Here is a 57,671-nt window from a genome sequence, read left to right on the forward strand (position 1 = left end):
CTCTTAAGTGAGCCCTGTTTTCTACTAATCTCGGAAACAATCATGCTCATTACAAAGCATGGCATCAATACTTTGCCAGCCAAGAAGCCGCATCCACAACGCCGGAATCTGCCTAGGTAACAATGGGCCAGGGTCTACTTGTTTAGGTTCCACCACCTGCCATACTTGGTCTTCCCCTTGTTCAGCCACAATAAATTTGAACGGCTGGTACATTGCCATCCCTAATCGCAAGTCTGTCACAGTGAGGCCTACCCCTTCTTGCTGGAATCGGACAAAACCATCGGTAAAATACTCAAAATCCGTAAGCAATGCTGACTTCACGGGAAACGGCCAGTCTCCACGCACCATCGGCATCCAATCGATAGTTGGGTCCTCATCCTTTAATGACGCTAACCCTTCCCAGTATTTATCGTCGTCTAACACAACAACCCGCCACAGCACGGTATTAAGCGGCGTTGGCGCAATAAATACAGGTTGACCTTCCAGATGCGTTCCCGCTACGTTTTCTTCAACGCGATCTTTAATCATCCCCATTGCGATGAGTGACCAGCCTAAATACAAGGTCGATAGCGCAAGCCCCACACCACATAGTTTTGACGCTCGACTGCGCCAGATAAATGCAGCCAGCACAGGAATGAGCATGGGAAGTGTGTAGAGCGGATCAATGATAAAAATACTCGATATCGCCACGGGCGGCACATTCAAAGGCCAGAAAAGTTGCGTGCCATAGGTCGTAAAAGAATCCAAGATCGGGTGCGTCACCAAGGCTGCGGTAATCAGTAGCCACAGTTGCCCTAATGACCACGTTTTAGCAACAAATCGCTGCCAAACAATCGCCAGCAACGTGGAAAATGGGATGAGGACAAACAAAGAATGACTGAATCCTCTATGTTTGATCATGTTTGAGATAGGATCGCCATAATCTAAAAGCACATCTAAGTCTGGCAACGTGCCAAGAGCCGCACCGGCAAGCAGTATTTTCGGTGAGCACTTTTTTCCTGCAATCAAGCCAGCTACAGCGGCACCAAGTGCCGCCTGAGAGATCGAATCCATTAACGCTTTCCATAGTTATTTATCGTTACATACTCAAGTGCTCTGAATCTCTCACTTAGGTATATTGGCTTGGGATGATAGCGTTGCTGGTCCCAAGAGTTAAATATTTCGTTACGTACTTTCGCTATCGCCAATAAGTTTCTGTGTCCTTGGTCTCAACATTTAGGCCTTACTTTTTGTAGGTTTTAAAGTGAGACGATTAATGAGGAGAAGAGATAGGATGCCAGGAAAAGTATCAGACTATATGACACGAAAACTCATCACGATTGACCCTCAAATGGGCGTAAGAGAAGCCTATTTCTTAATGAGAGACGAAGATATTCGACATTTGCCCGTTGTTGATGGCGATGAATTGGTTGGCATTATCAGTGACCGGCAATTACGCAGACCAAACTGGGCAGATGAAACACCCGATATCGAACACCCTTATCTCCTTTCCGACGATTTAACCGTTGGCGATGTTATGGAGAAAGAGGTAGTCACCTGCCGAACCTATGAAACCTTGTCTAAAGCAAATAAAACTATCATGGATCATAACGTGGGCGCACTCCCCGTTCTCGATAAAACCGATGCACTGGTCGGGATATTGTCTGCCGTTGATTTGTTGGCAGCACTACAAGATATATTGAAAAACGAAAAATCTAAAAAGAAAGCCCGCGCATAACCTTGAAAAGAGCAAAGGCGTAAACCTTTGCTCTTTTCACTTTTCTTACCGTTAACTCCAAATCGTTGTTTGCAGCCATTTCCATAAACTGGCTATCAAACAGCATAAACACGCCCTTTGAGGCTGGTAGCTAAGCCACGCTCTCCCTTGTACACACCATAAAAAAAGCCACCTTAAGGTGGCTTCTTCATCGAGCAATGAAATTAGTTAAACAGGCCTTTCAAGAGCTTATCGGTAACCTGTTTCACTTTGTCATCTTCCGCTTTATCACCCAGCAGTTTTTTCAAACCACGCTCAGCTTCTTTTCGCGCTTTTTCTTCCAGTACTTTGTTGCTCGACAGCAGTGCTTTCACATCAAGCTCGTAACCGGGAGCCTGCCAAGTGCCATTTACCTTCACGGGGATAGTAAGATCTTTCAGCTCGTCAATATCTTTACCGCCCTGACCTTTACTGGTTCCAACCACTGAAACGAACACGTCAAAGTCCAGTGTCTCATTGAGCAGGTTTGTCTGCCCTTCACTGTGTACACGAAGAGCCGGAGCTTCAACTTTTAAGTTACGCGTGGATGCAATTCCTTTACCCAAATTGAAGGTCCCGCTCATACCGCTAAAGTCTGTTTTACGCGATTCTTCAACGTATTCAGCGCGCTTGCCTTTGAGTGTTGCTTTCGCTTCACGGATCATCTCGGGAATATTGATGCCATTGATGGATCCATCCGCAAAATTCACTGCGATGGTACCCGTAATGCCGCTACGTAGGCGCCTTTCTGATAAGCCCACACCACTGACATTCACATCGATATTACCTTTACCCGACAGCATGTCCTGCCCCGCGGCTGCAATCAACAAAGGTTGAACATTGACGTTTTTAATGCCTTTCGTAACTTGATAACGCGCTGGTGACACCGTCGCATCTAAACTGCCTTTCGCCGCAATCGTACCGCCATACAATTTCGCATCGAACTGATTGATTGCGACTTTACCGCGGTTAACCGCAAAGTTTGCCATCACGTCCGTCACTTGCACATTGCTGGCAATAAAGTCATCAATGGTGATCACACCCGCGATATCGAGTGTTTTAAGTGCAGACAAATCAGGCTCTACATCACTCAATGGCTGCTTAGTCACAGGAGAAGTGGAAGGCGTTGCAGGTTTATCGCTGTCGCCTGTTGGCTTATCTCCTTGAGCGGGGGCAGTTCCCAAGAACGCATCCACATCAATTTTTGGGCTGTGGACATCAAAACGCACTGCGGGAATGTCCGCTAGCACCACGCTCGCTTCACCGTCCACCACCAGTTCATCAACGGACGCTTTCATGCTGGTTAGTGATGCTTTCTGTGCTTTGTTATCAAATTCTACGTCACCGCTGAATCCAATCTTCATTTCTGGGCGGGGAAGGCCTTTACCTGAAACCTGACTGCTTAGCTCAAGATCTGTCGCAGTAATCAATGAAATAGCTTCATTGACATTCAAAGACGCTTTGCCTTTTGCATCAAACGCCATGTCGTTTGCATTGCCTTTTGCTTCGAAGCTCAACGCCATCGGTACACCCAAACCTAATTGGTCTGCATTCAGGCTAACGTTATCCAACGTTATTTGCGCATCTGAAGCACTGGCGGAGAGCGCAAGCTTACGCAATTGAGACTTCATGATGTCTTTTTCAATCATGGCCTCTGCACTGCCTTTCGCATTAAACGTCAGTGCATTTTGTTTACCCGTGACATCAAAATCAATTGACACCCAAACGCCGGTTTCCAGCTTGCCGATATTCAGGTTGAGCGAGCTAATTTCACTCTTGGTATGCGCTTTATCATCACGGACCGTGGCACTGGCATCAACAACGTCCAAGCCACCAATGGTTATTGTCCATGCCGCAGCAGGTTTAGGGTCGTTTGCGGGTGTCTCTGTTGGCGTCGTTTCTTTAGATTCGTTTTTATCAGCAGGCGCAGGCTCTCCTGACAAGCCATCTAAGTTACTTGTTCCGTTTGGCAAGGTTTGAATAAAGACATGTGCGCCATACAAACTCACCATACCTATATCTAGTTGATCAGAAAGCAGTGGCATGACAGCGACAGACATTTCAGCCTTGTCGAGTTTCAACATATTGGGTTCAGCGAATCCGTTCGGGTTTTTAAACGCCAGCTTTTCAACTGACAAGCCTAAACTTGGCCAAAAACGCCAACTGATATCACCATCAATGACCAGCTCACGCCCTGTCGCCTTTTTCACTTCGTCAGCGATCAGCGGCTTAAAGTCATTCGGGTTGATGACGGCCACAATAACGCCAATGGCGATAACAACCAGTAGCACCAAACCAAGTAGGACATAAAGAAGCTTTTTCATGATGGTAATCAGTTCCTTATCTGAGGCGAACGAAATTTCGACTATTTTATCGAATCGCAGATGCAAATTTTGCTGACGATCATGCAATTTCAATGAATACTAACAAAGTCAAAAAGTCACATTTTTAAAATGACATAAAAAAAGCCGGACTCGTGTCCGGCTTTTCTATTTTATGCTTTAAGCAGTTTGGCAATGTGTGCTTTAAGCACATCGATCGCGATTCGGTTCTTGCCACCGCGAGGAACAATAATGTCCGCGTATTGTTTCGATGGCTCAATGAATTGCATAAACATTGGGCGAACCGTTTTCTGGTATTGCTCCAGTACTGATTCCATTGTGCGGCCACGCTCTGCTACGTCACGTTTTACACGGCGCAGAAGACAGATATCCAAAGGAGTGTCCATGAAAATACTTGCGTGCATGATGTCGCGTAGACGCGGATCAGTCAGAAGAAGGATACCTTCCAGAATGATCACCTTTTTCGGTGTCATTGTGGAGGTCTCTTCCATACGGGTATGCTCTGAGTAGCTATATTGAGGCACTTCTACAGATTTGCCTTCCATCAACTCGTTCAGGTGCTTGCATAAAAGGTCGTGATCAAGTGCCTGCGGATGATCGTAGTTCGTCTTAACACGGTCTTCCATGCTTAGGTGACCTTGGTCGCGATAGTAGCGGTCTTCCGTGATAACACCGATCTGGTGATCGCCCACTTTTTCTTTGAGTTCCTGATAGATTGTACTGGCGATCAAACTTTTACCGGACGCAGAAGCCCCTGCGATACCGATAATGACACATTGGTTGTTGTCACTCATAAATGAATACCCGGAAATATGGCGAGAAATAAACCGCCTGATTATAGGGAGTTGAACTCGCGCTTTCTATCTAAATTTGTGATGAGAATCTCAAATTAAGGCAAGATGCCCAAAGTTTCATCACATTGAGTGCGCATTGTCCAACCCCTCATCGGTATTGAAGAAAAAGCGCGTCAACCCACCGTTGTGATCGCGATTGATTCAGCCGATGCATCGCCACGCCAATAAAGCTGACTGGCAACATTAAGTGCTAGCTGTTTATAGATAGTCGAGAACTCACTGTCCGAGGCAGACTCCACGGTCGGGTTACCTGCGTCTATATCCTCTCGGATTTGAATATGCAAAGGAACCTGACCGAGCAACGACAAACCATACTGTTCTGCCATTTTTACCGCCCCACCGTGACCGAAGATCGCTTCATGATGACCACATTGGCTGCAAATATGGTAGCTCATGTTCTCTACGACACCGAGTACCGGGACCGCGACTTTTTCAAACATTGCGACGCCCTTAATAGCATCCGCTAATGCAAGGTCCTGTGGTGTGGTTACGACGATCGCTGCCGTGACGGGGAATTGTTGAGCAAGGCTTAGCTGAATATCACCCGTGCCCGGCGGCATATCAACAATGAGATAATCAATATCTGGCCATCGAGTTTCATTCACGAGTTGCGCAAACGCTTTTGATGCCATCGGTCCCCGCCATACCATGGCGTCTTCATCCGGCACCAAATAACCAATAGAATTACTGTATAATCCGTGTGCTTCGATAGGCTCCATCAATTTCCCATCAAGCGTGATCGGCTGTTTTCCTTTTGTGCCAAGCATGATGGGTAAGGACGGGCCATAAATGTCTGCATCTAGAATGCCTACCTTTGCTCCCTGTGCTTTTAAAGCGAGCGCGAGATTGACAGACGTCGTCGACTTGCCGACCCCGCCTTTTGCCGAACTAACGACCAGCAGGTTTTTCACACCCTTCAATTGCGTTTTATCGCCCGCTTTCATTGGCACAACACGCGAAGAAATGGCCAGGTCCGGAATAGCCTCCCCATCGCTTTGCTTCGCACTCAACCACTCGGTAAGGGACTGGATAACAGCGTTAGCTGCAAAAGGAAACGTCACTGAGATGTCGCCTTTTTTTGATTGCGTCACTAAACCTTTGTGGCTTGCCCAATCAAGGATGAGGGCAGGATGCTCAAATTGATTAAGAAATGAAATGACATCGTTTAAATCTTTGGGCTGGGTTTTATCACGACCAAGAAACATAGCAGGAAGGCTCTCCGACCTAGAATTGTGAAACTCCTTTTAGCCTAATGAATTTTCCCCTGTTTCACACGGTTTTCGTGCCTAAATATGAAATGCGCTGCCGAAAGGTGAATAACACGGTGAAAGCTAGGCATTCCAACGCGTATCAGGTAAGATTTGCGGCATTCATCCGATTCATTTGTCAAAAGCGAACATTCTAAATTATGGCTGCAAACCAACGTAAAATTCTGGTTACCTGTGCCCTGCCTTACGCGAATGGCTCAATCCATTTGGGTCATATGCTAGAGCATATTCAGGCAGACGTATGGGTGCGTTATCAGCGCCTGCGTGGCAACACTGTAAACTTCATTTGTGCAGACGATGCGCACGGTACGCCTATCATGCTGAAAGCTCAGCAACTGGGTATCGAGCCTGAAGCCATGATCGCCGAGATGCAAAAAGAGCACGAAGCAGATTTCGCAGGCTTTGACATCAGTTTTGATAACTATCACAGCACACACAGCGATGAGAACCGTGAACTGGCGTCGTACATCTACACCCAGCTGAAAAACAACGGTTTCATCAATAGCCGTACCATTTCACAGCTGTTTGACCCAGAAAAAGAAATGTTTCTGCCAGACCGTTTCGTAAAAGGCACTTGCCCGAAATGTAAAGCAGAAGACCAATACGGTGATAACTGTGACAACTGTGGTGAAACGTACAGCCCAACCGATCTGATCAATCCAAAATCAGCGGTGAGCGGTGCGACCCCAGTCATGAAAGATTCTGTGCACTTCTTCTTCGACTTGCCACAGTTTGGTGACATGCTGCAAGCGTGGACCAAGTCTGGTGCGCTGCAAGAAGAAATGGCAAACAAGATGAACGAGTGGTTCGAGTCTGGCCTGCAACAGTGGGACATCTCTCGTGACGCACCGTACTTCGGCTTTGAAATCCCAGGCGAACCAGGCAAATACTTCTACGTATGGCTGGACGCACCTATCGGCTACATGGGCTCGTTCAAAAACTACTGTGACAAAAACAGCGCAGTGGACTTCGACGAGTACTGGAAGAAAGAAAGCGACGCAGAGCTTTACCACTTCATCGGTAAAGACATCGTTTACTTCCACAGCCTGTTCTGGCCAGCAATGCTGGAAGGCTCTGGCTTCCGTAAACCGACCAACGTTTTCGTGCACGGCTACGTAACGGTGAACGGCGCGAAAATGTCTAAGTCTAAAGGTACGTTCATCAAAGCGAGCACTTACCTGAAACACCTAGACCCAGAATGTCTGCGTTACTACTACACAGCGAAACTTAACAATCGCATCGACGATCTCGATCTTAACCTGGATGATTTCGTTCAACGCGTTAACTCTGACATCGTGAACAAAGTGGTTAACCTTGCATCACGTAACGCGGGCTTCATCGCCAAGCGTTTCGACGGCATGCTGTCTGCGGAATGCTTAGAGCCAGCACTGTACGCAGAGTTTGCTGACGCAGCAGAGCGCATTGGCGATCTTTACGAGAAGCGTGAATACAGCCGAGCAATCCGCGAAATCATGGCACTGGCTGATAAAGCCAACCAATACGTGGATGAAAAAGCACCTTGGGTTGTTGCGAAAGAAGAAGGCAAAGACGCTGAGCTTCAAGCTATCTGTACTATGGGTATTAACCTGTTCCGAGTACTGATGGCTTACTTGAAACCTGTCATGCCTGAATTGACTGCTCGCTCAGAAGCATTCTTGAATGAAACACTGACGTGGGAAAGCATTGCTCAACCTTTGACGTCACACAAAGTGAACGCATTCAAAGCACTGTTCAGCCGCATCGATCCTAAGCACGTTGAAGCCATGGTTGAAGCATCAAAAGAAGATGCTGCTGCCGAGAAGGCTGTTGCTGAGAAAGCAAAAGGCCCTCTAGCAGACGAGCCAATTGCACCAGAAATCGAGTTCGATGACTTTGCTAAAGTTGACCTACGTATTGCAAAAATCATCTCGTGTGAGTCAGTGCCAAAAGCGGACAAGCTGCTGAAGTTCCAATTGGATATCGGTGGCGAAACTCGTCAGGTGTTCTCTGGTATCAAGTCTGCGTACAACCCAGAAGACTTGATTGGTAAGTACACTGTCGTCGTCGCTAACCTGAAACCACGTAAAATGAAGTTTGGCATGTCAGAAGGTATGATTCTGGCAGCTGGCCCGGGTGGTAAAGATCTGTGGCTGCTGGAACCGCACGAAGGTGCACAACCAGGTATGCGTGTGATGTAATGTCGCTACGCGAGAAAAAAAGGAGCCAATAGGCTCCTTTTTTATTTTCTGACGCCGAGCATCTATACACCCCTGTCTATTCACGCAATCATTCAGAGATACAACTCACAATTCTTGCACTTAATTGGGTCATTCTTGCCTCGATAATGAGCAAGAACTTTAAATAAAAACTAATAACACATTGTATTTAAAGCATTAATTAGATTGGCACACACTCTGCAGTATGAGTTCAGGCTCAGAACAGAGGAAAAAGATATGTCATTGCTCACAGTCCTAACACCAAACTGGCTAATCCAAGCCACCAAAGGGTTATCAAGCACACGTCAGTCTCGCCAAGAACAATACAAATCACAAATGCGCTCTCTTCGCACTCTTCTGTGGATGCTACACGACCACAACGTCAGATACTCGCGCTGCCCTCAGTCTCCTCAAGCAACAAAAGCACGTGAAGAAATCAGTGCCTTTTGCGAAGAGATGCAGCAGCAATGCACGTCTGCTCAAGGTCCTCTGTTTCGCGTTCTAGGATCTAGGATGGACCAAGCTCTCGCAGCCCTGCCCACTCAGTCAAAGGCTGCTTGGTTTGCCATTCACCATCGCACATCAGATCACCTTATTTATATCATTGATGAAATCACCCGCTCCTATATCAGCGAAACCGGTGAGGATACCCTGTACGAAGAGTACCAAGCCTTCTGGCAAACATGGATTGATACTAAAGAAGCACAGCTTCGTTTCGAACAAGCCGTCATGCGCCTTGTTGATGGGAAAACAGCAGCATGGCAGTCAGTCAAATTGCAGAGCTGCATACTGCAAAAACGGATGAATCAGTTATCCCTGATCTGTAACGCGGATGTCTCACTGGCATTCGATCGGGTAGATCATCGTTTTGATTCAGTGATTCAATCTGTAGATGGCGATATTCCACCAAGTTCACTGACAAAAATAAGTCAGGACCTAAGCGTGATACTTTTACATTTGTTTGATGGCGAATTGGCCGTACTGACCACTGAAAATCACACCGCGATCATCAAGCAACCACAAAAAGTAGTAGCCATTAAACAGCCGTAAACTGCAAACACGAAAAAGGCCTGCATTGCAGGCCTTTTTCGTACCGTAAATCATTTAGCCGACGCGCCTAAATTGTGCGACCAATGTTTTTTGGTCAGTCAATAAGGTCACCAAGCGTTCAGCTTCTTGCACTGTATCTTTGGCTATTCCCAAAGACTGATGCGAAAGCTCAGAAACTTGCTGGATATTGCCGTTCATTTCATTTGATACCGCCGCCTGTTCTTCAACTGCTGTGGCGACCTGATGGTTTCTGTCATTGATATTGGCAACAAGTTCCTGTGAGCGTCGCAGCACATCACCTGCTTGCTCAGCACTGCTGACACATTCAACCGAAAGCGTCGTACCTCGTGACATCGCGTCAACGGCTTGTTGGGTGCCGTTTTGGATGAGTGAAATCACGTCTTGGATTTCAGATGTTGATTCCTGAGTGCGCTGAGCAAGCGCACGTACTTCGTCAGCAACAACAGCAAAGCCTCGCCCTTGCTCGCCAGCACGAGCAGCCTCAATTGCCGCGTTGAGTGCAAGCAAGTTAGTTTGTTCTGCGATACCTTGAATAACATCCGACACCGCACCAATGCGTTTCCCGTGCTCTTCTAGCTCTGAAATAACACTGGATGCATCGCTAAGCTGCTTCGCCAGATTCTGGATAGCATCCACCGTTTTGCCGACAGTTTCCATTCCAGCCAACGTGGCATCTTGCGCCTCCATGGCTGCATCTGATGCCCCTTGAGTGTTCCCCGACATATCATTGGCAGTGGCAGACATTTCGTTGATAGCGGCTGCAATCTGGTCAGTTTCCGCATTTTGACGGTCTAGATTGCTCGTTGTTCGCTGTCCGTTTTCTTTCGCAATGCTGGCTGCCGACAAGACTTGGTCACTGCCATCCATAATCCGGCCTACAACCGCATTCAGTTCTGCTGCTCGCATCTTCAGTGCTAGCTCTATTTCAGAAACATCATCGATAGAGCCGTTGTAGAGATATTCCATTAATGGGTTGTCGTATGCTTCTTTAGCCAGCTTGGTCACACTCTCAAGCCGACGAGTTAACATGTAGATCGCAATAACAGACCAGAGAAATTGCACGGCAACGGTCGCTGCAAATCCTGCGAAGAACCCCGCAGTGCCAGCCACTACTGCACCAGGAACAAACCACATGAGAGCGCGCTGCCAAAGTCTGCTTCTGGGCATTTTCAATGCAGATGGCGTTTTACCTGCTAAGAGTTGTGGATAGACTTTTTCAGCGCGGTCTACCGCCTTACGATCCGGCACCATGCGAACAGATTGATATTCTACAATTTGACCGTTTTTCTTGATTGGAGACGCAAACGCGTTCACCCAGTAATGGTCACCATCTTTATTTCTATTTTTCACCAATCCCATCCAAGACCGGCCATTTTTTATGTAGTCCCACATATTTTGGAAAGCCGCTGGAGGCATGGATGGATGGCGGACCATATTATGAGGTTGTCCGATTAATTCTTCTCTCGTGTAGCCAGCAACCTCGCAGAACTCATCACTCGCATACTTGATGATACCGCGTGTGTCGGTGGTTGAGAGCAAGTTGTAATCGGCAGGAAACCGGACTTCCTTCTCAGTTACAGGATTATTAACTCGCATACGACACTACCTTTCGATGAATGAGACAGTATTCTAATAAGTAATACTAGACGATTAATTCAGAAGAAAATGATAAGTAGTCGTTTTATTAGTGACTTACACAATTGAGCTAATAAATTAATATATATATTAATAAGATAGCATTATTCATAGAGTCCACGCTTTTGACCATTCTCTACAAATAATCCCACTAAAAAACTGAGGGATTTTTAAACGATGCCCTCTGCTCAAATAAAGAAGCAAGCACAAAAAAGCCGGCTAGAAAGCCGGCTTTTACAACACAATTTAGCATTAGCCAATGTGTGTCAGACCACCCATGTATGGGCGAAGTACTTCTGGCACTTCGATACGACCATCAGCTTGCTGGTAGTTTTCCATGATAGCAACCATTGTGCGACCAACTGCCAGACCTGAACCGTTCAGCGTGTGCAGCAGCTCAGGCTTCTTCTCGCCTTTACGACGGAAGCGAGCTTGCATACGACGCGCTTGGAAATCAGTCATGTTTGAACATGAAGAGATTTCACGGTAGGTGTTCTGTGCAGGAACCCAAACTTCCAAATCGTAAGTCTTAGCAGAACCAAAGCCCATGTCACCTGTACACAGGATAACTTTACGGTAAGGCAGGTTCAGCAGTTGAAGTACTTTCTCAGCGTGGCCAGTCAGTTCTTCCAGAGCAGCCATTGAATCTTCTGGCTTAACGATTTGTACCAACTCAACTTTATCAAATTGGTGCATACGGATCAGACCACGCGTGTCGCGACCGTAAGAGCCTGCTTCTGAACGGAAACAAGGCGTGTGCGCAGTCATGCGAATTGGCAGATCTGCTTCGTCTACGATTTCGTCACGTACCAAGTTGGTCAGAGGAACTTCTGCCGTTGGGATCAGTGACATGCCTACGCCTTCTTCAGTCGCAGGTTGGGTGTGGAACAAGTCTTCACCAAATTTAGGCAACTGACCCGTACCGAATAGGCTGTCTGCGTTGACCAAGTACGGTACATACATTTCAGTGTAACCGTGCTCAGTGGTGTGCAAGTCCAGCATGAACTGAGCGATCGCACGGTGCAGACGCGCCATTTGGCCTTTCATCACGATGAAACGTGAACCAGACAGCTTAACTGCGCTCGCGAAATCCAAACCGCCAGACATTTCACCCAAATCAACGTGATCTTTCACGTCGAAGTCGTAAGACTTAGGCTCGCCCCAAACGGTGATTTCAACGTTCTCTGACTCATCTTTGCCTACTGGCACAGCGTCGTCTGCGATGTTTGGAACACCCATGATGACATCGTTCAGTTGGTCTTGCAGTTCAGCCAGATCCGCTTTTGCTTTGTTCAGCTCGTCACCCAGATTGTCTACTGCTGCCAGTAGTGGCTGGATGTCTTCACCTTTTGCCTTCGCTTGACCGATGGACTTGGAACGCGCGTTACGCTCAGCTTGCAGCTCTTCGGTGCGAACTTGCAGCGATTTGCGCTTTTCTTCCAGGTTACGGAGAGTGTCAACGTCAAGCTTGAAGCCACGACGTGCCAGTTTTTCAGCTGTATCGTCCAGCTCGGTACGAAGTAGTTTTGAATCCAGCATGTTAATCCTGTGAATCGTTAAACAGTGCCTGAAAAAAGTTGACGTTGCCACGCACTATTATGACAACGTCAATAAGATTGATTTGCCCAAGGAATACGGTTCAATGTATTGCCGAAGAAGAGGGCTTTTATGGCTTTAAACAATACCCAAAATACCCTCTATTTCCTAGCGTTTTTGCGGGCTATTTGCGTCTAACTGTTCAAGAAATGCCAACTTCTCAGCGATTTTGATTTCCATGCCGCGATTTGCAGGATGGTAGTATCGGGTCCCCTTCATTTCTGTTGGGAAATAACTCTCTCCTGCCGCATAAGCATTTGGCTCATCGTGGGCATACCGATAACCATCGCCGTATCCCATTTCTTTCATAAGCGTGGTGGGGGCGTTGCGAAGATGATTTGGGACTTCATAGTCAGGGTGCATTCTTGCGTCAGATAACGCTTGTTTCCACGCGGTATACACTGAATTACTTTTGGCTGCGCACGCCATATAAACTGCTGCTTGAGCGATGGCTCTCTCACCTTCGGCTGGCCCGACGCGAGTGAAGCAATCCCATGCATTGATAGCAATTTCCATCGCACGAGGGTCTGCATTGCCAATATCTTCTGATGCGATAGCAAGCAAGCGACGCGCGACATAGAGCGGGTCACCACCTGCCGTGATTATCCTTGCATACCAATACAAGGCAGCATCAGGATTTGAACCACGAACTGACTTATGAAACGCTGAAATCAAGTCGTACCAAAGGTCACCTTTGTTATCAAAGCGCGCGATTTTTTCACCTGCAACTTCAGCAAGAAGTTCAAGCGTGATGCGTTTTTGGCCTTTACTGTCCGGCTCCGCCATGTCGCTGAGAAGCTCTAAATAGTTAAGCGTCATGCGCGCATCACCAGACGTGAAATTAGCCAATTGCTCTTTCACGTCTTGGTCAAACGATAACGTTTCATTTCCGAGTCCACGTGTCTTGTCAGACAAGGCCTGCTCGATAACTTCAAGAATGTCGTCACTGTCGAGCGATTTAAGCTTGTAAACACGTGCGCGTGATAACAATGCGTTATTTAACTCAAACGATGGGTTTTCTGTGGTCGCACCAATAAAAGTAATGGTGCCGTTTTCAATATGTGGAAGAAACGCATCTTGCTGGCTTTTGTTAAAGCGGTGTACTTCGTCTACAAACAAAATGGTACGGCGACCTACCAACTGATTCTCTTTGGCTTTGTCGATTGCAAGACGAATATCTTTGACACCAGATGTCACCGCTGACACTCGTTCTATTTCAGCGTTCGCATACCCCGCAGCCACTTCTGCCAGTGTGGTTTTCCCCGTCCCCGGAGGTCCCCATAAGATCATCGAATGTAAGTGGCCACTTTCCAGTGCTCGTCGGAGTGGTTTGCCTTCAGACAATAGGTGCTTCTGGCCAATATACTCGGCCAGATTTGTGGGGCGCATACGCGCCGCAAGGGGACGGAAATCGTCTGCGAAATCCAGACTTAAATTACTCACGCCAGTTACTCACAATAGGGTCTCTATTACTGCCGCTGGTCATCCAGCTCAACACCTTTAGGAACAGTAAAGCTGAAAAGCGATGAGCTTGGCGACACATTCTTGACATTTTCCAGCGCAAACTTGCTGGTTTGACCGTCTTGCTCGACAACGGAGAATTGGGTAATACGACCGTTGGGCTCTACACTCACCACAAACTCACCTAGGTTAGACGCTTGTTTCGGTGAAAGTGTGAACGTATTGCCGTTTTGCTCGACATCGTAGTTATTCCAATCCTTCGGATCGTTACGCGTTAAAAGCACAAACGGGGTTTGCGACGTCGCATCGTCCAGCCACATCGCGGTGACTTGCTCGATAAACGGGCTGTAATACCAAAGCGTTTTACCGTCTGAAATCAGAATGTTTTCATCCGGTGTGACGGTTTCCCAATTGAATAAGTTCGGGCGCTTCATCGCAAGCGTGCCCTCACCTTCACTGATCACGTCCCCTTCAGGGCTGGTCACAACTTGATCGAATTCAGCGGTAAAGCTGTTTAGCTTCGCCAAACGGGTATTCAATTCCTGCTGAGGAGAAGCAAATACTGCAGGTGCCACCAGCAGCAGGGATAACAACATTTTTTTCATTCTTATTTCCAATCAATCTCGAGGCGGAGGCGGTGGAGCCAACACTTCACGATTTGAGTTATGTCCTGGAGGGCTGACAATACCCTGCATCTCTAACTGTTCAACGATACGCGCAGCACGGTTATAGCCAATTTTAAATCGACGCTGTACACCTGAGACTGATGCACGACGTGACTCTGTCACGAATTCAACGACCTGATCAAATAAAGGATCCAGCTCTTCACCGTCTCCAGCATCAGCCGCTTCGCCAGGCAACAACCCGTCTGCGCCTTGGTCACCATTGGTGATCTCGGTAATATATTGGGGCTTACCGCGCGCTTTCCAATTGCTCACCACGCGGTGAACTTCATCATCATTCACAAACGCACCGTGCACACGTGCTGGGTGATTTGAGCCATTTGGCATAAACAGCATATCACCCATGCCCAATAGCGATTCCGCACCGCCTTGGTCAAGAATGGTACGGGAGTCAGTTTTTGTTGATACCGTAAATGCCATACGCGTCGGGATGTTGGCTTTAATCAAGCCGGTAATCACATCAACAGACGGTCGTTGCGTCGCTAGCACTAAGTGAATACCTGCTGCCCGCGCTTTTTGCGCCAGACGCGCGATTAACTCTTCAACTTTCTTGCCGACTACCATCATCAAATCAGCAAATTCATCGACGATAACAACGATATAAGGCAATTTTTCTAGCAACGGCGCAGTTTCATCCATGCTATCACCAGGCTTCCAAAATGGGTCTGGGATCGGATGTTCCGCTTCATTCGCTTCTTTGATTTTTTCGTTGTAACCTGCGATGTTACGTACGCCTAATGCAGACATTAATTTGTAACGACGTTCCATTTCAGCCACGCTCCAACGCAGCGCATTACCGGCATCTTTCATGTCCGTCACAACTTCTGTCAGCAAGTGTGGAATGCCTTCATATACCGACAGCTCAAGCATTTTCGGGTCAATCATGATGAAACGAACATCTTCAGGGCTCGCTTTGTACAGCATACTGACAATCATGACATTCACGCCGACCGACTTACCTGAACCTGTCGTACCAGCAACTAACATGTGGGGTGCTTTAGCAAGATCGGTCACGACCGCCTCGCCGGCAATGTCTTTACCCAATACAACAGACAACGGTGATTTAGACTGTTGGAAGCGTTCGCTCGCAACCACTTCGGACATGAAGACGGTTTCACGACTGGTATTCGGTAACTCAAGGCCGATATAAGGTTTACCTGGGATCACATCAACCACACGTACCGCACTGGTAGACAGTGAACGTGCAATGTCTTTCGACAGACTCATAATGCGGCTCACCTTCACACCAGGAGCCAATTCAAGCTCGAAACGTGTGATCACTGGCCCCGGGAAAATACCTTTTACCGTGACTTTAATTTTGTATTCTTCAAGACGTGTTTCAATCAAGCGGGCTTGATATTGCAACTCTTCATCGGTTGCACGCGTCGCGGTATTTCGTGGCGGATCCAGCAAGTCGAGCGTCGGTAACGGTTCTTTAGGCTTAGGCAGATTAGGTTCATCTTTGACCAAGAATGGGTGCACTGCACCAGCGGCATTCTTCTGCGCCTCACGAATGGTTTCCAAGAAAGGATCTTCGTCAGGGATTACAGACTCTGCCTGAACACGATCCAGTTCAGACACACCATCTTTGCTGCCAATTTCGTAGTGTCTGCCATCATCTTCCATCGTATCTGACTCGATGACATCGGTTGGATTTGCATGTGCAATATCGCTCTCAAGCGTATCTTCGACAATATCTTGTATTGCATGCTCTTTAAACGCTGATTCACTAGATTCAGCGTCTTGCGATTCATCACTCCAAGGCGGTAATTCTTCGTCAGGAACGGTATCCACGTTGATATCTTGAGGTAACGATGTTGAAACGTGTTCAGCAGGCTGATCAATGACTGAAGGCGTAAAATCCGATTCCTGCGCCAATTCACTGACGGGTTCCAATGTCATTACTGGCTCGGTGCGCGCAACATTTACGCTTACAGGTGCAGGCTTGTGAATAACTGGCGCGGTCGGCGTATCGCTCGCTTTGTTATTTTCGATGCGCTGCGCTTCGGTGAGTGCCGCTATATCGGCCAACTCTTGCTTTTCACCCAACCGTGAAGGTTTAGCAAACAATGGGTCTGAATCATCGAGTTCAGAAGTATCCACGGTTGCACCCAAGGTTTGCGGTTTATCGCCACGCGCTTTATTGACTACCCAAGTGATCGCCGTCAAGGTTTTCTCCCCCAAGGTATCAACAATCGTCAGCCAAGAAATACCCGTAAACAGCGTAAAACCTGCCGCCCACAGGAACATAAATACCAATGTCGTACCAAGCAAATTGAACATTGGCATTGAAAGCTCTGTCAGCACATCGCCGACAACACCGCCTGATGAGAAAAACCAAAAGTCATCAAAGTTAAGATCTGCCAAGCCACAACTTGTCAGCAGAAGGAGCACAACACCTAGGATTTTGGTCGCTAAAATGGTGTAGTTAAGGGGCTCAGACTCACCGCGACGACGGAAGAATACCCAACCACCAAGCAGCAATAGAAAAGGTAATGGATACGCTAAGGTACCTAGCGCGAAAAACAGCGTGTCTGCAACCCATGCGCCTGCATTACCTGCCGCATTTTGTACAGGTCCATCCCAAGCAGTTTGAGACCAAGACGGGTCTGACGAATCATAGCTAATGAGAGAAACAAAAATGAACACAGCAGACAGTAGCGCAAGGATCAGAGCGCTCTCTTTCAATCGTTGAATACCATTCAATCGATTTGAGGTTTCTGTCTGTTTTCGCTCCTGACGCAAGAAAAACTCCATTATCACCTATCTTCTAAAATCAAAACCCTAAAACATAAATTGCCGGTTTTTTTCTTATCCATTCGTTACCGGTTGCAGTCTAACTTAGGCTCATCGTTGATCACGCCCGTTTATCTGCTTTGCAAAAGTGTACACCAAACAAAAAAACAAACCGAGCAGCAAGCTACTCGGTTTGTAAAATATACCACTTATTTCAGCCCTCTAGATATGAGGGATGCGAAGAAGTTAGCGTGTTTTGATAACCAGATGGTTAGTTTGCTTCACTTCTTCCATGACCACGTAAGTACGTGTGTCGTTCACACCCGGTAAGCGCAGCAGTGTTTCACCCAGCAGCTTACGGTATGCCGACATGTCAGATACGCGCGTCTTCAACAGGTAGTCGAAATCGCCAGATACGAGGTGACACTCTTGGATATCTTCGAGTTGTTGAACGGCCTTGTTGAACTGTTCAAAGACATCTGGTGTACCACGGTTTAGCGTGATTTCGACAAATACCAGTAACGATGCGTCGAGGAACTGAGGGTTCAACAACGCAGTGTAACCACTGATATAACCTTGTCTTTCAAGACGACGAACGCGCTCCAAACAAGGGGTTGGCGACAACCCTACTCGCTTAGACAACTCAACGTTTGAAACGCGGCCATCCTTTTGGAGTTCGTTAAGAATATTTCTATCAATGCGATCCAATTCCTTGGAGGGTTTCTTTTTGGCTTCAACCATTTTTTATTCCACCTTATTACGTCCTTGCAATGTTAAATGCCAATTTTAATAACATAACTATAATTTTTAGCATCAAATCCGGCTATACGCGAACTATACTAGCCCTAAATACAACAATATTACAAAACAACAGCCAATAACTCTACAACGAAGCGAGGAATCAGGATGATCATTGGTGTACCAAAAGAAATCAAAAACCATGAGTACCGAGTAGGCATGGTCCCTGCCAGCGTTCGAGAGCTTGTCTCCCACGGCCACACTTTATACGTCCAGTCACAAGCGGGCGAAGGAATAGGCTTCAGCGACGACGATTACGTCAAGGCTGGAGCGTCGATTCTTCCATCAGCGGAAGAGGTCTTTGCCATTGCCGAAATGATTGTCAAAGTTAAAGAGCCTCAGGCCGTTGAGCGAGCCATGCTTCGCGAAGGGCAAATATTGTTTACCTATTTGCACCTTGCACCAGATTTTCCACAGACACAAGACCTTATCAAGAGCAAAGCTGTCTGTATAGCCTATGAAACCGTAACAGATTCTAGGGGTAGATTGCCACTTTTAGCACCGATGTCAGAGGTCGCAGGTCGCATGTCTATTCAGGCGGGTGCACAGGCATTGGAAAAATCTCGTGGCGGAGCGGGTATGCTATTAGGGGGCGTACCTGGCGTTGAACCCGCTAAAATTGTGGTCTTGGGCGGTGGTGTTGTTGGTTCTAACGCAGCAAGAATGGCCGTCGGAATGCGCGCAGATGTCACCATTTTAGATAGAAACATCGACACGCTACGGGCATTGGACGAAGAATTTCAGGGGCGCGCAAAAGTTTTATATTCAACTGAAGAAATTCTCGAAAAACACGTACTCGCCGCAGATTTGGTCATCGGAGCAGTATTAATCCCTGGCGCAGCCGCACCAAAACTGGTAAACGCAGAACATATTAAACGCATGAAACCTGGTGCAGCAGTTGTCGATGTTGCCATTGACCAAGGCGGTTGTTTCGAAACGTCACATGCGACGACACATGCAGATCCTACCTATATCGTCGATGACGTTGTGCACTATTGTGTCGCAAACATGCCTGGTGCCGTTGCGCGTACATCTACGTTCGCGCTAAACAACGCGACACTGCCTTACATCGTGAAACTCGCCAACTTGGGGTATCGAGAGGCACTACTCAATGACAATAATCTGCTGAATGGCCTGAACGTGATTAATGGCTTAGTGACAATTAAAGAAGTCGCGGAAGCATTTGACTTGGATTATGTCGACCCTCGTGTGGCAATAAGCTGAGCCATTTGTAATAAGAGATAACATAATTCAATGAAGGGTGCCGTTGAGCACCCTTTCTTTAACCTTACATTTTCCCTACAATCTCACCCATTACATAAGACAAAATCCACCCGGAGAAATAATGAGCAACGTAAAGCATTCAAGCCTTCTAATTTTAGGTTCTGGCCCTGCAGGTTACACTGCTGCAGTTTATGCTGCGCGCGCTAACCTGAACCCAGTAATGGTAACTGGCCTGCAACAAGGCGGTCAGCTAACAACAACGACTGAAGTTGAGAACTGGCCGGGTGATGCCGAAGGCCTGACTGGACCTGCGCTGATGGAGCGCATGAAAGAGCACGCAGAAAAATTCGACACTGAAATTCTATTCGACCACATCAACGAAACGGATCTGTCTCAACGTCCGTTCCGTTTGAAGGGCGATAACGGTGAATACACCTGTGATGCGCTGATTATCGCAACGGGTGCATCTGCTCAATACCTCGGTATGGAATCTGAAGAGAACTTCAAAGGTCGCGGTGTTTCTGCATGTGCAACCTGTGACGGTTTCTTCTACCGCAACCAGAAAGTTGCAGTGATCGGTGGTGGTAACACGGCAGTTGAAGAAGCCCTGTACCTGTCAAACATCGCGTCAGAAGTTCACCTAATCCACCGCCGTGACACCTTCCGTGCAGAGAAGATTCTGGTTAGTCGTTTGATGGACAAAGTTGAGAACGGCAACATCGTTCTTCACACTGACCGTGTTCTGGACGAAGTGCTGGGTGACGACATGGGCGTAACCGGTGTTCGTATCAAAAACACCCAATCAGATGCAACGGAAGAACTGGATGTAATGGGTCTGTTCGTAGCAATTGGCCACAAGCCAAACACCAGCATTTTCGAAGGCCAACTGGACATGCACAATGGTTACATCAAGGTGCAATCTGGTCTTGAAGGCAACGCGACGCAAACCAGCGTTGAAGGTGTATTTGCAGCGGGTGACGTGATGGACCACATCTATCGTCAAGCTATCACTTCTGCGGGCACAGGCTGTATGGCCGCACTTGACGCAGAGCGTTTCCTAGACGCACTAGAGAAGTAATTCTCCTTCAAAGGTCCGCTCATACTGAGCGGGCCTTCTGTTTTCTAACCAGCCTTCCCAAAACCAGTCGTGAAATGTAAGCCAACTGCCTGTTATTACACGTACTGATAACAAAAAACCAAGAAGTATTATGGATAAAAAGAAACAGCGCGCACTCGCCCAATGGTTAAAAGGGCAAAGCAAGCTTGGGAAAACCTGGCTTATGGCGGCCATTGGACTCGCCTTTTTGTCTGGGCTATTGCTCATTGCTCAGGCCGCATTACTCGCTCATATCCTCCATGAACTCATTGTTGTTAAAACAGACAAACATGAGCTTTGGTTTTCATTCTTCGCACTTGCCATCGTTGTGCTCATCCGTGCTCTGTGCAGTTGGGGTAAAGAGCAAGCCGGTTATCGCGTCGGCGAAACAGTTCGAACGCATGTCCGTCAGCTCATCATGGACAAACTTCATACGCTTGGGCCTGCTACCATTCACGGAAAGCCGGCAGGAACGTGGGCTAGCCTTTTGCTAGAACAAGTCGAAGAGATGCAAGATTTCTTCGCACGATATCTGCCTCAAATGGCCATCGCTGTGTTGATCCCATTCATTATTCTTGTTGCTGTATTTCCGCTCAACTGGGCAGCAGGGCTGATTTTCCTGCTGACCGCACCACTTGTCCCCTTCTTTATGGCACTTGTTGGCATGGGGGCAGCAGACGCAAACCGTCGTAATTTCAAAGCACTTCAACGCTTATCAGGCCACTTTTACGACCGTCTACGTGGCTTGCCGACAATTCGCTTATTCGACCAAGCAGATGCTGAAGCGAAGCATTTGAAAGTGGCTTCCGAAGATTTCCGCAAACGCACCATGGAAGTGCTAAGGCTTGCCTTCCTTTCCTCTGCTGTGCTTGAGTTTTTCACCGCGCTATCTGTCGCTATTACCGCGGTATATTTTGGCTTTAGCTATATTGGTGAATTGAACTTCGGCCATTATGGCACCAGCATCTCTTTGTTTATTGGTCTGTTTGTTTTAATTCTTGCTCCTGAGTTTTACCAACCACTTCGTGATTTGGGCTCTTTCTATCATGCCAAAGCACAAGCCATTGGTGCCGCCGAATCCATTGTTAACTTCCTTGATTCAGCACCAGAGCATCAAAGCCAAGGAAGCCAAAAAATCGCGGCAGATGCAGTCACCATCGTCGCTGAAGATCTTGAAGTGTTGAGCCCAGATGGCGCAATCCTTGCCGGACCAATGTCATTCACCATTGAAGCGGGTAAGAAAGTCGCTTTGGTTGGGCAAAGTGGCGCGGGGAAAACCAGCCTTATTAATGCATTGTTAGGCTTTCTCCCCTACCGTGGCAGTCTCCAAATGAACGGTGTTGAATTGAAGAACGCCGATCTCAGCCATTGGCGTAAACAAATAAGCTGGGTAGGTCAAAACCCGCAGCTTTTCCACGGCACGGTACAAGATAACATCGCGCTTTCTGCCCCCATGGCGACTGAATCAGACATTCATCGCGTCGCCAAAGCGGCATATGCGGACGAGTTTATACAACGCCTTGAAAAAGGGTATCAACACCCTGTCGGAGACCGAGCAACCGGGATTTCTGTCGGTCAGGCTCAGCGTATCGCTGTCGCACGAGCCCTTCTCCAAAACGGACACTTTTGGTTACTAGATGAGCCAACAGCTAGCTTAGATGCGTCGAGTGAGCGTTTGGTCATGACAAGTCTTGAACATGCAACCAAGCACACCACGTGTTTGCTGGTTAGCCACCGCATCGATCAATTGGGTACCAGTGATTTTATCCTTGTGATGGATAAAGGTAAGTTGGTTCAAAATGGAACATTCGAGTCCCTCAAACACCAAGGTCTTTTTGCAGAAATGATTCAATCAGTCGACAGGAGTGACCTCGATGCGTGATCTCATTCCGTTTCTGAAGCTTTATAGAAAACATTGGTTCGGCCTCACGCTGGGCATGCTTCTGGCCTTTGCAACGTTGGCTTCCGCAATTGGTCTGCTGGCACTTTCTGGCTGGTTTATAGCCGCATCAGCCGTTGCGGGTTTGTTGGCCATTGCTAACTTCAACTATATGCTGCCTGGCGCGGGTGTTCGGGGCCTTTCCATGGCTCGCACTGCCGGTCGTTGGGGTGAGCGCGTAGTCAGCCACAACGCCACATTTAAGCTCCTTGCAGACCTACGTATCTTCTTCTTTGAAAAACTGACGCCGCTAATTCCAGGCAAAGTTGGCAACCTTCGCGATGCCGATGTACTTAACCGATTGGTCGCAGACGTAGACGCTATGGATCATGTCTATTTGCGACTATTGAGTCCACTTGTTGTTGGTACGCTTAGTATTTTATGTGTCAGTGGTTTCTTATATTGGTTTGAGCCAGCGTTAGGTCTAACCCTAGGGGCGATTCTGTTTGGCTTGATGCTAATTTTGCCTGTGGTGTTCTACCGTTTAGGCCGCCCTCATGGCCAAGAAATCACACAAGCTAAATCTGCACTTCGAATTTCTTTGCTTGATTGGCTTCAAGGGCACGCGGAACTGCAAATTTTCGGTGCATCTGAACGCTATCGTGACAGAGCAAAACAAGAAGAAGACCGTTTACTAAACGCGCAGCGACAAATGGCAGGGATCACTGGTCTCGCAAATGGCGTATTGCTTGCTGCGAATGGCCTGACATTGGTACTCATGCTTTGGTTAGCCGCAGACGGTATCGGAGGTAACTTTCCGGATCCGCTTGTTGCCTTAGTGGCGTTTACCACCATGGCTAGCTTCGAAATCATGATGCCTGTTGCAGGTGCATTCCAGTATCTCAGTCAAACTGTGACCTCCGCTAAACGATTAAATGAGATCATCGAGGCCACGCCAGAGACCCAATTTGACCCAATGGGTTACAACAACACGGCCAAGGGTAAAATTACGTTCGACAACGTAAGTTTTACTTACTTTGATGCGCAGCAACGTGCCGTAGAAAATGTCTCTTTGACGATTGAAGCTGGCCAAAAAATCGCGCTGTTGGGCCGTACGGGTTGCGGAAAGTCTACCCTGCTGCAATTGCTGACTCGCTCGTGGGATCCCTCTGAAGGGGCCGTTTATATTGATGACGTACCTCTGACCGCATGGAGAGAGTCTGCATTACGCGCCTCGATTGCAGTTGTTAGCCAACGTGTCGACATCTTCAACGGCGCGCTCCGTAACAACCTCACCATGGCAAAGCCGAAAGCGACCGATGAAGAGTTAATTTCTGTATTGGATAGCGTAGGACTGTCCGCACTGCTTGAAGGCCCAGGCTTGGACACATGGTTGGGTGATGGTGGTCGCCAGCTTTCCGGTGGGGAAAGACGCCGTCTTGGTATTGCCCGCGCCTTGTTACGTGATGCTCCGATTTTACTGCTGGATGAGCCTACCGAAGGCTTGGACGTAAAAACAGAAAAGCACATTCTTGATCTCTTGCTCACGCATGCAAAAAACAAAACCGTGCTGTTTATTACCCACCGCTTAGTCGGTTTGGGTGAGATGGATGAAATCTGTTTGATGGACGAAGGTCAGATCATTGAGAAAGGCACCCACAGCACCTTAAAAGCAGCGGGCGGTCGTTATGCCAATTTGCTGCAACGTATTCAGTAGCCTCATGAATTGCGTATACTAAAGGGAGCAGTTGCTCCCTTTTTTCTGCTTGAACAACAGACCCTAAGGACTCGCTACTTCAATGACGATTTACTTGCCGCCATTGGATGAACACCATCCCGATATTTTTCCACCGGTCACATCCGCCCTAGAGGATCCGGATGGATTACTTGCGATCGGCGGAGATCTCTCGCCTGTGCGGTTAAAAGCAGCATACGAGAACGGTATTTTCCCATGGTTTGGAGAGGATGATCCCTATCTGTGGTGGTCTCCCTTAGAAAGAGCGATTATCAACCCCGTCACATACCACCCGAGTAAAAGCCTTAAAAAGTTCGTTCGCAAACATGGTTATCGCGTTTCAATTAATCGAAGCTTTGATCAGGTTATTGAGCAATGTGCGCTGATACGGGGAGAGGACCAAGTATGGATCACGGGAGAAATGCGTGACGCTTATCGCGAACTCCACCGTTTAGGTCATGCGCACAGCGTTGAGGTTTGGCGCGAAGAAACGCTTATAGGGGGACTTTATGGCGTAAACGTCGGCGGTCTTTTTTGTGGCGAGTCCATGTTTTCTCTCGAAACCAATGCCTCAAAGACCGCCCTCTGGCATTTTTGTCAACATTTTAGCCAACACGGTGGGCAACTGATTGATTGCCAAATGATGACTGAGCACTTGGCATCGTTAGGTGCGTACCCGATGACGAGAACAGATTATATCACCGAGGTAGAACGACTCAGGCACCAATTTGTCGATACGTCCGTCTATCGCTCGCAATGGATTTCATAACATGAAAGGACAAACGTTTCGTGTTGGCGTTACCCCACCTTCCACCTGCAATTACCTACCAGAGCAGCAAGAAACCATTGCCGTAGTGATTGATCCTGAACTTCATAGTGAACAAGGATACAGTTGGCTGATTCAATCGGGTTTTCGTCGCAGCGGCAATAGTATCTACCGCCCCTATTGTCAGGCGTGCTCAGCATGTCAATCTCTGCGTGTAGACACGCAGCAATTTCACCCGAGCAAAAGCCAAAAACGGCAAATCAATCAATTAAAACGATTAAACATCGAACTGAAGTCCGAACTCGATGATGGGTGGTTCGATTTGTATGACCGCTACATTTCAGCAAGGCACAGTGACGGTTCAATGTTCCCAGCTAACAAAGATGACTTTCTTTCCTTTGTCGGCAGTGAATGGCAACCTACGCGTTACGTGCATATATACGAAGAACACGCACTCGTCGCCGTCGCGATTACGGATATTACCACTGATGGCTTTTCGGCTATCTACAGCTTTTTCGACCCCGACCACCCTTGGTCACTTGGTTCGTTGTGCGTATTAGCCCAGTTAGAATTGGCGAAGCAAAACGGTGTCCCGTGGCTTTATCTTGGTTTTCAAATCGACGCTTGCCAAGCCATGAGCTACAAAATCAAATATCGCCCGTATCAGCGTTTTATTGCCGGCTCTTGGCAACCCTGCCAGATGATTCCCGCAAAGCCGTCCATAAATGAGTAAAGGTGCCACCTGCGAATTCGTGGGTGAGCTCTCGTTATGTTGGTTTTAACACATTAAGATTTAGGTTAAATCTTAATCAAATGCTTATTTTTACTGGTCAGTACGAATACAAAGGGGTAAAATTCTGCCCCTGAACTTTACAGACTTAACGAATCAAGGCATTATCTGCCAGTCAAAATTTGGCTGAGAGATAGCCCAAGAGGATTAAATGGCAAAAGAAGACGTAATTGAATTGCAAGGTACCGTTCTGGACACCCTGCCAAACACCATGTTCCGCGTAGAACTGGAGAACGGCCACGTAGTGACTGCACACATCTCTGGTAAGATGCGCAAAAACTACATCCGTATCCTGACTGGTGACAAAGTTACCGTTGAGATGACACCTTACGACTTGTCGAAAGGTCGCATCATCTTCCGCGCGCGCTAATCCTCACGTCTCGCGAATACAAAAAAACCCGGCTTATGCCGGGTTTTGTCGTATTTACGCTTTCGTATTAAGCGGGTTCCATCTCATCACTGAAACTGAAGGTCAGCTGATCGTTTTTCACGCCAACTTTGACCGTTCCGCCATTAACCAGACAGCCGAATAGCAACTCGTTTGCCAGATTCTTTTTCACGTAATCCTGCATCACACGCGCCATAGGGCGAGCACCCATTGATTTATCGTAGCCTTTCTCCGACAACCAAAGCTTCGCTTTGTCTGTGACTTCAAGAGAAACACCGCGTGCATCAAGTTGTGCCTGCAGTTCCACAATGAACTTATCAACAACCTGAAGGATGATGCTCTGATCCAGATGGTTGAACCAAATGATGTTATCAAGACGGTTTCGGAATTCTGGTGAGAATACCTTCTTAATTTCCGACATCGCATCAAGGCTATGATCTTGTTGGATAAGACCAATCGACTTACGCACGGTTTCGGTAACACCCGCATTGGTCGTCATCACCAAAATCACATTACGGAAATCAGCTTTACGGCCATTGTTATCCGTCAGCGTGCCATTATCCATGACTTGCAGTAGCAAGTTGAACACATCAGGGTGGGCTTTTTCGATTTCATCAAGAAGCACAACACAGTGCGGGTGCTTAATAACGGCATCAGTTAGCAGACCACCTTGGTCATACCCAACGTAACCAGGAGGCGCACCAATCAAACGGCTCACCGTGTGACGTTCCATGTACTCAGACATGTCAAAGCGCTGAAGCTCAATGCCCATTGCCCGTGCAAGCTGAACAGTAACCTCTGTTTTACCTACCCCTGTAGGGCCAGCAAACAGGAATGAACCAACAGGTTTGTTTTCCGCACCTAACCCAGCACGGCTGAGCTTGATTGCTTCACAAAGCGCACCAATCGCATCGTCCTGCCCGAACACCAGCATTTTAAGCTTCTGGTCCAGCGATTGCAGAACGTCTCTATCTGTTGATGACACGGACTTCTCAGGGATACGCGCCATTTTTGCAATCATGGCTTCGATATCACCGACACCCACGGTCTTCTTACGCTTGCTCGCTGGCGCAAGGCGGCAACGTGCACCCGCTTCATCGATCACGTCAATCGCCTTATCCGGTAAGTGACGCTCGTTAATGTATTTGGCAGATAGCTCAACCGCAGCACGAATCGCTTTATTGGTATAGCGAACTTCATGGTGTGCTTCGTATTTAGGCTTAAGACCCATCAGAATCTTCGTGGTGTCATCCAATGATGGTTCAACAACATCAATTTTCTGGAAGCGACGTGCCAGTGCGCGTTCTTTTTCAAAAATGTTGCTGTATTCCTGATACGTGGTTGAACCGATGCAACGCAACTTACCACTTGAGAGAAGAGGCTTAATCAAGTTAGCCGCGTCAACCTGACCACCCGATGCAGCACCTGCACCGATAATGGTGTGTATTTCATCGATAAACAGAACCGCGTGGTCTTCTTTTTCTAGCTGCTTAAGAATGCTCTTAAAGCGCTTCTCGAAATCACCGCGATATTTCGTACCCGCTAACAACGAGCCAATATCCAGCGAGTAAATGATGCAGTCTTGGATAATGTCAGGAACCTGACCTTCAACGATACGCCATGCAAGACCTTCTGCAATCGCCGTTTTACCCACACCGGCTTCACCGACGAGTAAGGGGTTGTTCTTGCGACGACGACACAGTACCTGAATAGTACGCTCTAATTCTTTGTCACGGCCAATCAGCGGGTCGATACCACCAACACGTGCTAGCTGGTTAAGGTTGGTAGCAAAGTTCTCTAAACGCTCTTCTCCGCCCTCTACAGTCGCTTCTTCAGATGACATATCCGAGCCAGGAAGCTCTTCATCAGAATTTGAAGATTTGGTCGTACCGTGAGAAATGTAATTAACCACATCCAATCGGCTAATATCGTTTTTCTTGAGTAGATAGGCGGCGTGTGATTCTTGCTCACTAAAAATCGCAACAAGAACGTTTGCGCCACTCACTTCGCTACGACCGGAAGATTGCACATGGAACACCGCGCGCTGCAATACACGCTGGAAACTTAGCGTAGGCTGAGTTTCGCGGTTGTCGTCGTCAACAGGGATGAGTGGGGTTGTCTGTTCAATAAAAGCTTCTAGCTCTTTACGAAGAGCATCAAGGTCTGCACGGCAGGCTAACAAAGCCTCTCGGGCTGCCACATTTTCTAGAAGCGCCAATAGCAGATGTTCTACCGTCATAAACTCATGACGTTTTTCTCGTGCTCTTGCAAAAGCCCCGTTGAGGCTTGCTTCGAGTTCTTTGTTTAGCATAAGGCACCTCCCTTAAAACCACATTCTGGTGTGCCGGAGAGAAAACAGTATCTCCTACTTAAGCTTTCTCCATCGTGCACAATAGTGGGTGTTGATGTTCTTTCGCGTACATCATTACTTGTGCGACCTTCATTTCCGCAACTTCTGCAGTGAAGACGCCACATATCGCTTTGCCTTCATAGTGAACTGCTAGCATCAGTTGCGTTGCCTTTTCCAAATCCATGGAAAAGAACCGCTGTAACACCTCTACAACAAACTCCATGGGGGTGTAATCGTCATTATTCAATAGCACTTTGTATAACGACGGCGGTTTGACTTTGGTTTCTTCCGCCTCTTTGACATCAGAGTCAGGAACTATCCACTCGTACATTTTACTCATAACTGTTTACAATACTTAAGGTAGCGCATCTGCTCTTTACGAAACAACTATTTATGACGTTGTTTTGTGGACTTGAACATCAGATACAAAAAACACTACCACTCCTTAAAACGTAATTCACAGATTGTATTCCAGCAACCGCGACAATGCTATGTTGATGCCCTTTCGCGTTTGCACTTTTAGCGCAACAGCCCAATTTCAGATCAACCATGCTCGTAAGAGTGCGCAACGTCACTTTCATTCACGCCTTCAACATCTCACTTAGTCTGTGCCCCTAGTTAGATGTCAAACATTTCAGACATCACATCGTACTTCTCAGCGAGAGCACAGACAGGAATGATGTCTCGAAAAAGAAAAACTTAATTCTCTGAGTAAAAAACGATAGATATATTATTCACGTCAGGAATATATTGATTTTGGTGTATTAATCATTAAATTCAGTCACTCGATAAATACACTGTTCATACTTACGTTTCAGCTAATTATCTAACATCTCTCATGTCATATCATCGCATTTGAGAATTTGACTAATCGACAAAAAAGTAGATAGCCCAATGAATACAGCCTCTTGAGCGGGAATCATGTGGTTAATTTATGAAACAATATGTCACAAAGTGATACCCACATCATCCTTCTCGCAGAACTTAGGTTATTTTTATTAAAATGTTGTTATCTAGCCTCTCTCGGGCTTGACTGCCTAAATCTTTCTACTAGAGTGTGAATTGAAGTAAAAACATACAGTTTAATAATCAATCTATGTGGCTACATAGTCTGTCTGTTTTGCTTGTTAGTTATGCAATTTAAATGCAAGAGGGATGTTTCGCATGGCAACTGGTACAGTTAAATGGTTTAACAACGCTAAGGGCTTCGGGTTTATTTGCCCAGACGAAGGTGAGGGAGATATCTTCGCCCACTACTCAACGATCCAGATGGACGGTTATCGCACGCTCAAAGCAGGCCAAACCGTGAACTATGAAGTGCAGGAAGGCCCCAAGGGTTACCATGCCAGCCAAATTGTTCCAGTAGAAAACGAAGCATTAAAATAATAGTGTTGCTAGATTAAATTTTTCGCTGCCGGAAGGTCGATATTCAGAAGAGCGGACATAGAGTTCGCTCTTTTTGTATTTGTACGTCTAAAAAGGTTGAATTGAAAATCCTAGGTTTCAGTGAGCGCAGAGCAACTGTCAACGGTATACAAGGCACCTTAATTGGAACAGGACAAATTGCAAAAAAAAAGCCCGGCTATTAAGCCGGGCTTTTTGATATTTCTTGATATTTCGAGCGATTACATCTGCTCAATCATGTCCTGTGCGAACTCAGAACATTTACGCAGTGTTGCACCGTCCATCAGACGCTCAAAATCATAGGTCACAGTCTTGTTGCTGATCGCTTTTTCCATTGAGCTAATGATAAGGTCAGCGGCTTCAGTCCAACCTAGGTGGCGAAGCATCATCTCAGCAGACAGAATCAACGAGCCTGGGTTTACCTTGTCCTGACCTGCATACTTAGGTGCAGTACCATGCGTCGCTTCAAACAGAGCGATGCCGTCACCGATGTTTGCACCAGGAGCGATACCAATACCACCAACTTGTGCAGCCAGTGCATCAGACACATAGTCGCCGTTCAGGTTCATGGTTGCGATAACATCATATTCTGCAGGGCGAAGCAGGATTTGCTGTAGGAACGCATCTGCAATCACATCTTTGATGATGATTTCTTTACCCGTGTTAGGGTTTTTCAGCGTCATCCAAGGGCCACCGTCTAGCAGCTCTGCGCCAAATTCTTCTTTTGCTACTTCATAGCCCCAATCTTTGAAGGCACCTTCGGTGAACTTCATGATGTTGCCTTTGTGAACCAGCGTCATTGAATCACGATCGTTGTCGATGGTGTATTGGATCGCCGCGCGCACAAGACGTTTTGTGCCTTGCTCTGAAACTGGCTTGATACCAATACCACATTCCTCGTCGAAACGGATTTTCGTTGCACCCATTTCTTCTTTCAGGAATTTGATTACTTTGTCTGCTTCTGCAGTGCCGGCTTTAAACTCTACGCCTGCGTAGATATCTTCTGAGTTCTCACGGTAAATAACCATGTCAGTAAGCTCAGGCTGTTTCAGCGGGCTTGGTACACCTTCGAAGTAACGTACTGGGCGAGCACAGATGTAGAGGTCAAGCTCTTGGCGGAGCGCAACGTTCAACGAACGGATACCACCACCAACTGGGGTAGTTAGAGGGCCTTTAATTGCTACTTTGTAATCACGAATAAAATCCAGTGTTTCAGTTGGCAGCCATTGGTCTTCACCATAAACTTGCGTTGACTTCTCACCGGTGTAGATTTCCATCCAGGAGATCTTACGGTCACCGCCGTAAGCTTTCTCAACTGCCGCATCTACAACCTTGATCATTGCAGGGCTAACATCAACACCAATGCCATCACCTTCAATGTAAGGAATGATTGGATTATTAGGAACGACCAGTTTGCCGTTTTCTACTGCAATTTTATCACCGGCCGGTACGACTACTTTACTTTCCATTTAATTCTCCTAGCGTCCATTTTTTTATTTTGCGCTTCACCAAACAGAGCAATTGTCTGTCATGCTGCGACTCAAATAACAACTTGCTGTAGCACGTCAGGTAATTGTTCTGCTTGGTATAACATGCGGGCAAAAGAATACTGTAAATCCCGCAACACGCCAATCACATTATTCCATGTATAATACGGAGGTCTCATTTGTTACCTGACCTGATTGACACGAATTCATGACGTTTAAAACTGCCCCTAAAAGAAACACGAACAAGTCGGCTTCAAAGCCAAACTTTCGACGCACTTCACGCCGACAATCGGATAAACCTGCACGCCCTAAGGGGCCGACCAAGGTGATTCTATTCAATAAACCTTTCAACACCCTGACACAGTTTACGGGTGAGCCGGGCGATTCGACGCTGGCAGACTACATACCAGTAAAAGATGTTTACCCTGCTGGGCGATTGGATAAAGACAGTGAAGGCCTTCTGGTTTTAACCAACGACGGCATCTTACAAGCACGTCTTACACAGCCTAAGTCAAAGTCAAAGTCCGCCAAAGTGTATTGGGTTCAAGTCGAGGGTATACCCAGCGAGGAGTCCTTAACGAAATTGCGTGATGGCGTTGAGCTAAACGATGGTTGGACATTGCCCGCAGGTGCTGAGCTAATGGATGCACCTGACGTATGGGATCGCAATCCACCTATCCGCCACCGACCGAGCATTCCCACAACATGGATAGCGATTACGTTGACGGAAGGCCGTAACCGACAGGTCCGTCGAATGACGGCCGCCATTGGACACCCGACATTGCGTCTTATACGCCATAAAATGGCAGACTGGACAGTCGAAGGCTTGCAACCAGGCGAATGGCGAGAGGTACCAGCACCGATGCGGAATAATGGCAACTAATTGTGACCAATATCTCATCTGTATCAGCGTAAATCTTTCTGTTAAACTCTGCCCCCGATTAATTTGGAACTAGATATTTCGTCATGTCAGATAACAGCAGCAAAAAAGTTATTGTCGGTATGTCCGGCGGCGTCGACTCCTCAGTGTCCGCTTACTTACTGAAGCAACAAGGCTATCAGGTAGAAGGCCTTTTCATGAAAAACTGGGAAGAAGATGATAACGACGAGTACTGCTCGGCAGCGGAAGATCTGGCCGATGCACAGGCCGTCTGTGACAAGTTGGGTATCCACTTGCACACCATCAACTTCGCCGCGGAGTATTGGGACAATGTATTCGAGCATTTCTTAACCGAATACAAAGCGGGTCGTACACCAAACCCGGATATCCTGTGTAACAAAGAAATTAAATTTAAAGCCTTCCTCGAGTTTGCGGATGAAGTATTAGACGCAGATTTCATTGCAATGGGTCATTACGTGCGCCGTACTTTCCCAACGCAAGAAGGCGAAAAAGCACAAATGTTGCGTGGTCTTGATAACAACAAAGACCAAAGCTATTTCTTGTACACCTTAAGCCATGAGCAAGTTGCTCGTAGCTTATTCCCTGTCGGCGATCTGGAAAAGCCAGAAGTACGCCGTATTGCGGAAGAACAGGACTTGATCACCGCGAAGAAGAAAGACTCAACCGGTATCTGTTTTATCGGCGAACGAAAATTCACTGATTTTCTGTCAAAATTCTTGCCTGCTCAGCCAGGCGTGATTGAAACAGTAGATGGTGAGGAAATCGGTGAACACCAAGGTCTGATGTATCACACCTTGGGTCAACGTAAAGGTCTTCACATTGGTGGTCAAAAAGGGGGCAACGGCAACGAAGCACCTTGGTATGTTGTCGACAAAGATGTTGAACGTAACGTACTTATTGTCGCGCAAGGCAGTGATCACCCTCGCCTTTTCTCGAATGGCCTGATTGCAGGACAACTGCACTGGGTTGATCGCGAAACAATTACCGAACCATTGAAGTGCACCGTAAAAACGCGATACCGCCAGACCGACATATCATGTACCATCGAGCCAATCGATGGAGACCAGATCAAAGTGATCTTTGACGAGCCACAAGCGGCCGTTACCCCTGGTCAATCTGCGGTATTTTATAGCGATGATGTTTGCCTAGGTGGCGGCATCATTGAGCAGCGTATTTAAGGAGCAATAATCAGTGGCTAATACTTTGTTTGATCGTACTATCGCATTCGCAAGTATCTGTCAGTCCGTCAAATTGGTACAGGACGTTGCCCGTTCAGGAAGCTGTGACTATGATGCGCTCAGCGCAAGCCTGAACAGTATTATCGTCACTAACCCTGCTTCTACACTGGAGGTTTTCGGTAAAGAAGAAAACCTCACCTTGGGTTTAACCACCCTCGTAAATGAATTGGATAACAGCCCAGGTGGCAGCGAGCTCACCCGTTATCTGATTAACCTTCTGGCTCTAGAACGCAAACTTTCCGGTCGTCGAGACAGCCTTGCTCAGCTCGGCGATCGTATAGAGACTGTTCAGCGCCAAATTCAACACTTTGACCTGCTTGATGATCAAATGATCAGCAATCTCGCCAGCATATACCTGGATACCATTAGCCCATTGGGCCCACGCATTCAGGTAACTGGCACCCCTGCACAATTGCAACAGACTGGCGTTCAGCACAAGGTTCGTGCGCTACTGCTGTCTGGCATTCGCAGTGCAGTGCTGTGGCGTCAGGTTGGCGGCAAACGTCGTCACCTCATCTTCGGCCGCAAGCAAATGATTGAGCAGGCCAAAATTATCCTAGCCCGAAATTCGTAATATTAATTCAGGAGAGAGCCCATGGAACTGTCAGCATTGACAGCTGTTTCACCGGTTGATGGCCGTTACGGGACGAAAACGATTGCGTTGCGTTCTATCTTCAGTGAGTTTGGTCTACTGAAGTACCGCACTATCGTAGAAATCCGTTGGCTGCAGAAACTGGCTGCAACAGATGCCATCAAGGAAGTACCGGCATTCAGCGCAGAAGCCAATGCACTGCTCGATAAAATCGCCACAGAATTCAGCGAAGCTGACGCGATGCGTATCAAAGAGATCGAGCGCACCACCAACCACGACGTAAAAGCGGTTGAGTACTTCCTGAAAGAAAAAGTGGCTGACAATGCAGAACTGAACGCGGTTAACGAGTTCATTCACTTTGCATGTACTTCTGAAGACATCAACAACACCTCTCACGCTCTGATGCTTAAAGAAGCGCGTGAAACCGTGATCCTGCCAGAAATCCGTAACGTGATTGACGCGATCAAAGCTCTGGCCGTGGAATACCGTGAAGTTCCTCTTCTGTCTCGTACGCACGGTCAGCCAGCATCGCCTTCGACCATGGGTAAAGAAATGGCGAACGTGGCGTACCGTATGGAGCGTCAGTACAAGCAAATTGAAAACGTTGAAATTCTAGCGAAAATTAACGGTGCAGTAGGTAACTACAACGCACACATTTCCGCGTACCCAGAAATCGACTGGCACCAGTTTAGCGAAGCGTTCATCACTGAGTCGCTTGGCGTTACGTGGAACCCATATACCACGCAAATCGAACCCCACGATTACATCGCTGAGCTGTTCGATGCGATTGCACGTTTCAACACCATTCTGATCGATTTCGACCGTGACGTTTGGGGTTACATTGCACTGGGTCACTTCAAGCAAAAAACCATTGCTGGCGAAATTGGTTCTTCAACCATGCCGCATAAAGTAAACCCAATCGACTTCGAAAACTCAGAAGGTAATCTGGGTCTGGCGAATGCAGTGTTCGGTCATCTGGCGCAGAAACTGCCAATCTCTCGCTGGCAGCGCGATCTTACAGACTCTACCGTTCTGCGTAACCTTGGCGTTGGCGTTGGCTATGCAATCATTGCCTACACCTCGACCCTGAAAGGCATCAGCAAGCTGGAAGTGAACCAAGCGGCACTGGAAGCAGAGCTGGACAAAAACTGGGAAGTACTGGCAGAGCCTGTACAAACCGTTATGCGTCGTTACGGCATCGAGAAGCCATACGAGAAGCTGAAAGAGCTGACTCGTGGTAAGCGTGTTGATGGCGAAGGCATGCGTGCATTTATCGATGGTCTGGAACTGCCAGAGCATGAGAAAGCGCGCCTGAAAGAAATGACCCCAGCAAATTACATCGGTGATGCAATCAAGCTGACAGATATGCTGTAAGCATTTCGCTCTTCATTAAAAAGCCCGCTTAGTCGGGCTTTTTTATTGCCTGTTTATTCCCTTTATTGTTGAAAACTGCCTATCCACGCCGTTTACGGTTATACTCTCCTCCAATTTCAAGTAACCGCATTACCCCTATGTATCAGTTAAATTTTGACCTGAACGAATTCCTTACGCGCTTCTGGCATAAAGAGCCAGTTGTGATTAAAAACGGCTTCGTCGACTTTGAAGACCCTATCTCGCCTGACGAAGTAGCGGGTCTTGCGATGGAAGAAGAAATCGACTCTCGCTTCGTTTCAAACGTGGATGGTGACTGGCAAGTGCAACACGGTCCGTTTGAGAGTTTTGAAAGCTTCCCAGACACGCATTCGCAGCTTATCGTTCAAGCAGCAAACCACTGGCACCCAGGGCTTCGCGCATTTTCAGAACCCTTCCGTGGACTGCCAAATTGGCTTTTCGATGACGTGATGATCTGCCTGTCTATGCCAGAAGGTGGCGTAGGCCCGCACATCGATCAGTACGATGTATTTATCTGTCAGGGTATGGGTAAGCGTCGCTGGCGTGTAGGCGAAAAAGGTGAATACAAAGATGCAAACCACCACACGGGTTTGCGCCAGATTGAAGGTTTCGACCCAATCATTGACGAGATCCTGGAACCGGGTGACATTCTGTACATCCCACCAGGTTTCCCGCATGAAGGTAACACTATCGACGTGTCACTGAGCTACTCGATTGGCTACCGTTCACCGAAGAAACAAGAATTGCTGAACGGCTACGCAGACTACGTCATTTCCAATGACAAAGGTGATATTCACTATCACAACCCAGAGATCCAAACCCGTGATGAGCACGGCATGATCCCGAAAGCGGAATACAACGCACTGAATGACATGCTGATGAAACTCATCAATGACGAAGATGCCAAAGCTCGCTGGATGGGTGAACAATTGAGTACGTCTCGTCACGAACTCGACATCATGCCTGCAGATCCACCATGGCAATCAGACGAGCTTCAGCAATTCTTAGCAGACGGCTTATTCCTTGAAAAAGTGTCTGGTATGAAAGCGCTCTACCATGAGAACAACTCAAACGTTGTTTTCATCAATGGTGAAACTATCGAACTGCCAGAAGGCTGCGAAACGTTCGGCAAAGTGCTGTGCGACTTCGAAGATTTCTCCATCGATGAGCTGGGCCCGTTAGCGAATAACCCTGCCGTGTTGGCTCTGTTGCTTGACCTCTGCAACCAAGGTTTGTGGTACCCGCAAGCATAACGGTTACCTACAGGCCCTTGTCGAGCCGCTAACATAAAGATTTCGCTAAAAAGCCTTCTTCAGAGAAGGCTTTTTTATCAATAAGATAAACCCTATTCTATCATTTATTTCCATATTTCTGGAATTGTAGTATTGACGATGCCTCACTTTGCCCTTATATTTCGATAAAAATCGAAATGAAATTTTCTAGAGGTCTTTGATGTCACCAGAATTCATCACCATGTTAAAAGAAGCGGCAAATATGTTTGCCTTTCTCGCTGTCGAGCTAACTATTCTCTTTCTAGCAATAAGTTACCTTGTGGGCATTTTGCAGGAATACATTACACCAGCAAAAATTCAATCCATCCTAAGTTCAAGAAACGGTAAAGGATATTTCATTGCCGCATTGCTTGGCTCAATCACGCCATTTTGCTCTTGCTCGACCATCCCATTCTTAAAGGGATTGCTGCGCGCCAGAGCTGGCTTTGGTCCAATGATGGTGTTCTTGTTTGCAAGTCCGCTGCTTAATCCAGTCATCATCGGTTTGTTCGTGGTGACATTTGGTGTGAATGTCGCGGTGTTCTACTTTGCCATTGCAATGTCTGTCTCTGTCATCAGTGGCTATGCACTTGAGAAACTGGGCTTTGAAAAGTACGTGCGTAAAGAAGCTTACGAAACCACAGAGTCTTCTTCTGGTTGCGGCACCTCGTGCGGCGAAAAGGCAGAGAAAGTGGAAAAGACATCTTGCTGCGATGAAAAACCGGCACCCGTCACATCATGCTGTGACGCAAAACCTGAGCCAGTGTCTTGCTGTGCAACCGCAGAAATCGATTTGAACGCGAATGGTCAAGCAACCATGACAGTAAAAGAAGAAAACCGCTGGGTACGCGTATGGCGTTCAACATGGAAAGATTTTAAACAGGTACTGCCTTACTTGTTACTGGGTATCTCTGTGGGTTCATTCATCTATGGATTTATCCCAACAGACTTGATTGCGAAATACGCAGGTGACGCAACGTGGTACGCCATCCCAGTCGCAGCGATTATTGGTATTCCGCTTTACATCCGCGCAGAAGCTGTTATTCCACTGAGTGCGGCGTTGGTGAAGAAAGGCATGGCCATGGGTTCAGTCATGGCATTGATTATCGGCAGTGCCGGCGCAAGTTTAACGGAAGTGATTTTGCTGAAATCACTGTTTAAAAACCAGATGATCGCGGCATTTCTCACCGTCATTCTTGGCATGGCGATCGCTGCAGGGTTCCTATACACCTACCTGTTTGGATAACACCCAAATAGACTCGGAAAAAACAAAGGCAGGGTTTCCCCTGCCTTTTTATCTACACATGAATCTGTGTACAAGAAACGGCGTGATAGTCCGTTCCTTTCAATCGAGGTTTCTCCTCTGCACAGGACGCGGTAGCCTGCGGACATCGGGTGCGGAAGACACAACCAGATGGCGGGTTCATCGGCGACGGTAATTCACCTTCCAACAATTGAATGGTTTTACTACGTTCTAGTTTAGGATCAGGGATCGGCACGGCAGACATCAACGCTTTGGTGTAGGGGTGCGCTGGGCTATCAAACAACGCTTTTCCCTCAGCAAGTTCGACCGCATTACCTAAGTACATTACCAAGACACGATCTGAAATGTGCTTAACCACCGACAGATCGTGCGCGATGAATATCAGGCTAAGACCCATTTCCTTCTGAAGCTCCTTCAGAAGGTTAACCACCTGCGCTTGGATTGACACGTCCAGTGCAGAGACCGGCTCATCACATATCACCAGCTTAGGCTTTAAGATCAATGCGCGAGCAATACCAATTCGCTGGCACTGGCCACCTGAAAACTCGTGCGGGTAACGGTTGATCACGTTTGGCAACAAGCCAACACGCGTCATCATCGCCTGAACCTCTTGCTTCACTTCTTCCTTCGACAATTCCGGATAGAAAGTCTTTAGTGGTTCAGCAATGATGTCACCCACTGTCATACGCGGGTTCAATGAAGCCAAAGGGTCTTGGAAAATCATCTGGATTTCTTTGCGCTTCTCACGCATCGCTTTGGCATCCAAAGACGTCAGATCGTCACCCAGCCATACCACCTGGCCTTCGGTCGCTTCAACTAACCCAATCAGGGCACGAGCAAACGTTGATTTACCACAACCAGACTCACCCACTACACCCAGAGTTTCCCCTTCGTAGAGTTTTATATTTACGCCATCTACGGCTTTCAGCACGCCTGGTTTTGCCCACGGCCACACCGACGTTGACGCAATATTGAAGTGAACTTTTAAATCTTTAATATCCAGCAGAAGCTTCTTTTCTACAGCACTCATTACCAAGCCTCCACATTAGAAAAACACGCGCGCAAACGGCCATTTTCGTAAGGAGTCAATATTGGCGACTCGCTCTTGCAGCGGTCAGTCACTCGATGACAACGGTCTTGATACGGACAACCCGGTGGCAGTTTTAGCAAGTTAGGTGGGTTACCTGGAATAGTCGGTAACACGTCACCCTCGGTATCCAAACGCGGGATCGCCTTAAGCAAGCCCTCAGTGTATGGGTGGCTTGGCGTATAGAAAATCTCATCGACCTTACCATATTCCATCGTGCGCCCAGCATACATCACAAGCACTTTGTCACACGAACCTGCAACCACACCTAAGTCATGGGTGATCATGATGATGGCTGTATTGAACTCAGATTTCAGCTCATTCAACAGTTCCATGATTTGCGCTTGAACAGTTACATCCAGCGCCGTTGTAGGCTCATCAGCGATCAGCAGTTTCGGACGGCAAAGCAAGGCCATTGCAATCATCACACGCTGGCGCATACCACCTGAGAATTCATGCGGGTACATGGTAATACGCTTACGCGCTTCAGGAATTTTCACCGCTTCTAACATACGAACGGATTCTTCGAACGCCTCCGCTTTTCCCATGCCTTTGTGCAGCATCAAGACTTCCATCAACTGATCGCTTACCTTCATGAATGGGTTCAGCGATGTCATTGGGTCTTGGAAAATCATCGCAATCTGCTCTGCACGAATTTTATTCAGTTCTTTTTCCGGCAGATTGAGAATTTCGCGTCCTTCAAATTTGGCACTGCCTGATACAATGCCGTTCTTCGCCAACAGACCCATGATGGAAAACACGGTCTGGCTTTTACCTGAACCTGACTCACCCACAATACCCAGTGTTTCACCGCTATCGAGTGAGAAATTCAGATCGTTCACTGCGGTTACCAACCCATCTTGGGTTTTAAACTCTACGCGCAGATCTTTAACATCTAATAGGCCCATACTTCCTCCTTATCGATCCTTTGGATCCAGCGCATCTCGCAATCCATCGCCCACATAGTTAAAACACAGCAATGTGGTCACCATAAACAAGGTTGGGAAGGCCAATTGCCAAATAGCCAATTCCATCGTCTGAGATCCTTCCTGAAGCAATGCGCCCCAGCTCGTCATTGGCTCTTGTACACCAAGGCCAAGGAAACTTAGGAAAGACTCAATCAAAATCATGCTCGGGATAAGAAGCGTTGAGTAAACCGCAACAATACCCAGTACGTTTGGCACAATATGGCGAAGGATAATGTTCTTCGTACTAACACCGCTTACATGTGCCGCTTCAATAAACTCTTTATTACGAAGGCTCAGCGTTTGGCCACGGACAATACGTGCCATGTCGAGCCATGCAATCGCACCAATCGCGACAAAGATAAGGGCAATGTTCCGGCCAAAGAAGGTCACCAGTACGATAACCAAGAACATAAATGGGATCGCATTCAGGATTTCCAAAATACGCATCATAACGCGGTCCGTACGGCCGCCGATATAACCTGAAGTTGCGCCATATACCGTGCCGATAGCTACAGCAACCAGTGCCCCCATCAGACCTACCATCAATGAAATCTGACCACCAATCAGGGTGCGAACATAAAGGTCACGGCCTAGTGCGTCTGTACCAAATACATGACCATCTTCACCAAAGGATGGCGCAGCGTGCATGGCATACCAATCAGTATCATCAAACGCGTAAGTGGCAAACATCGGACCAACAATGACCCATGCGGTAATACACACGAGTATAAACAAGCTGGTCATTGCCGCTTTGTTGCGCATAAAACGAATACGTGCGTCCTGCCAAAGGCTTCGGCCCTCAACCTCTAATTTGGCGGAGAAATTGTCGAGAGCTTCGTTATTTTCTTCTTTTTTCAACAGCATAATTTAAACCTCAATAACGAATCTTCGGATCCAACCATGCCAATAAAATATCGACAATAGCGTTGAAGATGATAAACAGCGCACCAATCAGGATGGTGATCCCCATTACCAGTGAGTAATCACGGTTAAATGCAGCGTTAACGAACAACTTACCGATACCTGGCAAACCAAAGATAGTTTCGATAACCACCGAGCCTGTGATGATGCCGACAAACGCCGGTCCCATATAGGAAACAACAGGCAGCATTGCCGGACGGAGCGCATGCTTAATCACGATGTAATGCATGCTCAAGCCTTTCGCTTTCGCTGTACGGATGAAGTTACTGTTTAAGGTTTCAATCATGCTTCCGCGTGTAATACGCGCAAACGTAGCAATATAAAGGAATGACATCGCCACAATTGGCAAAATCATATATTGGATTGCGCCGCCATTCCAACCACCCGCGGGTAGCCAGCCCAACCCAATCGAGAAGATGTAAATCAAAACGGGAGCAAGTACAAATGACGGCAAGACAACACCAAACATGGATGTCGACATCACCAAATAATCAAGCCAACTGTTTTGCCGCAGCGCGGCCACCGTTCCAATGGTCACACCCAACACAACCGTCAAAATGAAGGCGTAAAAACCCACTTTTGCAGACACAGGTAATGCCGAACCGACTAGCTCATTTACGGTGTAATCTTTGTATTTAAACGAAGGGCCAAAGTCGCCCTGGAGAACATTGCCTAAGTAGGTGGTGTATTGTTCGAGTAAAGGTTTATCCAATCCATACTTGGCATTGATGTTTTGCATTACCTCGGGCGGTAATGGTTTTTCAGATGAGAATGGGTTTCCTGGCGCAAAACGCATCAAGAAAAATGAAATCGTAATCAACACCAACAAGGTTGGTATTGCTTCCAGTGTACGAGTAAAAATCAATCTAAACATAAAGCATCCTACTTATACTCACACGACGTTGAGATAAAAACTTCAACAAGCTTGTCTTGTCTCATCAAAGCGCGGAAATGATGACTAAGCGAGTTAAAGTGAACTACCGTAACCCAAGATGACGCGAGAAAACTGCTTTTACGCGATTGAATTAATGGGCCGAATTACGCGCCGTATAACGCAAATCAAGAATACTTTTTCCTGCGTTAAACATTGCGATATCGTCTTTTTTCGACATCTTGAAGTGGTTTGAGTATACGTTCCTGAAAACATGCGTCTGTGGTTTCACCACAGACGCATGGAATATCCCTGTAATTATTGTGCTTTGATGTACAAATCTTTTGAGTAGATGTTGTCTTGCGGGTTTTTATCAGGGTAACCACCTACATCCGTACCAACCAAACGAGGTTGAACGTATTGGAAAATAGGTGCAATAGGCATGTCTTGAGCAAGTTGCGCTTCAGCAATTGCATAGAAACCATTTCGCTCTTCGTCAGTTTTTGCGACTTTAGCTGCATCATGCATAGCTTTGTCGAAAATCTCACTCGAGTATTTCTGGTCGTTATTACCGTTGTTCGTCATCGCGATAGCTAGGAACGAAGATGCTTCATTGTAATCTGCACACCAGCCAGCGCGGCGAACATCAAAGTTACCTTGCTTACTGTTGTCTAGGTACGTTTTCCACTCTTGGTTCTCAAGTGTTACGTTCACGTAGCCACCCAGTGATTTCTTCCACATTGACTGAATAGCTACAGCAGTCTTCTTGTGGTTTTCGCTGGTGTTGTAAAGCAAGGTGAAATCTAGCGGGTTGCCAGGACCAAAGCCTGCAGCAGACAGCAACTCTTTCGCTTCTTCTACACGCTGCTTCTGGTTCAAGGTTGCATACTCTGGCGCATCCGGAGAGAAGCCCGTAATACCGCTGTGAGTTAGTGCATAAGCAGGCGTCTGACCTTGACCCCAAATCGCGTTAGATACGATGTCACGATCGATAGAATAAGACAGTGCTTTACGGACGCGAGCGTCATCGAAAGGTGCTTTTTGGGTGTTGAAACCATAGTAGTAAGTACATAGGTTAGGTGAAACTACCACGTTTTCAGGATATTGCTTTTTCAAACGACGGAACTGCTCGTTTGGCACTTCGTACGTAATATCAATTTCACCAGAAAGGAAACGGTTCATTTCCGCATTTTGGTTTTCGATTGGCAGGAAAGTGACTTTATCGATGACGGTGTCAGCGTTGTCCCAGTAATTTTCATTACGCTCAAGTACGATTTTTTCGTTAACGACCCAGTCGGTCAGTTTGAACGCACCATTACTGACGAAGTTACCCGGCTTGGTCCAAGCATCACCATGTTTTTCAACGGTCGCTTTGTGGACTGGGTACATGGTGGTGTGCGCCATCATTTTTACGAAATACGGCAGAGGAACTTCGGTTTCAATAACGAGTGTGTGATCGTCAATCGCCTTCACACCTAGCTCATCAACCGATTTTTTCGCCGAAATGATATCTTTCGCGCCCTTCATTTGGGTCTTCTCGATATACCATGCATAAGGAGAAGCGGTCGCAGGGTCAACAGCGCGCTTGAAGCTGTACTCAAAATCCTGTGCCGTTACAGGATCGCCATTTGACCATTTGGCATCTTTACGGATTTTGAATGTGAATGTTTGGTTGTCGTCTGAAGACCAAGACTCAGCAATACCCGGAATGGTATTACCCACATCATCCTGAATAACCAGGCCTTCCATTAGATCACGAAGAACGTGAGACTCAGGCACACCCTCAACTTTGTGCGGATCCAGTGTTGCCACTTCCGTACCATTACCGCGCACGAGTTCTTGTACTGGTGCTAATTTTACGCCAGCAGGTACTTCTGCGGCTGTAACAGTCATAGACGCTGACGCCAGTGCCATACCGGCACCCATCAGCAGGGCCTGAGTGATTTTGTTCTTATACATGCAGATACTCCAAATTATCTCTTAAATGCATCCATGGCACTCCCCGATATCGAAACAACGACGCTTTCCTAAGCAGTCATCTCTTCCGAAAATATGCCTCGTAACGGAGAATTATTTGGAACATTACCAATCATCAAAGCAATTTGCCACAAAAACGAAATAAAAAGTCACAAAAATCCAACCAATGAGCATATAACAACACAAATGACCATTTATCACTCGATGAATGGTTTTATTCATCACTCCTATGCCTTTAAAAAGTCAATTATCGCAGAATATATCAACATTGATTAATAAGTGAGCATTATAATCTGTTAACACTACAAACAGTTACAAAACATGTCGCAGTCACGCTATTAACTAGGCATTAACAAATGCCGCACCAATATGAGATGCATAACATTTCAATTTAGATGAATATGCCCAGTCCGAGATCTCACTCGCTTCATAGCAGGCAATAGAGAAGGGAATTACAGAATAAGATGGACATAACCCCAAGATAAAAAAGGTTATGTTATTGGCTTCATTTCGGCAGAGAACACCAGAATAAATACTATCTAAATGAGAAAGACATCGAAGAATTTACTGTATCAATGACTATTAATGCAGTGAGCGAGAGACAGAACGAAGAAATAAAGATTTGGGAAAGGATGTAAAACAAAGTCGGCCAGAAAATACTCTAGCCGACAAGACCGATTGAAATTACTTTTGTTGATCTTCTAAAGGCAAGCTCGAGTCTTGGGATTCCTTACTCTCTTTACCTTCGACCAAAGCATCGTTCTTGGCGTGTTGAAGATCTTCTGGCAAAACTTCTTGAAGCATCTGCTTCATTTTCTTGTTGCTAATTCGTCTATGTCCCATCTTCATCCTCCTGATATACAGTAATTTTGAAGGCACAGAATACTCGCTTGTGGCTCCTAATAAGCGATACCAACCAACCTCACGCCTTCTCTAGATTAGAGAAAACAACAATTCGCTGCGTGAGTAGCACGTTTGGCTAGTTATTTGAGTCTAGCAAAGCAAGCCCCTGAACATGACCCACATTTGACACAATGAGAAGGTGCACACATATCGAGTGCAATCCTCCAACTTCCGCCAAGAGCATAATTTTTAATAACTTATTGTTATAAAAAAAATCCTAGTTAGATTATCTCATTCACATTCACAGATTTGATTCACTTTCAATTGAGATTAGTTTGTTTTTTGCGCAGTATATCTCTTGTGCCGATGTAACAAAGCAGTAAAGCAGTGTGACGCCGCCGCGGACAAAGGCGCAACAATCCCAAATTTACAAAAACCAATAAATTGAGACGATCATAGAAAATGAGACCTGCAGGTTTCGTATCCAGACCTCTGTGCTCACGAGTCCGACACGGCTTTATTCCCAATGCCGGGAAGAAACACCACCAGGCAAACGAAGAAAAAGCAAAAGGTTAACGTTGAAACACAGTCCATAATATTAAGTGGCCTCTCGACATCGAGAGGCCACTTTTTTTTCATCAATATAGGCAACAAATACAAAGAGCGATTGAGGTCACACACTTAATTCTCTAAAAATAATATCTATCAAAATTGTGAAGCATTGTTCAAAAATCAACCGCAATGTAACAGCACTGTTAAGTTATTCTCTCTTCTAGTTCAAATTCCAAAACACATTATTTTGCTTAATATCCAATTTCCTACAAACATCTAAGCAGGGTTGACGCAGATCGGCTCACATTCACGCGATGAATAGATAATTCGCGAATTAAATTTTCGAAGGATATTAAGATGAACAATAAGGCTTTTCTCAGAGGGCTCGTCGCAGCCGCTGTGTCCGTGGGGGCATCGTTCCCTGCATTCGCAGCTCCTGGGGCACCCGTCATCTCATGGATGGAGACAAACTTTTCCATCATTGAAGTCAACGACGCCGCCAGTGCTTACAAAGATCTCGTGACAGTTAAACCGTATGCAGAAGTTCCCGTTACTTGGGATCGCTGGTCTGGCGAGCCTGCGGATTCTTGGCGAGTACTTTTAAATGGCCAGGTGGTGCACGAAGCATCTGTCACACCTTCCGCCAGCCAGAAAGAGTCCACCATTCTTCAGGTTGCTAAAGGCGGCCAATACGACATGGTCGTTGAACTATGTAGTGGTTCAGGTGCAGCCCAAGCATGTACCGCAAGCAGCCCAAAAGCCATCGTCGTCGCTGATACTGACGGTAGCCACCTTGATCCACTGCCAATGAATGTTGACCCAAATAACGGCAACTACACTACACCAGCAAATACTGTAGTTGGTGCGTACTTTGTTGAGTGGGGCGTATATGGCCGTAAATTCCCCGTCGATAAAATTCCTGCTCAAAACCTAACTCATATCATTTATGGCTTCGTGCCTATCTGTGGTAATAACCCTTCACTCGCTTCTGGCCCACTTGGTGCCCTTAACCGAGCATGTGCTGGTACCCAAGATTATGAGGTGGTTATTCATGACCCATGGGCAGCGATTCAAATGCCTCATCCACAATCAGGCCAAAGTCATTCGTCTTCCTACAAGGGAACTTATGGCCAAATCATGGCACTGAAACAACGCTACCCAGATTTGAAGATCCTACCTTCAATCGGTGGCTGGACGCTGTCTGATCCCTTTTATGAGTTTGGAGATAAAGCCAAACGAGACATTTTTGTCGCGTCCGTTAAAAAATTCCTCCAAACATGGAAATTCTACGATGGCGTTGATATCGACTGGGAATACCCTGGCGGCCAAGGCGCGAATCCAAACTTAGGGAACCCTGCAATTGATGGCGATACCTATGCTGTATTGATGCAAGATCTGCGCGCTATGCTCGATGAGCTCACGGCAGAAACAGGTCGCACATACGAGCTCACCTCCGCAGTGGGTGTCGGCTATGACAAAATTGAAGATGTAAATTACGCTGATGCCGTGCCTTACATGGATTACATCTTCGCAATGAGTTATGACTACTACGGTGGATGGAGCAACGTGGTTGGCCATCAGGCGGCACTTTACTGCGGTGAACATATGTCCGCAGAACAGTGTGCAGGCACAGGCGTAGACGAAAATGGTGATCCTCGTAAAGGACCTGCCTACACCACAGCAAACGGCGTTGATTTGCTTCTGGCGAAAGGCGTGCCACCAGAGAAACTGGTTATTGGTGCCGCAATGTATGGCCGTGGATGGACTGGCGTTACAGAAGCGAGTATGTCTGACCCAACCAATCCTATGACCGGCGTGGGTAACGGTATGGTTGCAGGTTCGTGGGAAGACGGCGTTATCGATTATAAAGACGTCGTCACCAAGTTCGAAAACAACCCTAGCGTTGTAACAGGGTATGATGCGCAAGCCGAAGCTCCTTGGGCTTGGAATCCGTCAAACGGTGATTTGGTAACGTATGACAACAGACGCTCTGTTCTGGCGAAAGGTGCATATGTTCGTCAAAACAACTTTGCTGGCTTGTTTGCTTGGGAAATCGATGCGGATAACGGCGATATCCTAAATGCAATGCAAGATTCTTTGGCAGGCGATCAGCCACCACCGCCAAACAAAGCACCTCTCGCGAATGCTGGTACAAATGTCACTGTAAATACAGCGGGTGCAGTTGCTCTCGACGGCACAGCGTCATCAGACAGCGATGGTCAGATTGTATCTTACAGCTGGAAACAGACTGCAGGTCCAACGGTATCTGTTACGAATGCGAACAGCGCAACAGCCTCGGCGAACATCCCAGCTGTAACGGCAGACACGCAGTTTGTGTTCTCTCTGACAGTGACAGACAACAAAGGTGCAACCGCACAAGACTCTGTTGTCATCACTGCTAAAGCACCGAGCACTGGCAATACTGCACCAGTTGCTCAAGTAACAGCCCCAGCAAGTGCAACTGCAGGTACGTTGGTACTGGTAGATGCAAGTGCTTCAACCGATGCTGACAACGATGTCTTGACCTACACATGGGATGTGCCGGCGGGTGTTACCGCAAACATTAACGGTGCGAGCCTAACGTTTGAAGCGGCTAGCTACAGTGTTGATACCAACCTGACTTTCACCGTAACGGTTTCTGATGGTCAACTTCAGAGCAGTGCTTCGGTAAGCGTATTGGTAGAAAAAGACGCTCCCGTAGTGACGTGTCCAAACGCATGGTTAGCGGGTGAAATCTACAACTCTGGTGACGTCGTAACACACAATGGCATGGAATACTCTGCCAAATGGTGGACAACCAACGAAGAACCCGGTACCACTGGTCAGTGGGGTGTGTGGAAAGAGCTTGGAGCGGCTGCTTGTCAGTAAGCTTCTAAGTTAACTGAATTAAAAAGGGATGCGATATCGCATCCCTTTTTTTGATATGTTGTCGTTACCAACGTTTAGCGGCGTCTTGGTCACTCTCGCGAGCTTCAACCCAACGTTCGTCATCAACGAGCCTTTCTTTTTTCCAGAATGGCGCGCGTGTCTTCAGGTAATCCATCACAAACTCGCACGCTTCAAAGGCAGCATTTCGATGCGCACTGGACACACCAACAAACACAATTTGATCACCAATGCCCAATGTGCCCACGCGGTGAATAACACGGATATAAGTCAGTGGCCAACGCGCTTTCGCTTGTTCGCAGATATCGGTTAATGATTTTTCTGTCATTCCCGGATAGTGCTCAAGCGTTAAACCAGTGACATTGTCACCAAGGTTCATGTCACGCACTTTACCAACGAAGGTCACAATCGCCCCATCACCTGCAAAATCATTTAATTTTGCGTATTCCTCGGCAACCGAAAAATCTTCGTGCTGGACTGAGATCATGATTACCCCCCAGTTACTGGTGGAAAAAATGCCACCTCATCACCCGCTTTTACAGGTGACGACAGCTGAGAAATGGTTTGATTGATAGCAACAAGAAGTTTGCCTGATTCTAGAGCCAGAGCCCACTTGTCGCCATTGTTCACGAGGTGAGCACGAATGTCTTCCGCTGTAGCGAAGTCACCTTCCAACGACAGTGATGCCGTACCCACCAGCTCTTTAACTTGCGCAAAAAAGAGAACTTGAATCATTCTTCCACCTTAAAGTGACCCGATTTGCCGCCCGTTTTTTCCAGCAAGCGAACCTGACCAATCACCATGTCTTTTTGCACGGCTTTACACATATCATAAATGGTCAGTGCGGCGACTGAAGCTGCTGTCAGTGCTTCCATCTCAACGCCTGTTTTACCCGTCAGCTTGCATAGTGACTCAATGCGAACTTGAGATGTTTCTGGTAACGCTTCCAGTGACACTTCCACTTTGGATAGCATCAATGGATGGCATAGTGGAATAAGATCCCAAGTACGTTTTGCGGCTTGAATACCCGCAATACGCGCCGTCGCAAACACATCACCTTTGTGGTGCTTGCCTGATACGATAAGATCCAACGTTTCAGGGGCCATATCAATGTAAGCTTCTGCCCTTGCCTCACGTACTGTTTCTGCTTTGCCAGAAACATCGACCATGTTTGCTTCGCCTGAGGCATTGATGTGTGTAAAACCGCTCATCAATTATTTACCCAGGTGTGGCATGAAGTTACACGGACGGTGGCTTGCATCTAGCTGCTGCTTGATGATGCCAGTCCAGCCCGTACGGCATGCACCCGTTGAGCCAGGCATAGCGAAGATAACTGTGTGGTTAGCAAAACCTGCAATCGCGCGAGATTGAATGGTTGAAGTGCCAATTTCCTGGAAAGAAATCGCACGGAACAACTCACCAAAACCTTCCACTTCTTTATCGAAAAGCGGCTTCAGTGCCTCTGGCGTGCTATCACGTGAAGTGAAACCTGTGCCGCCAGTGATCATCACCGCTTGTACGTTTTCATCAGCAATCCACTGAGAAACCACAGCACGGATTTTGTAGACATCATCAATAACGATTTGCTTGTCAGCCAGTGTATGACCGGCTTCCATCAACGCATCAACCAAGAACTTTCCTGATGTATCGTTTTCTTCAGTACGCGTATCAGAAACAGTAAGAACGGCGATTTTTGCTGGCGTGAATTCAGTGACAGCGTGACCCATAAAAATAAACCTCGATGAAAATTTGTGTAGTAATCAGTGTTAGCCACCAATAGAAGCCAGATGTGGCGTCATACCGGTATGGCCTTGATCTAGGAAATGACTTTGTTTCTTGTCTGCAAGTTGACCTTGAATCCGCGCCACTAGCGCGTCTTCTTGCGTCTCATCTTGCAATAAATCGCGCAACTCCACGCCATAGTCCCCAAATAAACACATATGCAGTTTACCCAGTGCAGACACACGCAGACGATTACACGAATCACAGAAATCTTTTTTATATGGCATGATAAGGCCGATCTCACCCTTATAGTCAGGGTGACAGAACACCTCAGCAGGTCCATCGCTTTTACCGCGAACCTTCATCAGCCAGCCATTTGCAATAAGGTGGTTTCGAATAGACACACCCGATACGTGATGGCGCTCAAACAAGGAGTCCATCTCGCCAGTCTGCATCAATTCAATGAAACGAAGTTGAATAGGCTTGTCTTTGATCCAATGAAGAAAGGCTGGCAATTCGCCACTGTTAAGATTTTTTAACAGTACCGCATTAACCTTTACCTGTTCGAAGCCTGCATCAAATGCAGCATCAATGCCGCGCATCACGAGGTCGAATTTATTCTCTCCCGTAATTTGATGGAACATTCGAGGATCCAAGCTATCCACGCTGACATTGATGTTAGTCAGGCCAGCATCGCGCCACTGACGCGCATTCTTCTCCAGACGATAACCGTTGGTTGTCATAGCAACCTTTTCGATACCATCTTGTTCCGAAATCATGGAGAGAATGTCGGTGAAGTCTTTGCGCAGTGACGGTTCACCGCCTGTGATACGTACCTTAGACGTACCACAATGCGCAAACGCCGAAACAACGCGGCGCAGTTCATCTACCGAGAGGAAACCGGAGTTTTTATGGGTCGGCTTGTAACCATCCGGCAAGCAGTAAGTGCAGCGGAAATTACAAACATCTGTAATAGACAAACGCAAGTAATAGAACTTGCGATGATAGGAATCTTCAAATTGCGTTGCCACGAAACACCTTTCCAAATACGGGAGACGACCACATTTCTATGAGCGCCCTGGTGACGGTATGTCACGGCCTATTTCCCCTATTCTTTCGAACTTAGCAAAATAGGCTTCGGAGTTACTAATACTCATGTTTGCAAAGCGAGCAGAACATCAAGCACTACTGTGAATTTAGCAAATATCACGTGCAACAAACAAGGAATTGTCCGTTAATTTGTGAGGAATAGACATGGAAGTAACTTTTTTATCACTGTCTCAGAACAGAAACAGATCTCAAACCCAACATTCGAGCACAATTCGACAGGTATCACTAAGTCGATGGCAAACCTGTTTCGTAACGATCTACATTTTTATAGGCAAGAGCATACAAACCGCTCTATGCTCAGTAAAAGTAACGATTGTCGTATATGACGGATTTTCGAAATGCTGATTTTTCGCAAATTCGAAATGCAATTTGCAATAAAAGTGCAAAAAAGCACGCAAATCCGTCATGAAAGTTAGGCATCGTATTTGCAGTAGTGATTGCACAGTAGGGTATCTAAAGCTGTCCCTAATTATTCAGGACAACAATAAGGCAGCAACTCGAAAGGCAAACTATTCAAATATGGCCTTTGAATTCTGGTTACTGCGCTATACGACAACTGGGAGCTCACTATGACTATGACATTGCCAATTCTCTTTAACAATCGTCATATTCTTCCCTCAGGACGTCTACCTTTACGGGTGGCTCCGGGGATACAACTTACGACAGTAAAATACGCGATGAGAAACGGACTGGACATTGGCGTATGTATGGATGAAACAAGTCCGATCGGTGCAGGTATTGGCACCCGCGTATCTATTGAAGACTTCAGCCTAAGCTCTGATGATGGCTCATTGACAATCACAGTGAGTGGCCATGAGAGTTTCATTATCGAAAGCGTTGTTGATAACGATGAAAACATCGTTGTAGCGACTTGCCAAACGCTTCCTTCATGGCCGAAGCAAGAGGTCAGTGTAGACTCTGCCCCATTAGCAGAACGTTTACAGATCATGTTCGATAGATACCCAGAGTTAAGCTCTTTGCACGCACGTCCACACTTTGACAACCTAACCTGGCTTTGCCAGCGATGGCTAGAACTCCTCCCTCTTCCCGCGAGTGAAAAACAAGTGCTTATGGCAGCAAACTCATGCAGCAGTACCGCTGAATATCTGCTTAGCTTAATGAAAGACCCTCACTAAGCTCACTGCTAGAAAGACAAAACCCCGCGTGAATGCGGGGTTTTGTTTTTAAGCGTTGCCTAAAGATAACTCAGAGCCTCTTGACGACAATCGCGGTTCCCATACCACCGCCAATGCACAAAGACGCCATGCCATATTCCACATCACGCTTCTCCATTTCATAAAGTAACGTCGTCAGAATACGGCCTCCTGAAGCACCAAGAGGATGACCCAGTGCGATAGCCCCGCCATTCACATTGGTCTTATCGTCAAACCATGACAGCGGTAATCCATATTTATCACTTAGCCCATGCATCACACCCAAAGCTTGCGCAGCAAACGCTTCATTAAGTTCGAGCAGTTCCATCTCCGCCAATGTCATGTTGGCGCGCTCAAGAGCCTGCTGAATAGCGGGGACTGGGCCTAACCCCATATACGCAGGGTCTAAACCACCTTGCCCATAACTGACTATCTCAGCTATCGGCGTTAAACCATGTTGTTCAACCGCTTTCTCTGACGCAACAACAAAAGCAACACCACCGTCATTAATACCGGAGGCATTACCCGCGGTCACGCTGCCATCTTTTTTAAATGCTGGTCTTAATCCTGACAGACTTTCTATGGACGCATCGTGACGAGGGTATTCATCATCAGCAAACATGATGTTCTTTTTGCGTTGGTGAACTTCGACCGGCACAATTTCATCTGCAAATCGGCCTTTGTTAAGCGCAGCAACGGCGCGCTGCTGACTGCGAAGCGCGAACGCATCCTGATCGTCTCGTGTGATTCCGTACTTTTCTGCCACATTTTCAGCAGTAATACCCATGTGATACTGGTTAAACGCATCGGTCAGGCCGTCATGGATCATAGTATCAACAAGTTGCTGATTCCCCATTTTGCTGCCGAAACGGTTGTTAGCACTGACTAAGAAAGGCGTACTCGACATGTTTTCCATCCCCGCCGCAACCACGATGTCAGCATCGCCCGCTTTGATTTTGGTTGCCGCTTCCATCACCGTTTTCATTCCGCTGCCACAAATCATATTCAGCGTAAATGCAGGCACGGAATCAGGGACATCAGCAAATTTAGCCGCTTGTCTACCCGGCCCCATCCCCTGCCCTGCGCTTAACACGTTGCCAACGACGACTTCGTCAATCAATGCAGGAGAAACATTGGCCTGGCTCAGGGCTGCACGAATCGCATGACCACCGAGTTCAAAAGCAGGTACCAGTGACAACGTCCCACCAAAACTGCCAACAGCGGTGCGCTTTGCACCTACGATATACACCTTGCTCATATGTCGATCTCCTAAATTACCAAGCCACCGTCGATTTTGAGGGTTTGTCCCGTAATAAAGCTGGCGCGGTCACTGGCCAAGAAAAGCACACCTTCCGCGATGTCTTCCGGTTTTCCCATGCGCCCAAGTGGTGTCTTCGCTTTCATGTGCTCAAGCACCTTCTCCGGCAAATCCACTGTCATTGGCGTTTCAATGAAACCTGGCGCAACACAGTTGGCACGCACTTGGGCACCTTTACGTGAAAACTCTTTCGCCCAACCTTTTGTCATCGCGATTACGCCACCTTTGGTTGCGCCATAGTTGCTCTGACCAATGTTGCCATCTGTTCCCACAACAGAAGACATGGTAATGATTGAACCAACACCATGCTCAATCATGACCGGGGCCACCGCCTGCGTCATGTTGAACACACCTTTCAAGTTCACGTTGATCACCATGTCCCAATCGTCTTCGCTCATACGATCCAACAGGTTGTCTCGTGTGATACCTGCGTTGTTAACCAGTACATCAATGGAACCGTGCTCTTCGCGAATACTTTCAATCAACGACTGAATCGCATCGCGATCACACACGTTAAGTTGTTTTACGCGGACATTAGAGAACGTGGATTGAAGCGCGTCAGCGGCATCAGCATTCATGTCACAGGCATAGACCATCGCAGCGTTTTGTCGCGCAAACGTCTCAACGATACAGCGTCCAATCCCCTGAGCACCGCCGGTAACAATACAGATTTTGTTTGAAAGCATGGGTTTCACCTTATTAGGAGTAGTAGTAAAGCTATGTCTTGGCATAGTTCGATTTATTCGTACTGAAGTTTTTATTTTAGGAATGAAGAGCCCATTTGTAGATCACTTTCAAAAGGAAACACTATTGCAAATTCAGGACAATCCGGTCTTGTTCATTTATTGGAATATCGTTAAACGCCTGATGGAACCTCACTGTATTCAAAGAATATTTGACGTAGATTGGCTATTTGCTTAGTAGAAGTACTGCAAGATCACACCGTGGTGTATAAAACCAATTGCACGATATATGCAACAATCAAGGTATCTCTTCATGCTGGACAAAATTGTGTACTTTCTTCATGTTGTTCGAACAGGTTCTTTTAGTTTGGCGGCAAAGCAATACGGCATTTCTGCGTCTGCGGGCAGTCGTTGGATCATCGAACTGGAAGAAAGTATGGGGATCAGCCTTTTAAAGCGCTCCACGCGTAAAGTCGTTCCAACGCAAGCAGGACTGCGGCTTTATGAGCGTTTTAACAGAGTGAACAGTGAAATTGATGACATTTTCACTGAGATTCAAAACCTCGGAAATGACGACCGGGGCATTATAAGGATTGCGTCTACTCCTTTATTTGCTCGCGACTTTCTCGGACAGATCATTGGCGAGTATCTCCAAGAACATCCCCACGTCACCTTTCGTGTGATTGAAACCGCCCATGAAGCAGACCACCTCGATGAAATCGACTTTGCGGTTCGCGCGAGCGCGGTTTATCAGGGCTTTCAGGAAAAAGACAGCCTGCTCGTCAAACGTTCCTTGTTGAAATACCCATTGATGGCCTGTTGCTCTCCAGGCTATATCAAGAAGTACGGTCAACCTGAATTACCTGATGACCTGCGCCGTCACAACTGCCTTTATGCATCAACCTTGGTTGGCGGTAATAAGTGGGTGTTTGAGCGGGATGGCGAAATGACCACTGTCAATATTTCCCAAACCGTGGAAGTTGAAGATAGTCAATTTATCAAAACCGTATCAATCAATGGCGGTGGCATTGCTTACTTACCCGTTAGATTAATTGATACGGAACTCATGGATGGAACGCTTATTCCTGTATTAAGGGAATACACAAACAGTGATTTTGAATACAGCTTGTATTACCGCCCTCGCAGGCAAATGCCTGTGCGGTGTTTGAACTTTAAGGATTACTTAATTCGGCGAGTAAGGGAAATTGCCGACAATGAATAGATGAACCGCGTAAAAACAAAGAGCAAGCATATTAGCTTGCTCTTTTCGTTTCCCAGCATTCATTTCCAATTATCCCGTAATCGCAATTTTCTTTCCTTTATTTGTCTATTTTTTCACGAATCGGTTCTCAATACACTTCCTTCATCAGCCGGAGACCTGCTCTGTTGGCAATAATAATTTCCAAAAGGAATGTATAGATGAAAAAAGACGTGTTAACAGCCCTACAAGCTGCAACGCTTATTAACGATGGAGACCGAGTCATTCTTGGTGGATTTATCGGTGCCGTGGTACCAGAAGACATAGAAAAAGCAGTGGGCGAACGTTTTTTATCAACGGGACATCCGTGCGATTTGGAACTGTATTTTACAGCAGGCCAAGGTGACGGTGTAGACCGCGCCACGAATCACCTTTCCTATTCGGGCATGGTTTCTTCGGCCATTGGTGGGCATTGGGGATTGATCCCACGTCTACAAAAACTCGCAAATGAAAACAAAATTCAAGGTTACAACTTACCTCAAGGTGTTATTGCCCAATTGCTTCGAGATTCTGCAGCGGGGAAACCTGGGACACTTTCCCATGTTGGATTGGGTACCTTTGTTGACCCACGCTTAGGCGGAGGAAAAATCAACGCATCCACCCAAGAAGACCGCGTTTCTCTGTTTGAAATCGACGGTGAAGAGTTTCTATTCTATAAACGCATTAATCCCAACGTTGCCCTACTTCGAGGAACAACAGCGGACGAAAATGGCAATGTGACCATGGAAGACGAGTGCCTGTTTTTGGAAAACCTTGCCGCGGCTCAATTGGTCAGAAACATGGGCGGAACCGTCATCGTTCAGGTCAAGCGTATCGTTAAAAATGGCGAACTCGACCCGCAGCAGGTGCGTATTCCTGGCATTTTCGTTGATGCTCTTGTGGTCGCATCAGACGCTTCCACGCATATGCAGACTTTCGCAGAGCCCATGAACGAAGCGTATTGTGGTCGCGGAGAACTGCATCAAAAGTCAGTCACCTTCCGCCCACTCGACGCTAAAAAAATAATCGCGCGTCGCGCTGCCATGGAGCTAAAACCAAACGCCATCTTAAATTATGGTATTGGCGTACCTGAGGTCATCGCTCAAGTTACGGACGAAGAAGGGATCACCAACCAGATGATCGCAACCGTTGAACCCGGTGCAATCGGCGGAACGCCAGCAGGCGGGCTAAGCTTTGGCGCATCGGCTTTCCCTGAAGCGGTCATCACTCAAGATCAAATGTTTGATTTCTATGATGGTGGCGGCATCGACCAAGCATTCCTAGGGCTTGCGGAATGTGATCGTTTTGGCAACCTCAATGTCTCAAAATTCGGTACCAAGATTGCTGGCTGCGGTGGGTTCATCAACATCACCCAAAATGCCAAGCAGGTCTTTTTCTGTGGCACGTTTACCGCAGGCAAACTTGAAATCAGCACCGGTGATGGAACGCTCTCTATTCTGCAAGACGGCCACATTAGTAAGTTGATTGACGAAGTACAGCAAATTACCTTCTCTGCGGACGTGGCCCGACGCAACAACAAACCGGTTCTATACATCACCGAGCGAGCTGTCTTTAAATTAGGTGCTGAGACACTGGAGTTAATCGAAATCGCGCCGGGCGTGGATTTACAGCGCGATATACTCGATAAGATGGCCTTCAAGCCCCTGATCAGTTGCAACTTGAAACTCATGGATGCCCGAATTTTCACTGACCAACCAATGGGATTGGTATTAGGTGATAGCTTCCTCGCTAACAACACCCAAGACGTAGCAGCGTAAACATTGATCTATCTCCTCTTTGTACAAAAGAGGAGATAGCTTTGCGATGCATTGGCCTAACTGTTCATTGCAAAGTTAATTTTAGAGATCAATCATCATGAGTTATTCAATCGATCAGCTCGTCGTTGGGCAGCATGCTCACTTTGAGAAAACCATCAGTGAGTCTGATATACAGATGTTTTGCGGGATCAGCGGGGATATCAATCCCGTTCACGTTAGTAAACTCGCTGGGGAAAACAGCATATTTGGCGATAGAGTCGCCCATGGCATTATGGTTTCCGGCTTGACGTCAGCAGTCCTTGGTATGCAGCTACCGGGCCCGGGTACAATTTACTTAGGACAAGAGCTCAAATTTACCGCGCCAGTATTTATCGGTGACACGATACGCGCAGAAGTCGAAGTCGTTGAAATAA

The 57,671-nt window shown here is 47.0% G+C and carries 48 protein-coding genes and 1 riboswitch (1 of these 49 running past the window's edge); of the genes, 22 read left to right on the forward strand and 26 right to left on the reverse strand.

From position 1 onward, the window contains the following. Nucleotides 1–24: 24 nt before the first annotated feature. A complete protein-coding gene (locus tag LRP49_RS08435; protein ID WP_274141601.1) occupies nt 25–1,053 on the reverse strand; it encodes a metal-dependent hydrolase in 1,029 nt (342 codons plus the stop codon). Between the two features lie 220 nt (nt 1,054–1,273). Between LRP49_RS08435 and LRP49_RS08440 the strand changes: the two genes are divergently transcribed. After that, nucleotides 1,274–1,717, forward strand: a complete 444-nt coding sequence (locus tag LRP49_RS08440) for a CBS domain-containing protein (RefSeq protein WP_274141602.1) — start codon at nt 1,274–1,276, stop codon at nt 1,715–1,717. Between the two features lie 203 nt (nt 1,718–1,920). Here LRP49_RS08440 and LRP49_RS08445 read toward each other — a convergent pair whose 3' ends face one another. From LRP49_RS08445 to apbC, 3 genes are all read right to left on the reverse strand, one after another. Beyond that, nucleotides 1,921–4,059 carry an AsmA family protein gene (locus LRP49_RS08445; RefSeq protein WP_274141604.1) on the reverse strand — a complete coding sequence of 713 codons (2,139 nt, stop codon included), beginning with the start codon at nt 4,057–4,059 and terminating at the stop codon, nt 1,921–1,923. A gap of 170 nt (nt 4,060–4,229) precedes the next feature. After that, nucleotides 4,230–4,871, reverse strand: coding sequence for a uridine kinase (gene udk, locus LRP49_RS08450; protein ID WP_274141606.1), 642 nt, complete (start codon nt 4,869–4,871; stop codon nt 4,230–4,232). Nucleotides 4,872–5,044: 173 nt separating this feature from the next. Next, nucleotides 5,045–6,136, reverse strand: coding sequence for an iron-sulfur cluster carrier protein ApbC (gene apbC / locus LRP49_RS08455; RefSeq protein ID WP_274141607.1), 1,092 nt, complete (start codon nt 6,134–6,136; stop codon nt 5,045–5,047). 203 nt (nt 6,137–6,339) lie between these two features. Here apbC and metG point away from each other — a divergent pair, with 203 nt between their 5' ends. Both metG and LRP49_RS08465 read left to right on the forward strand, forming a co-directional pair. Next, the gene (metG, locus tag LRP49_RS08460) at nt 6,340–8,376 is read left to right on the forward strand and encodes a methionine--tRNA ligase (RefSeq protein WP_274141609.1); all 2,037 of its coding nucleotides are present in this window, start codon (nt 6,340–6,342) and stop codon (nt 8,374–8,376) included. A 255-nt stretch (nt 8,377–8,631) separates the two neighbouring features. Next, nucleotides 8,632–9,444, forward strand: coding sequence for a hypothetical protein (locus tag LRP49_RS08465; RefSeq protein ID WP_274141611.1), 813 nt, complete (start codon nt 8,632–8,634; stop codon nt 9,442–9,444). 54 nt (nt 9,445–9,498) lie between these two features. On the opposite strand, the gene LRP49_RS08470 is transcribed toward LRP49_RS08465, so the two are convergent. The 6 genes from LRP49_RS08470 to lrp all read right to left on the reverse strand — a co-directional run bounded on the left by LRP49_RS08470 (nt 9,499) and on the right by lrp (nt 18,317). Beyond that, nucleotides 9,499–11,061 (reverse strand): methyl-accepting chemotaxis protein, encoded by a 1,563-nt coding sequence (locus tag LRP49_RS08470; RefSeq protein WP_274141612.1) that lies wholly within the window; start codon nt 11,059–11,061, stop codon nt 9,499–9,501. Nucleotides 11,062–11,352: 291 nt separating this feature from the next. Next, nucleotides 11,353–12,639 (reverse strand): serine--tRNA ligase, encoded by a 1,287-nt coding sequence (serS, locus tag LRP49_RS08475; protein ID WP_274141613.1) that lies wholly within the window; start codon nt 12,637–12,639, stop codon nt 11,353–11,355. Nucleotides 12,640–12,804: 165 nt separating this feature from the next. Next, nucleotides 12,805–14,085: a replication-associated recombination protein A gene (locus LRP49_RS08480; protein WP_274141938.1), complete on the reverse strand. Its 1,281-nt coding sequence runs from the start codon at nt 14,083–14,085 to the stop codon at nt 12,805–12,807. An 80-nt stretch (nt 14,086–14,165) separates the two neighbouring features. After that, nucleotides 14,166–14,762: an outer membrane lipoprotein periplasmic chaperone LolA gene (gene lolA / locus LRP49_RS08485; RefSeq protein WP_274141614.1), complete on the reverse strand. Its 597-nt coding sequence runs from the start codon at nt 14,760–14,762 to the stop codon at nt 14,166–14,168. Nucleotides 14,763–14,774: 12 nt separating this feature from the next. Beyond that, entirely contained in the window at nt 14,775–17,597 is a 2,823-nt protein-coding gene (locus LRP49_RS08490; protein WP_274141615.1) for a DNA translocase FtsK, read from the reverse strand. 225 nt (nt 17,598–17,822) lie between these two features. Further along, nucleotides 17,823–18,317, reverse strand: coding sequence for a leucine-responsive transcriptional regulator Lrp (gene lrp, locus LRP49_RS08495; RefSeq protein ID WP_067414434.1), 495 nt, complete (start codon nt 18,315–18,317; stop codon nt 17,823–17,825). 165 nt (nt 18,318–18,482) lie between these two features. Here lrp and ald point away from each other — a divergent pair, with 165 nt between their 5' ends. The 7 genes from ald (at nt 18,483) to infA (ending at nt 26,234) form a co-directional block, all read left to right on the forward strand. Next, entirely contained in the window at nt 18,483–19,598 is a 1,116-nt protein-coding gene (gene ald, locus LRP49_RS08500; RefSeq protein WP_274141617.1) for an alanine dehydrogenase, read from the forward strand. A gap of 121 nt (nt 19,599–19,719) precedes the next feature. Further along, on the forward strand, nt 19,720–20,676 hold the full coding sequence (gene trxB, locus LRP49_RS08505) for a thioredoxin-disulfide reductase (protein ID WP_274141618.1): 957 nt from the start codon (nt 19,720–19,722) through the stop codon (nt 20,674–20,676). A 130-nt stretch (nt 20,677–20,806) separates the two neighbouring features. Then, nucleotides 20,807–22,576 carry a heme ABC transporter permease/ATP-binding protein CydD gene (gene cydD / locus LRP49_RS08510; protein ID WP_274141620.1) on the forward strand — a complete coding sequence of 590 codons (1,770 nt, stop codon included), beginning with the start codon at nt 20,807–20,809 and terminating at the stop codon, nt 22,574–22,576. Further along, nucleotides 22,569–24,290 (forward strand): heme ABC transporter ATP-binding protein/permease CydC, encoded by a 1,722-nt coding sequence (gene cydC, locus LRP49_RS08515; protein WP_274141621.1) that lies wholly within the window; start codon nt 22,569–22,571, stop codon nt 24,288–24,290. Before cydD ends, cydC begins: the two co-directional genes overlap by 8 nt. Before the next feature lie 82 nt (nt 24,291–24,372). Further along, nucleotides 24,373–25,077, forward strand: a complete 705-nt coding sequence (gene aat, locus LRP49_RS08520; protein WP_274141622.1) for a leucyl/phenylalanyl-tRNA--protein transferase — start codon at nt 24,373–24,375, stop codon at nt 25,075–25,077. A 1-nt stretch (nt 25,078) separates the two neighbouring features. Beyond that, nucleotides 25,079–25,807 (forward strand): arginyltransferase, encoded by a 729-nt coding sequence (locus LRP49_RS08525; RefSeq protein WP_274141624.1) that lies wholly within the window; start codon nt 25,079–25,081, stop codon nt 25,805–25,807. Nucleotides 25,808–26,015: 208 nt separating this feature from the next. Beyond that, nucleotides 26,016–26,234, forward strand: coding sequence for a translation initiation factor IF-1 (gene infA / locus LRP49_RS08530; protein ID WP_016961517.1), 219 nt, complete (start codon nt 26,016–26,018; stop codon nt 26,232–26,234). 67 nt (nt 26,235–26,301) lie between these two features. Here the strand turns inward: infA and clpA are convergent, their stop codons facing one another. Then, nucleotides 26,302–28,563, reverse strand: coding sequence for an ATP-dependent Clp protease ATP-binding subunit ClpA (gene clpA / locus LRP49_RS08535; protein ID WP_274141630.1), 2,262 nt, complete (start codon nt 28,561–28,563; stop codon nt 26,302–26,304). Between the two features lie 58 nt (nt 28,564–28,621). Continuing rightward, complete coding sequence (gene clpS / locus LRP49_RS08540) at nt 28,622–28,942, reverse strand: ATP-dependent Clp protease adapter ClpS (protein ID WP_274141631.1); 321 nt, start codon at nt 28,940–28,942, stop codon at nt 28,622–28,624. Between the two features lie 824 nt (nt 28,943–29,766). Between clpS and cspD the strand changes: the two genes are divergently transcribed. Continuing rightward, the gene (gene cspD / locus LRP49_RS08545; protein ID WP_078751316.1) at nt 29,767–29,988 is read left to right on the forward strand and encodes a cold shock domain-containing protein CspD; all 222 of its coding nucleotides are present in this window, start codon (nt 29,767–29,769) and stop codon (nt 29,986–29,988) included. Between the two features lie 239 nt (nt 29,989–30,227). Here the strand turns inward: cspD and icd are convergent, their stop codons facing one another. Beyond that, nucleotides 30,228–31,475 (reverse strand): NADP-dependent isocitrate dehydrogenase, encoded by a 1,248-nt coding sequence (gene icd, locus LRP49_RS08550; protein WP_274141632.1) that lies wholly within the window; start codon nt 31,473–31,475, stop codon nt 30,228–30,230. A gap of 226 nt (nt 31,476–31,701) precedes the next feature. Between icd and LRP49_RS08555 the strand changes: the two genes are divergently transcribed. The 6 genes from LRP49_RS08555 (at nt 31,702) to LRP49_RS08580 (ending at nt 38,133) form a co-directional block, all read left to right on the forward strand. After that, entirely contained in the window at nt 31,702–32,376 is a 675-nt protein-coding gene (locus LRP49_RS08555; protein WP_274141634.1) for a pseudouridine synthase, read from the forward strand. Nucleotides 32,377–32,459: 83 nt separating this feature from the next. Beyond that, nucleotides 32,460–33,572, forward strand: a complete 1,113-nt coding sequence (gene mnmA / locus LRP49_RS08560; RefSeq protein ID WP_274141635.1) for a tRNA 2-thiouridine(34) synthase MnmA — start codon at nt 32,460–32,462, stop codon at nt 33,570–33,572. Between the two features lie 13 nt (nt 33,573–33,585). Then, entirely contained in the window at nt 33,586–34,206 is a 621-nt protein-coding gene (hflD, locus tag LRP49_RS08565) for a high frequency lysogenization protein HflD (RefSeq protein WP_274141637.1), read from the forward strand. Nucleotides 34,207–34,227: 21 nt separating this feature from the next. Further along, on the forward strand, nt 34,228–35,598 hold the full coding sequence (gene purB, locus LRP49_RS08570; RefSeq protein WP_274141638.1) for an adenylosuccinate lyase: 1,371 nt from the start codon (nt 34,228–34,230) through the stop codon (nt 35,596–35,598). Nucleotides 35,599–35,735: 137 nt separating this feature from the next. Then, the gene (locus LRP49_RS08575) at nt 35,736–36,869 is read left to right on the forward strand and encodes a ribosomal protein uL16 3-hydroxylase (RefSeq protein WP_274141639.1); all 1,134 of its coding nucleotides are present in this window, start codon (nt 35,736–35,738) and stop codon (nt 36,867–36,869) included. A gap of 199 nt (nt 36,870–37,068) precedes the next feature. Then, a complete protein-coding gene (locus LRP49_RS08580) occupies nt 37,069–38,133 on the forward strand; it encodes a permease (protein ID WP_274141640.1) in 1,065 nt (354 codons plus the stop codon). A 52-nt stretch (nt 38,134–38,185) separates the two neighbouring features. Here LRP49_RS08580 and oppF read toward each other — a convergent pair whose 3' ends face one another. The 6 genes from oppF to LRP49_RS08610 all read right to left on the reverse strand — a co-directional run bounded on the left by oppF (nt 38,186) and on the right by LRP49_RS08610 (nt 44,818). Beyond that, entirely contained in the window at nt 38,186–39,181 is a 996-nt protein-coding gene (gene oppF / locus LRP49_RS08585) for a murein tripeptide/oligopeptide ABC transporter ATP binding protein OppF (RefSeq protein WP_274141641.1), read from the reverse strand. Beyond that, complete coding sequence (oppD, locus tag LRP49_RS08590) at nt 39,181–40,146, reverse strand: ABC transporter ATP-binding protein (protein WP_274141642.1); 966 nt, start codon at nt 40,144–40,146, stop codon at nt 39,181–39,183. The genes oppF and oppD overlap by 1 nt, the downstream gene beginning before the upstream one ends. 9 nt (nt 40,147–40,155) lie before the next feature. Next, nucleotides 40,156–41,067, reverse strand: a complete 912-nt coding sequence (oppC, locus tag LRP49_RS08595; RefSeq protein WP_274141939.1) for an oligopeptide ABC transporter permease OppC — start codon at nt 41,065–41,067, stop codon at nt 40,156–40,158. A 13-nt stretch (nt 41,068–41,080) separates the two neighbouring features. Further along, nucleotides 41,081–42,001 (reverse strand): oligopeptide ABC transporter permease OppB, encoded by a 921-nt coding sequence (gene oppB, locus LRP49_RS08600; RefSeq protein ID WP_274141643.1) that lies wholly within the window; start codon nt 41,999–42,001, stop codon nt 41,081–41,083. Between the two features lie 315 nt (nt 42,002–42,316). After that, the gene (locus LRP49_RS08605; protein WP_274141644.1) at nt 42,317–43,957 is read right to left on the reverse strand and encodes an ABC transporter substrate-binding protein; all 1,641 of its coding nucleotides are present in this window, start codon (nt 43,955–43,957) and stop codon (nt 42,317–42,319) included. A gap of 702 nt (nt 43,958–44,659) precedes the next feature. Further along, nucleotides 44,660–44,818, reverse strand: a complete 159-nt coding sequence (locus LRP49_RS08610; RefSeq protein WP_274141645.1) for a hypothetical protein — start codon at nt 44,816–44,818, stop codon at nt 44,660–44,662. A gap of 909 nt (nt 44,819–45,727) precedes the next feature. Here LRP49_RS08610 and LRP49_RS08615 point away from each other — a divergent pair. Beyond that, nucleotides 45,728–48,238 (forward strand): glycosyl hydrolase family 18 protein, encoded by a 2,511-nt coding sequence (locus LRP49_RS08615; protein WP_274141646.1) that lies wholly within the window; start codon nt 45,728–45,730, stop codon nt 48,236–48,238. Between the two features lie 64 nt (nt 48,239–48,302). Here LRP49_RS08615 and moaE read toward each other — a convergent pair whose 3' ends face one another. The 5 genes from moaE to moaA all read right to left on the reverse strand — a co-directional run bounded on the left by moaE (nt 48,303) and on the right by moaA (nt 51,009). Continuing rightward, entirely contained in the window at nt 48,303–48,743 is a 441-nt protein-coding gene (gene moaE, locus LRP49_RS08620; protein ID WP_274141647.1) for a molybdopterin synthase catalytic subunit MoaE, read from the reverse strand. Between the two features lie 2 nt (nt 48,744–48,745). Then, the gene (moaD, locus tag LRP49_RS08625) at nt 48,746–48,991 is read right to left on the reverse strand and encodes a molybdopterin synthase sulfur carrier subunit (RefSeq protein WP_274141648.1); all 246 of its coding nucleotides are present in this window, start codon (nt 48,989–48,991) and stop codon (nt 48,746–48,748) included. Further along, nucleotides 48,988–49,467 (reverse strand): cyclic pyranopterin monophosphate synthase MoaC, encoded by a 480-nt coding sequence (moaC, locus tag LRP49_RS08630; protein ID WP_274141650.1) that lies wholly within the window; start codon nt 49,465–49,467, stop codon nt 48,988–48,990. Before moaC ends, moaD begins: the two co-directional genes overlap by 4 nt. Nucleotides 49,468–49,470: 3 nt before the next feature. Then, a complete protein-coding gene (moaB, locus tag LRP49_RS08635) occupies nt 49,471–49,983 on the reverse strand; it encodes a molybdenum cofactor biosynthesis protein B (protein WP_274141651.1) in 513 nt (170 codons plus the stop codon). A gap of 39 nt (nt 49,984–50,022) precedes the next feature. Beyond that, nucleotides 50,023–51,009, reverse strand: a complete 987-nt coding sequence (gene moaA, locus LRP49_RS08640) for a GTP 3',8-cyclase MoaA (RefSeq protein WP_274141652.1) — start codon at nt 51,007–51,009, stop codon at nt 50,023–50,025. Next, a riboswitch (molybdenum cofactor riboswitch) is annotated at nt 50,998–51,133 on the reverse strand. (Overlaps the previous gene by 12 nt.) A 524-nt stretch (nt 51,134–51,657) precedes the next feature. Between moaA and LRP49_RS08645 the strand changes: the two genes are divergently transcribed. After that, nucleotides 51,658–52,224, forward strand: a complete 567-nt coding sequence (locus LRP49_RS08645) for an LON peptidase substrate-binding domain-containing protein (RefSeq protein ID WP_274141654.1) — start codon at nt 51,658–51,660, stop codon at nt 52,222–52,224. Nucleotides 52,225–52,294: 70 nt separating this feature from the next. On the opposite strand, the gene LRP49_RS08650 is transcribed toward LRP49_RS08645, so the two are convergent. Further along, on the reverse strand, nt 52,295–53,500 hold the full coding sequence (locus LRP49_RS08650; RefSeq protein ID WP_274141656.1) for an acetyl-CoA C-acetyltransferase: 1,206 nt from the start codon (nt 53,498–53,500) through the stop codon (nt 52,295–52,297). An 11-nt stretch (nt 53,501–53,511) separates the two neighbouring features. Continuing rightward, a complete protein-coding gene (locus LRP49_RS08655) occupies nt 53,512–54,246 on the reverse strand; it encodes a beta-ketoacyl-ACP reductase (protein WP_274141657.1) in 735 nt (244 codons plus the stop codon). A gap of 310 nt (nt 54,247–54,556) precedes the next feature. Between LRP49_RS08655 and LRP49_RS08660 the strand changes: the two genes are divergently transcribed. The 3 genes from LRP49_RS08660 to LRP49_RS08670 form a co-directional block, all read left to right on the forward strand. Continuing rightward, on the forward strand, nt 54,557–55,465 hold the full coding sequence (locus LRP49_RS08660; protein WP_274141660.1) for a LysR family transcriptional regulator: 909 nt from the start codon (nt 54,557–54,559) through the stop codon (nt 55,463–55,465). Between the two features lie 197 nt (nt 55,466–55,662). Beyond that, nucleotides 55,663–57,258: an acyl CoA:acetate/3-ketoacid CoA transferase gene (locus LRP49_RS08665; RefSeq protein ID WP_274141661.1), complete on the forward strand. Its 1,596-nt coding sequence runs from the start codon at nt 55,663–55,665 to the stop codon at nt 57,256–57,258. Between the two features lie 97 nt (nt 57,259–57,355). Next, a protein-coding gene (locus LRP49_RS08670; protein ID WP_274141662.1) for a MaoC family dehydratase crosses the window boundary here: on the forward strand, nt 57,356–57,671 show its 5' portion. The gene runs 101 nt beyond the window's last position; only the first 316 of its 417 coding nucleotides appear in the window; its start codon is at nt 57,356–57,358; its stop codon lies beyond the right edge, outside the window.

The organism is Enterovibrio qingdaonensis (genome assembly GCF_028683135.1).
GTDB lineage: Bacteria > Pseudomonadota > Gammaproteobacteria > Enterobacterales > Vibrionaceae > Enterovibrio > Enterovibrio qingdaonensis.

What these genes read in the sequence shown, in the direction of transcription:
- LRP49_RS08435 (WP_274141601.1), bottom strand. Translation starts at nt 1,053, where the DNA reads ATGGATTCGATCTCTCAGGCGGCACTTGGTGCCGCTGTAGCTGGCTTG.
- LRP49_RS08440 (WP_274141602.1), top strand. Translation starts at nt 1,274, where the DNA reads ATGCCAGGAAAAGTATCAGACTATATGACACGAAAACTCATCACGATT.
- LRP49_RS08445 (WP_274141604.1), bottom strand. Translation starts at nt 4,059, where the DNA reads ATGAAAAAGCTTCTTTATGTCCTACTTGGTTTGGTGCTACTGGTTGTT.
- udk (WP_274141606.1), bottom strand. Translation starts at nt 4,871, where the DNA reads ATGAGTGACAACAACCAATGTGTCATTATCGGTATCGCAGGGGCTTCT.
- apbC (WP_274141607.1), bottom strand. Translation starts at nt 6,136, where the DNA reads ATGTTTCTTGGTCGTGATAAAACCCAGCCCAAAGATTTAAACGATGTC.
- metG (WP_274141609.1), top strand. Translation starts at nt 6,340, where the DNA reads ATGGCTGCAAACCAACGTAAAATTCTGGTTACCTGTGCCCTGCCTTAC.
- LRP49_RS08465 (WP_274141611.1), top strand. Translation starts at nt 8,632, where the DNA reads ATGTCATTGCTCACAGTCCTAACACCAAACTGGCTAATCCAAGCCACC.
- LRP49_RS08470 (WP_274141612.1), bottom strand. Translation starts at nt 11,061, where the DNA reads ATGCGAGTTAATAATCCTGTAACTGAGAAGGAAGTCCGGTTTCCTGCC.
- serS (WP_274141613.1), bottom strand. Translation starts at nt 12,639, where the DNA reads ATGCTGGATTCAAAACTACTTCGTACCGAGCTGGACGATACAGCTGAA.
- LRP49_RS08480 (WP_274141938.1), bottom strand. Translation starts at nt 14,085, where the DNA reads ATGCGCCCCACAAATCTGGCCGAGTATATTGGCCAGAAGCACCTATTG.
- lolA (WP_274141614.1), bottom strand. Translation starts at nt 14,762, where the DNA reads ATGAAAAAAATGTTGTTATCCCTGCTGCTGGTGGCACCTGCAGTATTT.
- LRP49_RS08490 (WP_274141615.1), bottom strand. Translation starts at nt 17,597, where the DNA reads ATGGAGTTTTTCTTGCGTCAGGAGCGAAAACAGACAGAAACCTCAAAT.
- lrp (WP_067414434.1), bottom strand. Translation starts at nt 18,317, where the DNA reads ATGGTTGAAGCCAAAAAGAAACCCTCCAAGGAATTGGATCGCATTGAT.
- ald (WP_274141617.1), top strand. Translation starts at nt 18,483, where the DNA reads ATGATCATTGGTGTACCAAAAGAAATCAAAAACCATGAGTACCGAGTA.
- trxB (WP_274141618.1), top strand. Translation starts at nt 19,720, where the DNA reads ATGAGCAACGTAAAGCATTCAAGCCTTCTAATTTTAGGTTCTGGCCCT.
- cydD (WP_274141620.1), top strand. Translation starts at nt 20,807, where the DNA reads ATGGATAAAAAGAAACAGCGCGCACTCGCCCAATGGTTAAAAGGGCAA.
- cydC (WP_274141621.1), top strand. Translation starts at nt 22,569, where the DNA reads ATGCGTGATCTCATTCCGTTTCTGAAGCTTTATAGAAAACATTGGTTC.
- aat (WP_274141622.1), top strand. Translation starts at nt 24,373, where the DNA reads ATGACGATTTACTTGCCGCCATTGGATGAACACCATCCCGATATTTTT.
- LRP49_RS08525 (WP_274141624.1), top strand. Translation starts at nt 25,079, where the DNA reads ATGAAAGGACAAACGTTTCGTGTTGGCGTTACCCCACCTTCCACCTGC.
- infA (WP_016961517.1), top strand. Translation starts at nt 26,016, where the DNA reads ATGGCAAAAGAAGACGTAATTGAATTGCAAGGTACCGTTCTGGACACC.
- clpA (WP_274141630.1), bottom strand. Translation starts at nt 28,563, where the DNA reads ATGCTAAACAAAGAACTCGAAGCAAGCCTCAACGGGGCTTTTGCAAGA.
- clpS (WP_274141631.1), bottom strand. Translation starts at nt 28,942, where the DNA reads ATGAGTAAAATGTACGAGTGGATAGTTCCTGACTCTGATGTCAAAGAG.
- cspD (WP_078751316.1), top strand. Translation starts at nt 29,767, where the DNA reads ATGGCAACTGGTACAGTTAAATGGTTTAACAACGCTAAGGGCTTCGGG.
- icd (WP_274141632.1), bottom strand. Translation starts at nt 31,475, where the DNA reads ATGGAAAGTAAAGTAGTCGTACCGGCCGGTGATAAAATTGCAGTAGAA.
- LRP49_RS08555 (WP_274141634.1), top strand. Translation starts at nt 31,702, where the DNA reads ATGACGTTTAAAACTGCCCCTAAAAGAAACACGAACAAGTCGGCTTCA.
- mnmA (WP_274141635.1), top strand. Translation starts at nt 32,460, where the DNA reads ATGTCAGATAACAGCAGCAAAAAAGTTATTGTCGGTATGTCCGGCGGC.
- purB (WP_274141638.1), top strand. Translation starts at nt 34,228, where the DNA reads ATGGAACTGTCAGCATTGACAGCTGTTTCACCGGTTGATGGCCGTTAC.
- LRP49_RS08575 (WP_274141639.1), top strand. Translation starts at nt 35,736, where the DNA reads ATGTATCAGTTAAATTTTGACCTGAACGAATTCCTTACGCGCTTCTGG.
- LRP49_RS08580 (WP_274141640.1), top strand. Translation starts at nt 37,069, where the DNA reads ATGTCACCAGAATTCATCACCATGTTAAAAGAAGCGGCAAATATGTTT.
- oppF (WP_274141641.1), bottom strand. Translation starts at nt 39,181, where the DNA reads ATGAGTGCTGTAGAAAAGAAGCTTCTGCTGGATATTAAAGATTTAAAA.
- oppD (WP_274141642.1), bottom strand. Translation starts at nt 40,146, where the DNA reads ATGGGCCTATTAGATGTTAAAGATCTGCGCGTAGAGTTTAAAACCCAA.
- oppB (WP_274141643.1), bottom strand. Translation starts at nt 42,001, where the DNA reads ATGTTTAGATTGATTTTTACTCGTACACTGGAAGCAATACCAACCTTG.
- LRP49_RS08605 (WP_274141644.1), bottom strand. Translation starts at nt 43,957, where the DNA reads ATGTATAAGAACAAAATCACTCAGGCCCTGCTGATGGGTGCCGGTATG.
- LRP49_RS08610 (WP_274141645.1), bottom strand. Translation starts at nt 44,818, where the DNA reads ATGGGACATAGACGAATTAGCAACAAGAAAATGAAGCAGATGCTTCAA.
- LRP49_RS08615 (WP_274141646.1), top strand. Translation starts at nt 45,728, where the DNA reads ATGAACAATAAGGCTTTTCTCAGAGGGCTCGTCGCAGCCGCTGTGTCC.
- moaE (WP_274141647.1), bottom strand. Translation starts at nt 48,743, where the DNA reads ATGATCTCAGTCCAGCACGAAGATTTTTCGGTTGCCGAGGAATACGCA.
- moaD (WP_274141648.1), bottom strand. Translation starts at nt 48,991, where the DNA reads ATGATTCAAGTTCTCTTTTTTGCGCAAGTTAAAGAGCTGGTGGGTACG.
- moaC (WP_274141650.1), bottom strand. Translation starts at nt 49,467, where the DNA reads ATGAGCGGTTTTACACACATCAATGCCTCAGGCGAAGCAAACATGGTC.
- moaB (WP_274141651.1), bottom strand. Translation starts at nt 49,983, where the DNA reads ATGGGTCACGCTGTCACTGAATTCACGCCAGCAAAAATCGCCGTTCTT.
- LRP49_RS08645 (WP_274141654.1), top strand. Translation starts at nt 51,658, where the DNA reads ATGACTATGACATTGCCAATTCTCTTTAACAATCGTCATATTCTTCCC.
- LRP49_RS08650 (WP_274141656.1), bottom strand. Translation starts at nt 53,500, where the DNA reads ATGAGCAAGGTGTATATCGTAGGTGCAAAGCGCACCGCTGTTGGCAGT.
- LRP49_RS08655 (WP_274141657.1), bottom strand. Translation starts at nt 54,246, where the DNA reads ATGCTTTCAAACAAAATCTGTATTGTTACCGGCGGTGCTCAGGGGATT.
- LRP49_RS08660 (WP_274141660.1), top strand. Translation starts at nt 54,557, where the DNA reads ATGCTGGACAAAATTGTGTACTTTCTTCATGTTGTTCGAACAGGTTCT.
- LRP49_RS08665 (WP_274141661.1), top strand. Translation starts at nt 55,663, where the DNA reads ATGAAAAAAGACGTGTTAACAGCCCTACAAGCTGCAACGCTTATTAAC.